Raw genomic sequence first — 44475 nt, 5'->3', positions numbered from 1 at the left:
AGCTTTTTTGACCATAACAAAACACTCCTGTTTCTAGTTTACTAGATTTCAACAGAAGTGTTTTTTCTTGTGTCTCATTTGTGGGGGCTAGTGCCGTTAATATTCCATACTAAGAGTTTCTTTCATTTAGAAAAAAGGTTAGTCTTCCCTTTTCTTGTGAAAGAGTGTTGCCATTCCCAAAATACTGATTCCAGCAATTGTATAGACACTATAATCCACTTCTCCAGTCTCAGGAAGTTTTGCTTGGTAACTTGTTGAAGTCTGTTGCGTAGAGCGACGACTTACCACGTTTTGGGTATAACTTTTAGTCAAGACATGTGCCTCTTGTTTTGTAAGGTACTTACTTGCTACTGCTTCACTATTCCCATTTTTCGTGTCGATAACATCTGTGATGTTTCCATCTTTATCTGTAACGATTGCTACATTACCGCCATTGTTCACGATATCTTTTGCTTTATTTGCAATGTCTGCAGCTTTTGCTGTGTCATCAGCTTTTGCTGTGTCATCAGCTTTTGCTGTGTCATCAGCTTTTTGTTGAGCTGCAAGTTTAGCAGCGAGAGCTACATAGTAAGCGTTAGCATCGCTTGCTACTTTCTTAAGGTTAGCCAGAACTGATTCTTCAGCAGAGAGTTTCGCTTTAAGAGCTACAAGGTTGTCGTTTGCACTTGCGAGTTCATCATTCAATTTAGCAAGAGTTGCTTCTTTATTAGCTAGAGCATTAGCCAAGTTATCAGCAAGTGTTTTTGCTTCAGCGTAATCTGCTTGAAGTGATGCAAGTGTTGCAACGGCTGTTGCGTTTGCAGCCTTAGCCGACTCAAGCTTATTTGTAAGCTCAGTCAATGTTGCTTGCTCTTGGGCAAGTTTCATGTTTGCGGCTGTTGACGCGAGAGTAGCTGTTGTCAATTCAGATTGAGCAGCGGCAAGTGCTTGTGCTTTAGTTTCATCATCAGCGAGCGCTGCTGCATAAGCAGCTTTAGCTGCTTCAAGTTTAGCTGTATCTTCTGTGAGTTTAGCTTGAGCTGCGTCGACAGCGTCTTGAAGGCTAGCAATGTCGATAGATCCTGATTTAAGATTATTGAGTGTAGCTGTTGTGTCATTAAGAGCTTTAACGGCTGTTGCATATACACTTTGAGCTGTGTTCATGTCTTTAGATACACCGGCGTTTGATACGTAATCTTCAAATGAAACAGCGCTGAGATCGACACCTACATAATAGTTTCCTGTGAGGTCTTTTGAATACAACCAGCTGATAGCGCTTGCTTGCGATGCTAGATTGCTTACGAATTGTGAGTACAATGCTTTCTTGAGATCATCAAGAGTGTATGTGCTTGTTCGTGTATGCGTAAGGTCAGAACCACCTGTTGCTTGTGACACAGTATTTACTGACGCTGTTGCGGTGAAGTCATGGTAGATACCGAGTGCATTTTCTGCGTCTTCTTCATGATTAATAGCTGAAGATGCATTTGTTCCAAGCGTTGCGCTACCACCTGTAGCTGCAGTTGTCCAAGTTTTCTTGTTCCAGTCAACGACGAGGCTGTTGAGATTACGTGTGTAAATGTCATCAGATAATCCATTAGTTTGGAATTGATCTTGGATAGCTTCCGCTAGTTTTTGCGCTGTGACAGATGCTGTTACTTTAACGGATGAACCAAGTTGTGTTTCCACTTGTTGGATGAGATCAGCGTAGAAGTTTGCAAGTTCAGATTTAACATCATCGCTAAGGTTGTTGACAATTTCTTCAATTGTTTGGTTTTGACCTAAAACGATTGCTTTATCGGCAGGGCTTGAAACGTATTTGTTTGCTGATGAAATAGCGTTTTGATAACGTGTTACAGATGAGCCATTATTTAGCGCTGTGATGACGGTTGTCGGCAACGTAATTGTTTGGTTGACTTTAGTTACATCGGATGAATCAGCAAGGGCTTGAGCAGCTGCTAGTTTTGCTTGCGCTTCACTCAAAGCTGTTTTTGATGATTCCAAAGTGGATTCAGATTCATTGACAGTTTCAGACGCTTCATCTACAGCGTTTTTAGCTTCAGATACTGTTTGTTCTTGAGAAGCAATAGCTGTTTCTTTATCTTGGGATGCTGTTTGACCAGCTTCAAGAGATGCTTGTGCTGAATCAAGAGATGCTTTGTCTTGTTCAACTTGATCTGTAAGTGTATTAACTTCTGCTTCAGACGCTGTTGAACCACTTGTAAGTGTATCAACTTTTGTTTGAGCGGCTGCTTGTGCTGCAGCTGCATTGTCTGCTTCCGTTTGAGCGTTTTTCACAACAGCTGTTTGTGAATCGACAGCTGCTTGACTAGCCGTTACTTGCTCAGCACTTGCAGTCACAGCGTTTGCTGCAGCTGCAACACTTTCTGAAAGGGTTGACGCTGTTGATGTTGCTTCAGACACTTGGTCAGCTGTTACCGTTTCAGCTGCAGCAATTTGACTTTCAACGCTTGATACTGTTTGTTCAGCTTGTGAAACAGCCTCTTGAGCGTTGGTTACGATTGTTTCTTGGTTGGCAACAGCTTGGTTAGCAACTTGCGTAGCCGTTTCTGCCGCATCAACTTGTTCTTGTGAAACAGTTGCAGATGTGTCTGTCGTTGCTGTTTGCGTAGTGGTTACAACGTCTGGTGTATCAGCCGTTGTCACTTCATCAGCATTGACAACTTGGGTTGTCATACCAATTCCTACAAGTGCCAATGTTGATACGACTGCACCTGTACGAAGTTTCTTGATTGTTCCGTTACCCTGTGTTTGATTTGATTTCATTCTTTCAATCTCCTTTTAGATTAAAATATAGCGACAATTAATAGATTGCTTCCATCATGATATACCGCATCTCAAACCATTATATATATTGTCAATACAATTTAATCGAAAAATTATTAAATCACTTGAATTAAATTGCTATTCTAAATTGCACCAATTATCATAAAAATTACAATATTTATACAACAAAATAGATTACTCATGAAACTTAAGGATCTGATCCTACAAAGAACATCTCAGTTTTTTACCACAAACTATGGTATAATGAGAGGAATAACTTTAAGGAGGATCTTATGTCATTCGACGGTTTTTTTCTACACCATTTGACAGAAGAATTGCGTGAACAGGTGCTTTACGGACGTATTCAAAAGGTCAATCAGCCCTTTGAACGTGAATTGGTCCTGACCATCCGCAATAATCGCCAAAATTATAAACTACTCCTGTCTGCCCACCCTGTTTTTGGACGTGTCCAAACAACCAAGGCAGATTTTCAAAATCCACAGAATCCAAATACCTACACCATGATTATGCGTAAGTATCTTCAAGGGGCTGTCATTGAAGAAATCCAGCAGATTGAAAATGATCGCATCCTTGAATTTACGGTTTCAAACAAGAATGAAATCGGTGACGATATCAAGGTGACACTTGTGGTTGAAATCATGGGGAAACACTCTAACATTATCCTGATCGACAAGAACGAATCTAAGATTATCGAGTCTATCAAGCACGTGGGCTTCTCTCAGAACTCTTACAGAACGATTTTGCCAGGGTCAACTTACATCGCTCCGCCTAAAACGGATGCTAAAAATCCCTTTACCATCGGTGATGAAAAGCTCTTTGAAATCTTACAAACCGAGGATTTGGATGCCAGAAATCTGCAAAGACTCTTCCAAGGTCTAGGTCGTGACACCGCTCAAGAATTGTCAGCCCTGCTAGAAAGCGACAAGCTCAAGCAGTTCCGCAGCTTCTTCCAGAGACCACTATCACCTAGCCTGACTGAAAAAAGCTTCGCTGCTGTGCCATTTAGCGATAGCGTCCAAACCTTCGAGAGTCTCTCAGAGCTCATGGATTATTTTTATCAAGAAAAAGCAGAGCGTGACCGTATCGCTCAGCAGGCTTCTGACCTGATCCACCGTGTCCAGAATGAACTTGAGAAGAACCGTAAAAAGCTTGGTAAGCAGGAGGCTGAGCTAGCAGCGACAGACAATGCCGAGGAGTTCCGTCAAAAAGGCGAGCTCCTAACGACCTATCTGAGCCTAGTGCCTAACAACAAACCTTCAGTTGAATTGGACAACTACTACACTGGCGAGAAGATTACCATCGCTCTCAATGTCGCCCTAACTCCCAACCAAAATGCCCAGCGTTATTTCAAAAAATACCAAAAACTCAAAGAGGCTGTTAAACATTTGACGGGCTTGATTGAGGAAACCAAGCAGACCATTGATTACTTTGAAAGTGTTGACTATAACCTCTCTCAAGCCAATATGGACGAGATTGAAGATATCCGTGAAGAGCTGGTGCAGGCTGGCTTTATGAAACGTCGCTCAACTGACAAACGACACAAACGCAAGAAACCTGAGCAATACCTTGCCTCAGATGGTCAAACCATCATCATGGTCGGTAGAAATAATCTGCAAAATGAAGAATTGACCTTTAAGATGGCTAAAAAAGGGGAACTTTGGTTCCACGCCAAGGATATTCCTGGAAGTCACGTTATCATCAAGGACAATCTTGATCCTAGCGATGAAGTCAAAACAGATGCTGCTGAACTAGCAGCCTACTACTCAAAATCACGCCTCTCTAATCTGGTTCAAGTCGATATGATTGAAGCTAAAAAGCTCAATAAACCTAGCGGAGCCAAACCTGGTTTCGTGACCTATACCGGTCAGAAGACCCTGCGTGTCACACCTACGCAGGAAAAAATTGACAGCATGCGTCTCAGTAAATAAGTGCTAGATATTTTCTAAAGTATACAAAAAGCAAGTTAGTTACAAAACTAGCTTGCTTTTACTATAAATCGAACAAGAGCTAAGAGTTAAACTTCTAGCTCTTTTACTCTATCTACTATTCACTCTTAGTAATATCTTCACGCATTTCGTCTACATTGAATTTAGCAAAGAGATACTGACGGTCTTGGACTGGGAAACGTTGATCCAGCTGATCAACTGGTCCTACTTCAACCAGACCTTCTTCAATGATAAAGTCCATCACGTGACCACCAAAGGTATGGTCATCTGAGATAAAGTGAAGGTGGTAACCTGCAACACTTACTCCGTGGAACATTTCAGGTGTCCAGATACCAACGATGGTACCAGACACATTTTCCATTGTATATTCAGGTTGGCGAGTGGCTACATCGGCGAATTTTGTATCAGGTGCTGATCTTGGAATCATGCGAACATGCATGTTCTTGAAACTTCCTTTAATCTTAATAGAGCGGAAAAGGTTAACACCGTCATAGTAAGATTCGATACGCTCTTCCAACTCCTTATCAGACATTTCAAAACGTTGACGGAAGATAACCTCTGCCTGATGGGGAACAACTGCTGCGTAGGGCACCTTAACATCATTAGACACCTCTACTACTTCTGGCTTGCCATCTGACCCTTTAGCTTGATAAGCCTTGCCATCTAAGATAATCAACTCGCCATCGATAGAGTCAAGGGTACCAATTCCCAAATCTCCATGTTCCAACAATTCACCAATCGTCAAGGAACCACCATACAAACCAGCCATCAAGGCTCCCAAGGTATTGTACTGAAATAACTTAATTGCTTCTGCCATGAAACAGTTTCTCCTAAAATGTTAATCGTTTTGTTGTAGGAGTTTTTCTCCTAATTAATAAAATTCATCTGGCAAGATTGTCTCACCTAGAGTCACATTGTCCTTGTAATCGATTGGAACATCAATCAAGACAGGACCATTTTTAGCTTCTGAGAGGGCTGACTTCAAGAGGTCTGCAAAACTTTCCTTGCTATCAGCACGGAGTCCTTTAGCACCGAAGCTCTCAGCATATTTTACAAAATCAACTGGTCCAAAGTCAACACCTGATGAACGACCGTACTTCATCTCCTCTTGGAACTCAACCATATTGTACTTACCATCATTCCAAATGATGTGAACAATTGGTAATTTCAAACGCACAGCTGTTTCCAATTCTTGTGCTGAGAAGAGGAATCCTCCGTCTCCTGAAATAGAGATAATAGTCTCATTTGGACGAAGCAGCGCTGCTGAGATTGCCCAAGGAAGGGCTACACCCAAGGTTTGCATACCATTTGAGAAGAGTAGGTGGCGAGCTTCGTATGATTTAAAGTAACGAGCCATCCAGATGTAGTGGCTACCAACGTCAACTGTTACGGTCATATCATCTGTCACATTTTCTTGAAGAACTTCAATCAAATCAAGTGGGTGAACCAAGCCTTTTGGAGAGTTTCGATCAAATTTCACATCTTCGACAACAGTGTTACGAAGACCTTTAAGATAGTCTTTTGATCCATTTGGCAGAACATAGCCATTGATTGCTGGAAGCAAGAGATCGAGTGTCTCTTCCATGTTACCAATCAACTCACGCTCTGGTTGAAAATAAGTATCAATTTCAGCTGGTTCAACGTCAATAACCACAATACGTGCAGAAACTTCAGCATTCCAGTTGCGTGCCTCATACTCGATTGGGTCATAACCAATGGCGATGACAAGGTCAGCACGTTTTAGCAACATATCACCTGGTTGGTTACGGAAAAGTCCAACACGACCAAAGAAGGTATCTTCTTCCAAGTCACGTGAAACGATACCAGCACCTTGGAAAGTTTCAACAACTGGCAATTTAACCGCTTCAAGCAGGCGACGAATTGAGGCAGTTACACCTTCTGTTGACGCACCATTTCCCAAAAGAAGAACTGGCAAAACTGCATTGCGAATTGCCTGCGCTAAGTAGTTGATATCATCAACAGACGCTGAACCGAGTTTTGGATCTGTTAATGGTTTGATTGCTTTAACAGAAACCTTGCTGTCGGTCACATCCTGAGGAATCGAAATAAAGCTAGCTCCTGGCTTACCTGACTTAGCATAGCGATAAGCGTTAGCGATTGTTTCTGAAATTGTATTGGCATCGTGAATCTCAGCTGAATACTTGGTAATCGGCTGCATCATTGCCACATTGTTCATTGATTGGTGAGCACGCTTTAGAAGATCAGCACGTTTAACCTGACCTCCGATTGCAAGAACTGGGTCACCTTCATCAGTAGCTGTCACAAGACCAGTTGCCAAGTTAGAGACACCAGGTCCACTTGTTACCAAGACAACACCTGGCTCACCAGTGATACGACCGACACCCTGAGCCATAAAGGCAGCATTTTGCTCATGGCGAGCTACAATTAGCTTAGGTCCTTTATCCTCTAAAGTATCGAATACACGGTCGATTTTCGCACCAGGAATTCCAAACACATAGTCCACATTGTGGTTGATCAAACTGTCGACAACAAGGTCGGCACCATAATTTTCTGTCTTATCAGTCATTATTTTAGCCTCTCTAAATGATGATACAAGAGCCAGCCTAAGTACAGTATAAAAATGACAAACTTAGACAAGATTGCCAGCCATAACTCTTACACTGTCTTTTTTCTGAACTCTGTTCAAATAAACAAATGACAAACCGTAAAAAAGTTTCCAAACTCCCTTGCTGTCTCTGGTAAGTTAGGTTGCTTTTCACAAATTCTAAGTCAATTATATCACAGTTTTTCAGAAAGTTTGTGAAAATATATTTGTGAATTTTTTCATTTTAAATATCAAAAAATTAAGCAAGCCTTTTTGGCTTACTTAACTTCTTTTTATATCCTAGGCGCAGCTATTTTCCAAAAAATCAATCCTTGTTTCGCTTTTTAAAACGTAGGCGTAGATAATCATAGGTGGTTATGACAAGAAAGGTCACAAGAACCAGAAATGTATTGCGCTGGGTTTCACCCGACTGGTCAAAAACCATGAGGAGGACAAAAATAATGATAACCGAAATCAGATTGCTAGCTAGCTTATCCTTAAAATTATCCTTCATTCAAAAACTCCGTCATATTCACATCATCAGGGACCAAGATGAGGTACTTCTCAGCAATTTCTCTAGCCTTGTCATAGTAGGCAAACTCCCTCAGAAGGTAGGCGTATTCCTGCAGGAACTCAGGATTGTCAATCAAATCCTTCTCTAGAGCTTGATAAGCCTCGAATGCCTCATCCTCTTCTTCAAGCTCACGATAGGCCTTAGCGATATTCCACTTGGTTACCAACGTTTCGATATCATCGTGGGCAAGCGCCAAGACATCCTCGTAACGCTCTTCTTCTAGGTAAATGGTTGACAAACGCAGCAGAATTTCTTCATCATCTTCTGCAACCTTAGCCGCATCGAGAAGATAACTGACTGCTGACGCACTATCATGCAATTCGTAGGCATACTGAGACGCAGCCAGTAACAAATTCACGTCGAATTCGTTCTTAGCCAAGCCCTGCTGAACCAATCGAAGGGCATCTTCGATTTTATGTTCCTCATGTAGAGAAAGGGCATAGAGGTATTCGTAACCTGCGAAATCAGGATTCATCGTATCCAATTGCTTGAAGTAGAGATTGGCTTTTTGATACTCTTCTTGATCGTAGAGAATGCCAGCCAACTCAAAGACTGCTTCATCTTCATACTCGATCTCAACTGATTTTTCAAGAAATTCAATGGCTGCTTCAAACTTACCAAGACTAGCATAGGCACGACCAATTCTCTGATAAGTAGACACACCAGTTGCTTCCAAAATCTCACGATTGTCCAAATTAGCATACTGAGAAATGGCTGCCTGATAGTTTTCAACTTCCATCTCCATCTCAGCTAATCCAAAGATAATCAAAGGATCATCTGAAAGCTCACGCGCCAGCAAAAGCTTGTCACGTGCCACATCCGACAGTCCTTCCATCTGATAGAGGTCTGCCATAACTAGCAGGGCTGAAAGGTAATCTTGACTATCCTCATTGATAGCATCCAAGTAGAGAAAGGCGCCTTCGATATCACCATCTTCTGCCGCAATCTGTGCCAGACTGATATTAACTTCAGGGTAGTCATAACGGACTTGCTCGTAGACACGCTTTGCCTGTGGCAAGAAACCGATAGACTCCAAGTACTCAGCTAACTCAATCAGAACCTCGCTATCATCTTCCAGCAAGGCTTTTTCAAAATACTTATCAGCATGAGCCAAATCTTGGTTGGCAATGGATGCCACCATCTTTTCACTATTCAACATGACCTTCTAGGTCCTCACTTTCTTCATCTGGGTAAAGACCGCTGACAGCCTTGTACCAAGTAAACACTTCTTTAACTAAAACCTTGACTGAGGCATAGGCTGGAATTCCCAAAAAGACACCCCAAACGCCGAACATCGTCCCAGCAACCAAGAGAATGAACATAATGGTGATTGGGTGGATATTGAGCTTGCTACCAAGAACAAGAGGAGTCACAAAACGTCCTTCGATAGTCTGCTCAATAACAAAAATAATCAAAACCTTAACCAGCATGAGGGGTCCTGCAACCAGAGCCATAATGACCACAGGAATCATGGCCAAGAAACTTCCCAAATAAGGAATCATATTCAAAAAACCAGCTATAATCCCCAGTGCAATACCATATTTCAAATTAACGATTGAGAACATAACAGAGAACATAATCCCAACCACAATGGCAACCGTAACCTGCCCCTGAACATAACCTTCCAACTGCTGATTGATATCTCCTAGCACACGAGCGGTTGGCTGACGTAATTTTGTTGGAACTGCCTTTAACAAGCCTTCTTTCATCTTACCGTTATCTCTGAGGAAGTAAAAGAGGATAAAGGGTGAAATGATAATGGCCACAGTCACTCTGGTAATAGCTCCCGCAAACTGACCAACCCAGCTAAAGGCATTCTTAGAAAAGCTCTCTGCATAGGTAACAGCCTTTGAAGAAACATCACTCAAAATACTTTCCAGTTGACTCTGATAGGCATTGAGCCAAGGATTATCCAACCAAGTCTCAGACTGCTTATCCAGACTAGCAACATAGCTGGGCAGATTTTCAATAAAGGAGATAATCTGGCGCTGCAACATTGGAATAAAACCTGACAGCCCCCAAATAATCAACAAGACAATCAAGGCAAATACTAGAAAAATTGATGACGTCCTAGAAAGACCAGTTCTCTTCTCAACAAAAGAGACCAACGGTTTTGTCAGATAGTAGAGGATTGTTGAGATAACCAGAGGCAACATCAAGATAGTCGCAAAGCTGATCAGTGGCGTAAAAATTGATGAGATTTTTGAAAAGAGAAATATCACCAAAAACACAAGAAGTGTTATGAGAAGCACTACCACTGCTTGATTATTTAAAAACCACCTGTAAAACCAGGAATCCGTCCATTTTTTATCTTTTGATTCTTTCATTTACTCTTTCCTTCTTCAATTACATCTCGAATAGACAGTCATTGTGATGATTACTTATCATAGAAATCTACTGTCTTTTCAACCAAACGCTGCTCTTCGTCATAGACGAACTTAGCTGAGAAAAAGGGAACATCATCCAAAATCCATTTAAAAATCTCGTAATCACCTTCCCAGGTTGGCTTTGAAAGAACTTGATCATAGGGAACCCATTCCAAGGTGCCTTCTCTGGATTCCTCATCAGAAATCAATTGCCCCTCAAAATCAGTTACCTTAAAAACATAGGTGTACCAGTCATGACCAGGTGTAAAGTTTGGAAAGGTAATCATCCCCTTAAAATCCATCTTTTTCACTTTGAGATGGGTTTCTTCAAAGATTTCTCGACGGGCACATTCATCAGGGGTCTCACCAGCTTCTAACTTGCCACCTACTGAAATCCACTTACCTTCATGAACATCATTTTCTTTTTTATTTCTCAGCATCAGAAGCAATTCTTTGCCGTTGTCAATATAGCAAATTGTAGCTAGTTTTGTCATAGTCCACCCCATTCTTTTTTCTCTATTATAACAAAAAATGTGATATAATTTTAAAGAATAAGTCAAAAATAAAGAGAGGTAACAATGACACAGACACTTTATTTTGGAACCTATACCAAAGGCCAATCACAGGGCATTTATCAAGCAAATTTCGATGAAAAGACAGCTGAAATCAGTGATCTGAAACTTTTCGTTGAAGAAGGGTCACCAACCTATCTGGCTTTTTCTGATGAAGCCATTTTTTCTATTTCAAACCAAGAGGGCAAAGGTGGTATTGCAGCTTACGACCTTAATGGTCAACTTATTGACCGTCATTTAGAAGCAGGTCCTGCACCTTGTCACATTAGCTATGATCCTGGACGTCAGTTGATTTATACCGCTAACTACCATACTGCCCAAATCAAGGTTTATTACCTGGATGACAATCATAAGCTACAGCTCAGCGATTATCAAGAATTGACTGGATCTGGACCTCATCCTAACCAAAATCAGGCTCATCCCCACTTTGTTGGTCTGACGCCTGACCATTACCTTTTGGTCTGCGACTTGGGGAGCGATCGTCTCTTTAGCTATAAGCTTGTGGATGGGAAACTCCAGCAGATGACAAGCTTTCAGACCAAGTCAGGCTCTGGACCTAGACACCTGGTCTTTCATCCGAGCCATAAACTGGCTTATCTCGTTAACGAGCTTGATTCTACAGTAGATGTCCTTATTTATAATGGCTGCGGTTACTTTGAGCATGAGACCAAAATTTCGACACTTCCCGCTGACTTTAAAGGTAATAATGCTGCCGCTGCTATCAAAATGAGTCAGGACCAAAGATTTCTCTACGTTTCCAATCGTGGACACAATTCAATCGCCTGCTTCAAAATCGAAATTGACTCTGGAATCTCTCTTGTCGATATCACTCCAAGCCATGGGCAAATACCAAGAGATATCTGCCTCAGTCCCAAGCAAGACCATCTTCTTGCCTGCCACCAAGAGTCTAACCATCTCTCAGTCTTTAAGCGAGATAGTGAAACAGGTCTCCTGACCTTCATATCAAATCAGATTCAAGTTCCTGAAGCTGTCTTTATCGATTTCAAGCAGAATACTTTCTAATTTATCAGAATTATGTTTTAATAAATTATCACAATAAAAAGAGGTTACAACATGAATCCACAAGAACTACTTAATCAAGTTAAAGAACTTATCGAGAAAAAAGACTTCTCAGCAGCACAAAAATTCATCAACGACAACAAAGACCAACTCGGTGAATACTTCGAACAAGCTAAATCACTTGTAGAAGGTGCTGGCGGCGTTGATGGTGCCCTTAACAAAATCAAAGGCCTTTTCGGTAAATAATGATTAAAGAGGTTTGGAGAAAACTCCAACCTCTTTTTCTATATTCCAGACACATCTCTACCATACAAATATCGCTTGACATTATTTCTAATCCCACTATACAGTTTGCAACTTTACCTCTTATTTGTCTCTTCTATACAAAAATAACCCTTGATGTTCAACCAAACGTTGATATATCAAGGGTTTTCTTTTATTATTTAAGAACTTCTTGCGTTTTAGCGTAGTTAGCTTCAACTGCTTCTTTCTCTGCTTTCCACCAATCTTGGTTTTCAGTGTACCAGTTGATTGTTTCTTCCAAACCTTCTGAGAAGTTTGTGAATTGTGGTTCCCAACCAAGTTCTTCACGCAATTTTGTAGAATCAATAGCGTAACGAAGGTCGTGTCCAGCACGGTCAGTTACGTGATCGTAAGCGTCTTTTGGTTGACCCATCTTCTCAAGGATAAGTTCAAGAACTTCCTTGTTATTTTTCTCACCATCAGCACCGATAAGGTAAGTTTCACCGATACGACCCTTAGTCAAAATAGCCCAAACACCTGTTGAGTGGTCATTTGTGTGGATCCAGTCACGGACGTTTTTACCTTCACCGTAAAGTTTTGGTTTGATTCCTGCCAAGATATTTGTGATTTGGCGCGGAATGAATTTTTCGATGTGTTGGTATGGTCCGTAGTTATTTGAACAGTTTGAAAGCGTTGCTTTCACGCCAAATGAACGTACCCAAGCCTTAACAATAAGGTCAGAAGCTGCCTTAGTTGATGAGTAAGGTGATGATGGGTTGTATTTCGTTTCAGCAGTGAATTTTTCACCTGGTCCTTCACCATGTCCTGGAAGGTCTTCACGAAGTGGAAGGTCTCCATAAACTTCATCCGTTGACACGTGGTGGAAACGGATATCGTATTTACGAGCTGCTTCAAGCAACGTGTAAGTACCGATAAAGTTTGTGTGGATAAATGGACTTGGATCGTTCAGTGAGTTGTCGTTGTGGCTTTCAGCCGCATAGTGAACAATAGCATCCGCTTTAGCAGCCAATTTGTCTACCAATTCAGCGTCAGCAATATCACCAACAACCAATTCAACACGGTCACCAAGGATAGCTTCGATGTTTGCACGGTTACCTGCATAAGTCAATTTGTCAAGTACAGTTACATGAACATCTGGGTGGTTGTTGTAAACATAGTGTACAAAGTTTGAACCGATGAAACCAGCTCCACCAGTTACGATAATGTTTTTAAATTCAGTCATTTTTTCTCCGAAAAGTTTTTTCTTTTTTGTGTCACTTTATGTAGTGACACAAGATAATGCTAGCTCTGCTCGCCTCTTACAAATCTTCTTTTTTCAAAGGTTTAACGTCTTTGAGGAGTGGGTGATTTTTGTCTGCTTCTGAGACTTCTGCTTCTTCGAGGTTTTCCCACTTGATGCCTAGAGTTTGATCTGCATAGTTTACAAAGGCATATTTTGGTTTGAGTTCAAGTGCCCAGTAATCGTTAACGAGATAGCTATATGCTACTTTGTCTGAAAGCACTTGGAAACCATTGGCAACGCCACGTGGTACGAAGATACCTTTTGAAGCGTCGATAACTGTTTGGTAAACATTACCAAAGGTTTCTCCTTCACGGAGGTCAACCCAAGAACCGAGAACCTTACCTTCATCTGCTACTGAGATGTACTTATCCCATGGCTCAGCATGAAGCCCTCGAAGAACGTTCTTACGTGAGAAAGAAACATTGTTTTGCAATTTTCCTTCTGCAAAGAAGCTTTCTGGGAAACCAAGCGGTACCATTTTTTCCTTTTGGAAATTCTCTTTAAACCAGCCACGGTTGTCCCCACGAACAGGAATGTCAAATTCCAAAAGTCCAGGAATAGCTTCAACTGGGCGACAAGCTAATTCTTTATCAAAAAATTGTTCAGTCATTAAGCTTCTCCAATCAAACGGAGCAAGTATTGTCCGTATTCATTTTTCTTAAGTGGTTGTGCCAACTCAAGGACTTGTTCACGAGTGATATAACCCATGCGGTAAGCAATTTCTTCAAGGTTAGCCACTTGTACATTTTGCAAACGTTGAACCGTCTCGATGTACTGAGCAGCCTCAAGAAGACTTTCGTGCGTACCAGTATCGAGCCATGCAAAGCCACGTCCCATCAATTCAACTGAAAGGTCGCCACGTTCAAGGTAAGCCTTGTTAACATCAGTGATTTCAAGTTCACCACGAGGTGATGGTTTGATGTTTTTAGCAATCTCAACAACATCGTTGTCGTAGAAGTAAAGACCAGTTACTGCATAGTTTGATTTTGGAGATTCTGGCTTTTCTTCGATAGAGATAGCGTTCATGTTTTCATCAAATTCAACAACACCAAAACGTTCTGGGTCCTTAACTTGATATCCGAATACAGTTGCACCCTTGTCTTTACTTTCGGCACGTTGCAACATTGCTGAAAGACCAGCACCGTGATAGATATTGTCTCCAAGGATAAGGGCTACGCTGTCATCACCGATGAATTCTTCACCGATAATGAAGGCTTGTGCCAATCCATCTGGACTTGGTTGCTCTGCATATGACAATGAAATACCAAATTCAGATCCATCACCTAGAAGATCCTCGAAACGAGGAAGGTCTTGTGGAGTAGAGATGATCAAAATGTCTTTAATACCTGCCAACATCAGTGTTGATAGGGGATAGTAAATCATTGGTTTATCATAGATAGGCATCAATTGTTTTGATGCTGCACGTGTCAAAGGATACAAACGTGTTCCTGAACCACCTGCTAGAATAATACCTTTCATAGTAGGGTCTCCTCTATAATTTAATCATTAATAGTTTACCATTTTTTGAAAACCTTGTCACTATTTAAAAGCCCTAAATCTCTTGCAATAGTGGTGTTTTGCCCGTCATTAAGCTTTCTAAAAATTTTTCAACTTTTTCAGATAAGCAAAAAATTCACCCTTTGAATTAGGAATCAAAGAAGTGATTTTTCATTTTATTGAGCTCTAGAAGTAAGGCTTTGAGCACTCATCCAGTCAAAGATATTGCTGAAATTCATGCCGTGTGAACTTGCTTGCGCATCTCCACCATGTGTTGCATCTGTCGCAACCATACCGTAGAGACCTTCAGAATTCTTAGCGTTATCTGTATTTTGAACACCTGTTACTTGTCCGTTAAAGAAGTAAATCCATGACCAGTGACCATTGTATTCTACACCGAAGTCGCTTCCTGTTACTGTTTCGAAGTAAGACAACCACTTGTTGCTTGCTCCTGATTGAAGCAAGGCCTTGTAGAATGGCAAAATAGTTGTGTCAACTGGATAAGTTGTATCTGTTCTTGCATGAATCATCCACATTGGTTGATCCTTAAGTGCAGCAGCTGTTGTTGCATCTAGACTGTATGACTCTTGACCTTCAGTTGAAGTATTTTGGTAAGAATAGCCTGAAGCAATCGGAACTAGGGCTGCAAAGTAATTTGGATAAGTCACTCCCATATTCAATACCATACCTGCACCGTTTGAAGCACCTACAAGATAGATTCGGTCTGAATCAACTGATGGATGGTTGGCAAGATAACTATCAATTGCCGCTTTTACTGATGAAGCAGAACTTGCTGACCAAGCTTGAGGAGATTGTAAGACAAGCACATCTGCACCCGTTTGAGTACCAAAGGTAGAGAAATGACTTTGGACTTGATCCTGAGTCAAAGCGACAACCTCATTTGACAAGAGGGGCATGCTAATATCTGTACCGACCTCACCAACACCGTGCAACCAAACAATCAAAGGACGTGATTGACCGCTATCTGGTGCTTGATAAGCTGCATATTGAAGATTAGCAACACTACCTTTTTCTGAGAAGGTATCCAAGACTGGAACAATCTTGTTAGGTAGTGCATCTTGTGAGCTAGCCACCATTTGTGACTCACTGTCACCCTCAGCAACTACTGAAAGATCTGTAACATCAACTTGGTAACTTGACACCCAAACATTACGCCAAAGATTTAAATCAAAGGTAAATGGTTGAGCATTTTGAGTTGTTTCCGAAGGGTTGTAACTAACTGCCAATTCCAAGGTGACATACTGACTATCTTCTAGATAAACAACGTGACCAGTCGCATCAGAAACATAAGAATTTGTTACCTGTCGAGTCACTCCTGCGGTTGTGACACTGGTTTGTGAGTGGACGACGGCTGGTGTCACCTTCTGATCCAACTTCAGAACGATTTTGCTGATAGCAGGACCGAACTCGTAACTATCTATCTGGATGCTTGTTTGTTCAACACTAACTGGACTGGCTGCATAAACCGAGTGACCAAAAAGCGTTCCACAAGCTGTTAAAACGACAACTAAAAAAGCAAGGTATCTCTTTTTCACTTTTTCTTCTCCATTTATTAAATTTGTATTTAAAATACATTACACTTATTTTACCATTAAATGAGAAGATTTGCGAAAAATAAGACTATTTTTCAATATAATTTTCAATTGGATAATCGCTAGTCTCCAAGCTCGTTTCTTTTCCCAGTAAAAGTCCAACCAGATTATGACCAATTAAGGGACCTGTCGTCAGACCTGATGAGCCTAGTCCACTTGCTGCAAAGACTCCTGACAGGTCTGGAACTTGACCATAGAAGGGTGAAAAGTCACTGGTGTAAGCTCTTGTTCCCACACGGTGTTGTTTGCGATTAGCTTCGCTTATTTTAGGGAAAAAGGCTTGCGCTTCTACTTCTAATCCACTTAAAATCGCATCATCAAGAGTCAAGTCATAACCTTTGTCATTCTCATGACTAGCCCCTACAGAGATTTTACCAGCTGTAAAAGGAATAATATCCAACTCGCCCTCTGGCATAAGAACTGGATAGTCTGAAGTTTCTAAATCGTCAAAGAAATAATCTGTCAATTGACCTTTTTGCGGACGAACATCCACCTTATAGCCTAAAGGACTCAACATCTGAGGTAACCAGGCACCAGTCGCAAGAATGACCTTATCAAAGACCTGATTATCAATCAAGTAAGCACCGTCAACAAGCTCTAGCTTAACAACCTTTTCAATAACAGGGCATGCTGCCGCAGATAGGAGAGTCTGTGTCAGCTCTGCTCCTTCGACTCGGGCAGCACCGCTAGCAAAAATCGCTTGATCAAAACCCTGCAAGTCTGGAAAAGTCTTTTTAGCTTCTTCTAAGGCAACCAATTCCAAATCACCAATCAAGGGTGATTCTTGACGGCGTTCTTGAGCTAACTCAAGCAAGTCTTTTAAACTTTTCTCCTTCTTTTTAAGTAGGTAAATACCCGACTGCTGATAGAAAGAGGTATCAAAACCGTCTGCTTTCAAATCAGCTACCAAGGTCTGGTAAAAATCAGCTCCCAGTCTTGCCATACGATACCAAGCCTTATTTCTACGCTTAGAAAACCAAGGACTGATAATACCAGCTGCCGCTTTGGTCGCCTGACCATGACCACTATCAAAAACAGTTACATCAAGATCATTTTCTTTTGAGAGATAGTAGGCAGCTGTCGCACCGACAATGCCACCACCAATAATTGCTACTTTCATGATTTTTCCCTTCTTTATGATAAAAAGAAAGAAGTACAGGACTTTTCTCCCACACTCTTTCTCTTGCCTTATTTGTCAAACTGAATGTCTATAAACTTCTCTAACCAAGTGCCACGTCCATGACCATCATGATGACGAATCCAATCATCAAGCCCATGGTCGCAATATCTGTATTACCGTTTGTTTGTGATTCAGGAATCAACTCTTCCACCACAACGAAAATCATAGCACCTGCTGCAAAGGCTAGAGCATAAGGGATGATTGCTAGCATCCACATAACCAAGGCTGCTCCAAGTACTGCTCCAATCGGCTCAACAATCGCTGACATCGCTCCCCAGAAAAAGGCAGATTTACGAGACTTGCCTTCTGCTCGGATGGGAATGGAAAGGGCAGCACCTTCTGGAATATTTTGCAGACCAATCCCAATAGCTAAGCCTAGCGCTGCAACAAGTGCTGATGAACTCGAATGCCCTGAACTAGCTAGCGCTCCAAATGTCACACCAACTGCCAGACCTTCCGGAAAATTATGAATAGTAATTGCTAAAAAGAGCAACATGGTTTTAGAGAGACTCTTTGGATGCAAGCCTTCTGCTTCTGATTTATTCTTTCCCAGATGGAGATGAGGTACGATAGCATCTATTAAGCGCAGGCTAAATCCCCCAACTAGAAAACCAATGGCTACTGGCAACCAAGCCAAACTTCCATAATCAGCTTCTGCATATTCAATGGCGGGAGCTAGGAGCGACCAGAATGAAGCCGCAATCATAACACCAGCCGCAAAGCCCATCATGGTATCAAGAAGTCTACGGCTAATCCTCTTGAAAAAGAAGACAATCGCTGCGCCAAGTGCCGTACAGGCCCAGGTAAAGAGACCAGCCAAGAAGGCTAGGAGAACGGGATTTTGAGACGTTAACCACTCCATACCCTAACCTCCTTACAGGTGTGAAAAGGGGTTGGTTGAGGCCTGACTAGCTAGAAAATCAAGCTCCCAGCCCTCTTCAGCCTTCCAAGTCTCAAATTTTTCAAGGAGCTTACTGATAAAGAGCGCCTCGATATGATGCCCTGGATCAATGGCCAAAAGACCGTTGGTAATCATCTCCTGCCCTGTGTGGTAATAAATATCCCCAGTCACAAAAACCTGAGCGCCTTTAGCAAGAGCATCCTGATAGAAACCTTGACCTGAGCCACCACAGATAGCAACACGATTTACGGTAGGATTGTCACCATCATAACGAACCAATCGCACAGCATCCAAGCTAAAAACGTCTTTAACCTTGAGGGCAAAATCTTCCAAAGTCTGCTCCTTGATAGAGCCAACTCGTCCAATTCCGTAACCATCTTGAGTCTGAGTGAGATAGTCAGGTTCTTCAATGTCAAGCAGTTGACAGAACCAATCATTAAGACCATCAGGCACAACATCAATATTGGTATGGCTGACATAGACGGCAATATCATTTTTCACTAACTTGAGCAGGATATCATTTTGTGGACTGCTGACGAGATTTTTCAATGGTCTAAAAATCGGCGCGTGTTTAACAATAATCAAATCCACGCCTTTTTCGATTGCCTCAGCGACCGTATTTTCACGGATGTCCAGACTAATCATGACCTTTTTGACATCCTTATCCAAACTTCCGACCTGAAGTCCAGAGATATCACCTTCCATAGACAGCTCCTGCGGGCAATATTGCTCATAGCGTTGGATGACCTGACTAGCTTTCATTTGCCAAAACCTCCTTGATTTTTTCCATTTTTTGGATAAGAGCAGAGCGACTTTCTTCATTTGAGAGGGGAACTTGGGCTAGAGCGATGTCCAATTTATTCCACTCACGTTCCCATTTGAGACGGAAAATGTCTGACAAGTCCGTCATCAGAAAAGGTCCGAATCGCTCTTGGTCTGCTGTCAATTCTGCCTGCCCTGCTTCTGCTACAAGAATTTCATAGAATTTGCCATTTTCAGTCATGATTTCTTCAGCAATAATAGCGAAGCCATTGGCCACCAGCCAGCGACGAAGGTCGTCTTCACGATTGTTGGGCTGCAAAATCAGACGGTCAACCGAAGTCAGTTTTTCCTTGCCTGCCTCTAAAATATCCGCAATCAGGCGACCACCCATACCACAGATGCTGATAGCGGTCACTTGATCACTTGGTTCAAATGCAGCTAGGCCATTAGCCAAGCGTACTTCAATTTTTTCTTCAAAACCTGAAGCTGCCACATTTTTCTGGGCAGATTCAAAAGGACCCTTGACAACTTCTCCTGCAATGGCAGAGCTAATTTTTCCTTCTTCCAGTAGAGCGATTGGTAGGTAGGCATGGTCTGACCCTACATCCAAAAGCTTTGCCCCTTGTGGGACATAGGCAGCCACTTGGCGCAATCGTTGTGATAAAACTGTTTCCATTTCCTTACTTTCTATTCTTCTAAGACTTTGGCACTTTGCGTGCTATCATCTTTATCATTGTACTTTATTTATTATAGCATATAGCAAAAGAGGAGGCGACCACTGGCAACAAGGCAAGTATCTGGTCTCCTCCTCTCTATACATCTATTGACCAAGAACTTGTCCCTTAGTCACTCCAAAGATCCATGGCAGACAAGAAGTCATCTGAAACCTGCACATTCTGCGGATTTGATTCTTCTCTTTGGCGACGTCTTTCCTCAACCTGTCTGAGGGTCGTAATCCCTTCACGGCGCCAGTTACGCAAGATGGCATTGATATAGTTCCAATTGGTCTTACCATTGAAAACTGCCTCTCTCAATGCCGCCCGTATCAAGTCAGGATCCGCCTGTTCCTCACGAATGGTCTTTTGAAGATCTTCTAATTCAAAAGGACTAAGCATGCGACCTAGTTCTCTTTCAAAATCTTCAACCAGACTCTTGAAGTCATTGCTAGATGGCTGAGCTGCTTGCGGACTTGCTTGCGGTGTCAGGAGTTCTTCTAACTTTTCAAGAGCCAGACTGGCATCAAAAATGACCTCGATATCGCCGTCCAATTCAATGGTTTTCATGGCTAGAAGCCCTGCATTTGTCAAACGAGAGATGGAACGGTTGACCTCAGTCACCGTTTTGCCCAAGGCTTCCGCAATACTGCTAGGAGCCATTTCACTCAACTGACTGGTATTTTGCAGGTAGAAAAACTGCCAAATCAGAAAATCATCACTAGATGTGAAAATATCTTTAAAGTTGAAAAGCAGGCTACCTGGCAAAACCAGATGTCCTGACTTAATACTGTCCAAATAAGTCATAAAGTCAAACCTCTTTAGAGGTAGCCGTAGAATGAAAAATCGTTCTCCAACTCCTCAAGTCGATAAGGTGTCTCTTGATAAACAGCATAGTTAATCCAGTTGCTAAAGAAGGTTGCCGCAGCCAAGTTCCAACGCATTTGAGGTTCTTGACTGTCATCATCATCTGGGAAATAGTTGGCAGGAATCAGCGGGCATTTGCCTGCCTTTTGATCTCGATCATATTCCTTAGCCAGCGTATCTTTGTCATACTCAAGATGACCAAAACTATAGATCTCACGCAGATCTTTACTTGCTAGAATTGATAAGCCAACTTCTTTTCCAGTTGCCAAAATATCCAAATCAGTCTTCTCACGTAAAACATCCTCTGGTACGTCTGTGTAGCGAGAATGTGGTGAGACAAAGACATCATCAAATCCTCTCATCATGGGATTTAGAGGCTGATTGACAACTTGCTCGTAGATGCCAGATAATTTTTCAGACATCCTAACCTTGTCTACACCATACTTATAGTAAAGCCCTGCTTGCGCACCCCAACAAAGGTGAAGGGTCGAATAGACATGGGTTTTAGCCCAGTCAAAGACCTGCGTCAGCTCTGTCCAATAATCGACCTCTTCAAAAGGCATGGTTTCAACGGGTGCTCCAGTGATAATAAGCCCGTCATAGTATTTGCTCTCAATCTCATCAAAGGTCTTGTAGAAGGTCTTCATGTGCTCGGCATGTGTGTTTTTAGACTCATGACTAGCCATGTAGAGGAAGTCAACATTAATCTGCAGTGGCGTATTAGCTAGAAGGCGCAATAGCTGACTTTCGGTTACTTCTTTTGTTGGCATCAAGTTCAAAATCAGAACCTCCATTGGTCTGATATCTTGTTGCTGCGCTCTTGTATCGTCCATGATGAAGATATTTTCAGAACGTAAAATATCTAATGCGGGTAACTGTTTGTCAAGTTTAATAGGCATGAAAACATCTCCATTTCTTATAATATCCTATCTTAATATTATAAAACATGGAGATATAGTTTTCCATTATATATTTTCTTTAGCTAGATATAGTTTTTAACTATACCCTGGATTAACCTGGGAAGTTCATCAAAACTTTGCAATCATAGCCTTCAATAGCCTTACGTCCATCAAGTCCGTCAAGCTCGATAAGGAAGGCACAACCTGCAACGATACCACCAAGTTTTTCAATCATTTCGATAGTAGCTTTCACTGTACCACCAGTTGCCAAGAGGTCATCAACGATAAGAACGCGTTGTCCTGGTTTAATAGCGTCAGCGTGCATTGTCAAAGTATCCACACCATACTCTTTTTCGTAGTCAGCTGAGATAACTTCACGTGGCAATTTACCTGGTTTACGAACTGGTGCAAAACCGATACCGAGTTCAACTGCTACTGGACATCCGATGATGAAACCACGCGCTTCTGGTCCAACGATCATATCAATATCGTGGTCACAAGCATATTGAGCAATCTCACGAACTGCGTAGTTATAAGCTTTTCCGTCAGCCATCAATGGTGAGATATCACGGAAAGTGATGCCCTCTTTTGGGTAGTTTTCAATCGATGCGATATATTTTGTTAAATCCATAATTAAGATATCTCGGGTAAATCCCCAAGTTTCATTCCTTTCAAGTTGGGTTGCCCCAAAAAATGTTTTTACTATTTATTATAACATATTTCTAGCTAATCACAATCATTAAGATTGTCGTCAGTCTATTCTAATCCTTGTTTAAAGAGACGATTACTGCACAAGATTACTCTTGTGTCAGCCAGTTATAGATTTCCTGTGGTGTTCCCAAAGCCATTAGTTCTTGGTATTTGACTGTTGCCTTGAGTTCCTGATAGATGCTACTCTCTTCAAAAGCACGTTTTGGAGCATCTTTAACAACTGTCATCACACCGTCAGAAATGCTTACAAAGCCTAATTCTTCAAAAATCTGAATCATCTTAACCAGAAGAATCTGATCAATTTTCAGATAAGAGCTGAGCTCTTTGAGCTTGTAACGCACATCAAAATTTGGGAACTGATAGATGGTCTTATAGAGCTTGGCGAATTGATCTCGTGTCCCAAAGCCCGTTAGGTAATAACTTTGCTTGATGTCATTTTTAAAATAGATGGCTTGGAAAGTCTGATTAGCAAGGCTTTCTTTCAGGTCTTCTGCACTTTCTGGTAGTTCATCCAGAACCAAAACAGGACCTCGAGCACCCTCAGAATACAGGGCTACACCTGATGGGAGACTAGCATTTCTAGCACGAATGTCGAAAAGCTGAACGCCGTCAACACGAGCGTCCTCCATCATCAATTGGAGAGTCGTTGCACCATTCCAGACATTGACAGACAGAGTCACTGCAAGTTCTAAGCCCTGCGCCTGTTGAAATTCCTGAACCAAAGCACCTTGACCAAAGGCAACCACATCAAAACTTGCCTGCCCCTGCTGGATTTTCAACTTAAGATGGGCATTGCCCTGCCCCATGGTTCTAGCCTGTGTCACTTGGAAATGGCGGAGCCAGAAGACAGGTTTCTTATTGTCCATACCGAATGGAGCTAGTTTTTCAAGAGACTTAATAGTTTCAAGACTGAGATCTTCCAGTTGCAATTCCTCATCAAGCTGCAAAGGATTTTTGAGACTCGTATCAATCTCATTGTCAATGACAAATTGGCAGAGCAAGTCTGACAAGGTTTCAAGATTTTCTTCAGGAAGCGTCATACCAGCAGCGCCAGCATGTCCCCCAAAGGCTGTGAAGATATCTCGATGATCATCCAGAGCTTGGAAGATATTAATCGATTCCAGACTGCGGGCAGAGCCTTTAGCAGAGCCATTTTCAATATTTAAGACTACAACTGTCTGACTAATCTGTTCCATAATACGACCAGCAACAATCCCAAGAACACCTGGATGCCAGTTCTCCTTGGCAAGAACCTGAACAGGCTTATCCAAATCAACCATGCTCATAGCTTCATCGAAGATGGTCTGCACAATCTCCTTGCGCTCTTCATTTTTACCATTAATCATGATGACAATTGCCTGCGCTTCATCATCATCAAAACCAGTTAGAAGCTCAATTGCAGGATTGGGATCATCCAGACGCCCAAGTGCATTTAGCTGGGGAGCAATCTTGAAACCAACTGTTTCTTCATTGATAGTGTTTCGGTCAATGTCAGAAATCTGCATCAACTCCTGCAAACCAACTCGCTCGGTGTCTTTCAGCATTTGCAGACCGACCTTAACCATGATTCGGTTCTCGTCAGTCAGACTGACCATATCAGCGATTGTACCAATGGCTACCAAATCCAACATTTCAGTAGGAATAGTCTCAAGAAGTGCCGTAGCTAATTTGAAAGCAACGCCACAACCTGCTAAATGTTTAAAAGGATAGTCAGCTTCTGGATGTTCTGGGTGAACAATAGCATAAGCATTTGGAAGCTCTGCTGGCATGCTGTGGTGGTCTGTCACGATGACATCCACTCCTGCCTCTTGGGCATAGGAAATAGCTTCCTGTCCAGCTACGCCATTATCCACCGTGATAATCAAGGAAATATCCTGCTGCTCAATAAAGTACTTGTAGACGCTTAGGTTGGGGCCGTAACCATCGGTGAAGCGATTAGGGAGATAGACCTGAGCCTCAGCACCCATCATCTCCAAGGTTTCTTTGATAATGCTGGCGCTGGTCATCCCATCGGCATCATAGTCACCATAAACCAGAATCTGCTCATAGTTTTCGATAGCCTGACGAATACGTGCCACAGACTTTTCCATGTCATGGAGGAGATAAGGATCATGAAGGTGCGACAAATCAGCAGCTAAAAAATCATCGAGTGCCTCTTTGCTGTCGACACCTCTAGCCACCAAAATCTTAGCAGCATCCTCTGTCAAATTAGCCTCTTTGGCTAGTTTTAAAAAGGCATCATCAACAGCCTTGTCATTGAGATGCCAATCATATTTTGAAGTAATCATTAAATCTTATATTTCTCTATTTGTAGTTAAAGACCTTGCGGGCTAGATAGTCTCCTGTTTTTGGGAAGAGACTGTACAATTTGGCTGTCGCTGCTAGGGAAAAAGGCATATTGAGTTCACGCTTATTTTTTCCGAAAATCTTGTAGATGCGTTTAGCAACCACATCAGCTTGCAAGGTGTATTGTTGAACGGATTTGAGATAATCTCCTGACGGATCCGCCTTGTCAAAAAACTTGGTAGCAATCGGGCCTGGATTGACGGTTGTCACATAGACACCGGCATCAGCCAATTCCAAACGTAGGGCGTTCGAAAAGCCAATCATGGCAAATTTGCTTGCCGAATAGATGGTTGATTTAGCTGATGCAACCAAGCCAGCAATCGAAACGATATTGATTAGCTGCCCTTGTCCACGCTCTGCCATTTTCTGACCGACCAAGCGTGAAAAGTTAATCATGGCAATGGTATTGACATCAAACATCTGACGAATCGTTTCAGAATCATACTGATCATAGGCCTTAAACTCGCCAAAGCCAGCATTGTTGATAAAGATATCTATCTGACCGAATTGTTGATAAATGCTTTCAACAGCCTCTTGAACTGCAGCATCATCTGTAATATCAAGAGCCATCAAGTGTTGATTGGCTTTGCTGCCAAATGCCTCAAGTAAGCGCTCTTGACTACGTCCCATTAAAATAAGCTGGTCGCTCTCAGGAATCAGCTTAACCAATTCTTGAGCGATACCACCTGTTGCTCCTGTAATGACAATAAGGCGTTTTTCCATCCTACTGACTATACCTCAACTTCTTCTAGGTCACGGACCACATGAACATTTTCAAAAATAGTTGCAGCATCGCGCTCCATCTGCTTGCAATCACGTCCAAGGAAACGAGCTGACACGTGATTGAGGAGGAGACGCTTAGCAGATGCTTCTTTGGCTACTTCTGCTGCCTGCATATTGGTTGAGTGACCATGATTGCGGGCAATCTTTTCATCGCCCTTGCCATAGGTTGACTCATGAACCAAAATATCAGCTCCCAAGCCCAGACGAGCACTGGCTGCGGTCTTGCGAGTATCTCCTAAAATGGTAACAATCTTACCTTTTTTAGGTGCAGAAATGTAATCCTTGGCAATAATCTTAGTGCCATCTTCTAGGACAACATCTTGACCATTTTTCACCTTACCAAAAAGTGGTCCGAAAGGCACACCTGCTGCCTTAAGCGCTTCTGCGTCCAAGGTACCTTCAAGGTCCTTTTGCATGACTCTGTAACCAACACAAAAAATCGTGTGGTCGAGTTTTTCGGCATAGACAGTGAACTTGTCAGTCTCCAAAATCTTTCCAAGTGATTTATCATCAAATTCATGGAAATTGATATGGTAAGGTAGACGAGAACCCGTCACCTTCAAGCTAGACATGACAAACTGCTTGATACCAATTGGTCCATAGATATCAACATCCGTCTGTTCTTCATTTGCTTGGAAGGCACGTGTTGACAAAAAACCTGGTAAACCTAGAACATGATCCCCATGCAAGTGGGTAATAAAAATTTTCTTGATTTTGCGGGGTTTAATGGTAGTCTCTAAAATCTGACGTTGCGTCCCCTCGCCACAGTCAAACATCCAAACCTCATTGATCTCATCCAAGAGCTTCAAAACAAGGCTCGACACATTACGCTGCTTGGCCGGCTGACCAGCACCCGTCCCCAAAAATTGTAATTCCATACTTAATCTACTAAAGCCAATCTTAAACTGATTGCTAGTCTAAAATGTTTTACAGGGCAAACACCCAAAGGCTGTCCTTTCTGATACTAATTCTGTTCTTTAATATAGGCGATGTACTCTCTCTGCTGGAAAGTCACATAGCACTGCCCCTTATAAGCCTGCAAAAGTTCGGCTAATTCATCGGCATTGAAACTCTTAATCTTGATAAAGCCTGCCTTTAAGCGACTAATTTGACTCAACAGAGCAGATTCAGGCGTCAAATCCTCTAAGACAGTCTCATCAAACTCCTGCGCTGCCATTTTGATTTGTCCTTGCTCTCTATAAACCTTATACTGTGGGAAAATCTGCGCCAGCTCAAAAAGTAGGTCTAGGCTAGGCTGACTATCTTCCTCTGGGAAAACAAGAGCAGTTTGGTTGGCACTCTCAAAGCATAAACCGTAAGACTTGCCAGAAAGATTGAGACGAATAAAAGGTTTTGTCTCATCGAAAGAGGGCTGACTATTCCAGAGATTAAAGGCTTCTGAAATTTGTGCAAAATAATCTGTCGCCGCTGTCGGTCCCTGCTTTTGATAGAGTTCAGCAAAGTAGGCATTGATAACGCTTGGTGGAGGTGTGATAAAAGCCAACTGCTCTTCTTTAGACAGATTTTGCAGCTGATTGCTTAAAAAGACCTTATCCAAACTGGTATAACCACCGTAAGTCAATGCCAGTTCAATCATTTCAGTCATAAAGTTCTTCTAGCCTCCATTTATTTTTCTCAGCGATATAGCCTGTGATTTCTTCTTCATTATGCTCAAATTGGTAAGAATCCAAGAGAGCAACCTTGTGTAAATCGTAAAGTTTATAGAGATTTTGCGCTGAAACCTTGATTGAAAAAGATTGGAAAAGGTGACGAATTTCATCTATGATATAGCGTCTTAACAAATCTCTGGCCCCATCAGCACGGGCTGATAGACGGACATTGGGAAAAGCTGTCGCTGTCAGTTTTTCTGTCACATCCATTTTATTATAGATAGCTAGTCTCGGAATATCTAGCATATCCAAATCTTCAAGAATGTCTAGGACAACCTTCTCCTGCTCAGCATGATTAGCATCTGAAGCATCGATAACATGCAGCAAGAGATCAACATGACGGCTCTCCTCCAAGGTTGACTTGAAGGCTGCAACCAACTCAGTCGGCAAATCCTGAATAAAACCAACAGTATCTGTCAAAGTCACCTGAAATTGATCCTTGAGATAAATCTGCTTAGTTGTCGCATCTAGTGTTGCAAAGAGCTCATCAGCCTCATACTGACGATTATCAGTCAGTAGATTCATGATTGTTGATTTTCCGGCATTTGTATAACCAATCAGACCAATTTTAAAGGTCTCAGAATCTAGACGACGCTCTCTGACCGTATCACGGTTTTTCTCAACAATTTTGAGTTGGCGCTCAATATCCGAAATCTGATTGCGAATGGAACGTCGGTTAAGCTCCAACTGACTCTCACCAGGACCACGGCTCCCGATTCCACCAGCTTGTCGGCTAAGCATAACGCCCTGACCTGCCAAGCGTGGCAACATATACTTAAGCTGAGCTAGATGAACTTGGAGCTTTCCTTCGTGACTTCTGGCACGCATGGCAAAAATATCCAAAATCAGCTGCATACGGTCGATCACCTTAACATCAAAAGCCGCTTCCAAATTAGAATTTTGACGAGGTGTCAAGCGGTTATTAACGATAACCGTATCAATCTCATCAGCTTCAATCATATTCTTAATTTCTTCTAGTTTTCCAGAACCGATAAAGGATTTACTATCGTAGCGCTCTCTTTTCTGAGTATAGGATGCAACCACCTCAGCACCTGCTGTCTCAGCTAGACTGGCCAACTCTTCCATGGACATGTCAAAATTCTCAGTGTTCTGCAACTCAACACCAACCAAGATAACACGCTCTTGTTTTTTCTGAGTTTCTATCATAGGATGCCTCCATTTTCTTTTTTTCATAAAAAGGAGCCTAGTAAAAGAAACCACTAGACTATATTTTTTCTCTTTTCAATATTATATCAAAAAATACTTAAAATCTGAACTGAAAAACAAGAAAACTCCAAAGCTCAGAGGCTCTGGAGAATATCTTTATTTTTCTTTTTTCTTCTTAAGGAGATAGACACCGACAGCAGCCAAGATAACTAGACCAACTGCACCCAAGATTGATACAGTTTCACCAGTTGAAGGAAGATTTGAAGATTTGTCTTCTTTCTGAGCAGAGCTTGAACTTGCCTGACTTGAACTAGATGATGAAGAACTTTGTGAGCTTGAATTTGAACTTGAAGCTGTCTTATCAGATGCAGCCTGCCCATCAGTTGAGACTCTTGTAAATTCACTACCGAATGATGGATTATCGTAAGTCATTTCTTCAAAGCTACTTGAGCTCCAAAGTACTGGTTTCATAACATCACCATCCAAGTAGAAACCTTGTTGGTACTGAACATACATGCCACCAATACCACCTTCTAAGAATGAACCATCTGGAGCAACTAAGCGATAGAGATTGTCTCCAACTTTTTGAACCTTAGAAATCGACATTTCTTCAGAAATATCCATACCAGCATTCTGATCAACAAAGCTTTTTGACACTTTTCCATCAGCAGAAATCACATAAGTTTCCTGCACATTTTGGTTACCACCCCAGCTGACACTTGCCTGCCAAGTACCGACCAATTCTTTTGGAAAATCGATTGTATCGTAATCGACATTTGATAGGTCAATGCTTGTGAATGCGTAATCTTTTGACCAATTATCTGCAGAAAGATCTGCTCCGAATTGAAGATAGAGTTTGTCGTTTGCTAATACCAAACCACTTATTTGAGAATAGTCGACATCACCGATAAGAACTTCATTATTGAGTTCAGCATAAGATGATGTGATATCAAATGAGTAAACACCCTCTGCCAACTGTTCAATGTTAGCAACTTGAACTGATTCAAGAGACTCTTGATCCCCTGACTTGATTTGCACTGACAAGCCATTATTGGTCACAATCATACGAACATTGTAAGACTGTCCATCGCTTTCGTAATTGTTTTCCCAAGTTCCTTGAAGGTTTGCTGGTAGGTAATCAAGGGCAATAGCTGAGCTAGCTGATGATTCCTCACTTGCTTCTGTCACAGTCGCTTCAGATGTTTCAAGGACAGTAGTCACTTGGCTAGATTCTGTTTGACTATCTTCTGCATAGGCAAGTTGATTGTTTGAAATTCCTGCAGCAAAGAGTGCCAAAACTAAAACTGATCCTAAAATATAACTTTTCTTTTTCATTATGATACCCCTTTCAATTTCTAAATTTATTATAGCTGAGCTTGAAATAAAAATCAAGTACTTTTTGTAACATTTTTGAAATATTTTGTAATATTTGTTATAAAACTAAAAACCTCGATAAAACTATCAAGGTTTACTGAGTCTTATGATAAAAATGTCGTCACTTTTTCTGTAATTTGAGATAGCATCTCTGGATCACTGATTTGATAGAAATCAACGGTCATACGGTTTCTAAACCAAGTTAACTGGCGCTTGGCAAAGCGTCTTGTATTTTGTTTGAGTTTTTCAGTAGCCTCTTCCAAGCTCTGCTGCCCTTCAAAATAAGGAAAAAGCTCCTTATAGCCGATTCCGCGACTAGCTTGGGCTTGAGGATAGTTATCATAGAGCCATCTGGCTTCATCGAGCAAACCCTCAACCATCATGACATCAACACGCTGGTTGATACGGTCATAGATTAGCTGGCGGTCATCATTGAGTCCAATAATCATGGCTTCATAGGGTGCTTGGCTATTTTCCATATTCTGTCCAAAGCGTGCTAACTCCAGTGCTCGGATAGCTCGTCTTCGGTTGAGCTGTGAGATTTCTATAGATAGCTCTGCTATTTTTCCAAAAAGCGTCTCATCGTCCAAGTCCTCAAGTTCCTTACGATAGTTAAGAAGCTCCTCTTGATCCAGATCACCACCCAGATGATAACCTTCAAGTAAGCTTTGGAGGTAAAGTCCAGTTCCTCCAACCAAAATGGGTAGCTTACCTCGAGCGCTGATGTCTGCAATAGCCGCCTTGGCCTCAGTCACAAAATCAAAAGCCGAATAGGTCTCGTCTACCTCACGCACATCTATCAAGTGGTGAGCAGCCTGCGCCTGCTCATCGGCTGTCGCCTTGGCAGTCCCAATGTCCAGATGTTTATAGACCTGCTGGCTGTCGCCTGAAATAATTTCGCCGTCAAATCTCTGTGCCAACTTAATTCCTAAGGCAGTCTTTCCAACTGCTGTCGGTCCTACGATGACTAGAATTTTTTCTTTCACTATATCTTCCTTTTCTCATTGATATCGGTCTGAGGTCTGATTTTTAAGGAAAGCATGCTCTTTCACTTGTTATTTAGACCTTTTTGCGTTATGCTTATTATATCATAAGAAGTCTCGTAAGAGATGCTAATCAGGAGGATATCAATATGGCTAAAAAATTCGCATTCGCAAAAGGTCTCGTAACTGGCGTTATCGCTTCTGCAGCTGCTGTCGGTGGTGCTGCTTATGCTGTTAAGAAAAAAATCATCGAACCTGAAGAAAAGAAAATCGCCTTCATCGAAGAAAACCGTAAAAAAGCAGCACGTAAACGTGTTAGCCACTAAGAAGAAATGATCTGGGAGAAGCTCTCAGATTTTTTATTTTATTGTAGAAAAAAACTGCCGAGTTTGACTCAGCAGTTTTCATTTTTAGGCAAGGCTTGTTAAGCTTTCACCGATAGCTTGTAGGCGGCTTTCCCATTCAGCTTTTGAGAGACCATTTTCTTGGACATAACGATTACGTTCGTGAGCACGGCATTCTGCAGAACAGCCACCAACATACTTAGCTTCATTTTCCTCTGAAGCTAGGATACGGCGGTTACAGAAAGGATTGGCACAGTTGATGTAACGCTCACAGGGACTACCGTCGAACCAGTCTTTACCGATAACAACTGGATTAACATGGTTAATATCAACGGCAACACGTTCATCAAAGACGTACATTTTACCATCCCAAAGCTCTCCCTGAACTTCTGGGTCTTTTCCGTATGTAGCAATGCCGCCGTGAAGCTGACCGACATCTTTGTATCCTTCACGGACCATCCAACCAGAGAATTTCTCACAGCGGACACCACCTGTACAGTAAACAACCACACGTTTGTCCATGAATTTTTCCTTATTATCACGTACCCATTGTGGTAGTTCACGGAAGTTGCGAATATCTGGGCGAATAGCTCCGCGGAAGTGTCCTAGGTCATATTCGTAGTCATTTCGAGTGTCAAGAACAACTGTATCTTCGTCAAGCAGAGCATCCTTGAATTCTTGTGGTGATAGGTAAGCACCTGTTGTTTCAAGCGGACTTAGGTCGCTATCAAAATCGTTGTCCTCCAAACCTAGGTGAACAATTTCTTTCTTATAACGAACGAACATTTTCTTAAAGGCTTGCTCCTCTTCGAGGTCAATCTTGAACCAGAGGTCAGCAAAGCGTTCATCGTTGTGTACCCAGTCCATGTACTTTTGAGTTGTTTCATAGTCACCTGAAACTGTGCCGTTGATCCCTTCGTCAGCAATCAAGATACGTCCCTTGAGTCCAATTGACTTACAGAAATCAAGGTGAACTTGAGCATACTCTTTGGCGTTCTCGATGGGAACATATTTATAGTAAAGCAAAACGCGTATATCTTTAGACATCATGTCTCCTAAATTCTAAATAGTTTATGAAAGCATTATACCGTTTTCATAAGTCTTTTGGAAATCATTTGATTATTAAAATAAGTGAGCATGAGCTCTGCTATTTCCCAAAACTTATGCTAGACTATGGGAAAAGATTGGAGACCAGATATGACCTACGAACTAAGCCTTGAATATGGGAGTTTTCCTTTGAAACTCGTCGATGAATTTGCGGAAAGTCGCAGAGCTATTCCTGATTTTATTGCCCAAGATAGTGAGCTGATTGCTAAATTGGAAGAAGTCAATAGCCTCTTTCACGAGCTTTTTCATACCATTGAATGTCAATTTTTCTATATTGGTTATGAATTTCCAGAGAAAAAGGAAAAAGTAACCCAGCTTTATAATGAAATCGTCCAGGATATCAAGACAAACTACCCAGACCAGGATATCCTTATCGAATCACTTTACTTCTATTGAAAGAAAGAGAAAAGAGTTTGAATCAAGGATTCAAACTCTTTTTGCTTAACAAAATTCTTTGACTGCTGTTTGGCCTGCGATACGTCCAAAGGTGAAGATGTCTGTCAGTGAATTTCCTCCTAGGCGGTTACCTGCGTGGAGGCCTCCTGCCACTTCGCCTGCTGCATAAAGCCCTGGAATGACCTTGCCAGTTTCAGCGATAACATGGGTTTGGGGATCGATTTTGAGTCCTCCCATGGTGTGGTGAACAGCTGGCTTGCGTGGGGTAGCATAGAATGGTGCTTTTTCACATTTAAGGTCAAAGCTTCCCTTGTTAAATTCTGGGTCATGCCCTGCGTCTACATAAGAATTGTAGTTGCTGATGGTTTCAACTAGAACTTTTGGATCAATGTTGATCTGCACTGCTAATTCTTCTAAAGTATCTGCTCTAAAGAGGGTTCCAGCTTCAACTTGCTTGTCGATTTTTTCTTGGCTGGTATTATAAGCTGTCGCCTTAATATTATCATCAGCAATGAGATAGAAGAGTCCACCATTGTCAATGGCTGCTTGAGACAATTTGTCACGGCTGCCATATTCGTCAACGAAACGTTTACCTTCTTGATTGACCATAATAAAGTTGGCTGGTGGCACTTGAAGTCCTGAGAAGAGGGCACCTGTAACGGGATCTGAAACAGGCATCATCTGGCTGAATCCCATACCAACAAGATCTGCACCGACAGTTTGACCTAATAGAATACCGTCACCTGTAACCGCTGGAGTATTTGATGTTGCGATATTGTCATCAATTTCTGACCAGTAAGTATTGTACTGTTGAAGCATCTTGGTATTGGCACCGAAGCCACCTGATGCTAGGACAACAGCCTTGGCATTGATGGTGATTTTTTGACCATTGCGTCCTGTAGCGATAATGCCCTTGATTTGACCATCTTCCACAATTAATTTTTTAACTGGAGAATCTGTCAAAATCGCTCCGCCATTTTCACGAACGAATTTTTCTAGGACGGAAATAAAAGCAAATCCCATAGGTTGAACGGGTTTATGTCCACGACGCCAGAGAGCACCGACAGGCATGGTTACTTGGCTGTGATCAAACTCAACACCAATTTCTTCCAACCAACGAACAGAGCCGATGGCATTTTCAGTCAAGACCTTGATCAGGTCGTAATTACCGTGAATTTCATTACCCTGACGGTCAAAACGTTTCCCACCAAGATAGGTTTGAATGCGATAAAGAAGGGTTGAGTCAAAGAGGTAACTTGGATCTTTGAGGTAGTTTTCAACTTCTAGCTGCAGGACTTTGAAATCATCACGGAATTCTGGATCGATGGCTTCAAGGTCCATGGCAATCAGTTCTTGCAAGTTATGATCTTCACCAGGATTAGCAGCGAAGCCCTTTTGCCAAGCTGGGTCTGGCGCATTCATAGGACCACCTGCACGGACCGTATTTCCTCCGATTGCAGGGAATTTCTCAACGACGATAACTTCCTTACCCTCCTGAAGAACGGCTGCCGCAGCTGCAAGACCGGCACCGCCTCCACCGACAACAACGACGTCAGTTTCGTATAGGCGATTTTCTTTGTCCAAGGCTGATGGTGCCTTATCGCATTTTCTAAGAACATCTGGATTGGCACCAGCTAATTTAACCGCACGCGCAACGCCGTCTAGGACACCGTTTGACGTAACAGATGCTCCTGAGATAGCATCGACATTGAGGGTTTGACCTTCAATAATCTCAGCAGGAACACGGGTAAAGACGATGTCTGAAATCCCTGAGGTCTCACCTGAGCTGTCAATATCAATCTTTTCAATACGTTGCTCAGACAGAGTCACTTCCATAGGAAGTTTACCATTGTGACCTTCAGTGGTTACTTGATAGGTTCCTGGTTCAAATTTGATTTCTTCTGGAAGATTGAGCTGATTGGCAACTTCTACAAAACGTTGGAATTTAAAGAAACATGAGTCAAGGAAGTCGATTGTTCCTTCGTTAATCAAGTTTCCTTCTTCATCAAAGGCCTTGTGAGCTCGGCTGAGAAGGAACTCACTTCCTGGCATAACGGTTGCATTAACACCTGGTGCATCTAGGATTTGGCGCAGGTGCAATTGGGCACGAGAAGAACCCTGGATATCATAAGAAGCACCGACAATCATGGTTGGTTTGCCATCAAGAGGGTGGATGTTAAAGGACAACCATTCTAGCAGGCTGTTTAGGCTTGAAGAAATGGTGTGGTTATGCTCAGCTGTTCCAATGATAACACCATCTGCTTCAGAGATTTTCTGGTTGAAGGCTTGGATAATCGGTGTGTCTGTTTGATCATCTGTCTCATTGAACATAGGAACATCAGTAATTTCCATAACCTCAATCTCGGCCTTCTTAGCAAAGTGTTTCTTCATGAACTGGAGGAGGTTTCGGTTATAAGATTGTTTGGCATTGGTACCAACGATAGCGACTAATTTCATCTCTTTTCCCTCTTTTCTATGCTTCTAACCAAGTTTCCCAAATGAAGGCTTTTTTACGATCGGTATCCTTTTCTTTAACCAAGGCTTGGGTCAATGTGACAAATTCTTGAAATTCTGCAAAGTTATCTTCCAGCTCTGCCACTTTTTCAGGAACAACCAAGTCGCAGTCATCTGTCAATGATTGCTCTGAACGGCTAAGGAAAAATTCCGTACCAGGCATGACACGTGCCTTCAATTCAGGAGCGTCCAAAATCTGACGTAGGTGGGCTTGGGCACGAGAGGTTCCAAGTAGTCCAAGAGAGGCACCAACAATCATGGTTGGCTTGTTAATGAGGGCACGGCTAGTGTAAGCAATCCACTCCAAGGCTGAGGCTAAAGGTGCTGGAATAGTATGGTCATACTCAGGCGTCGCAATAATGACCCCATCTGCTGCTAAAATCTTATCTGAGAAAGCTTCAACTACCGCAGGAGCTTTTTTATCTTCTGGCTGATTGAAGGCAGGAAGGTCCTTGATTTCAAGAAGGTCAATCTCTGCTTGACTAGCAAAATGCTTAGCCATGAATTTCAGCAATTTACGATTTGTAGAACGGTCAGAATTTGTTCCGACAATAGCAACCAACTTCATATTGTTACCTCTTTCACAATTTAATTTCTGACACCATTATACTACTTTAGACCCACTTGTATAGGCTAAAAATAGCACTTTCAAACAATAGTATTGATTTTTAAAACAATTGTACAATTTTTCACAAAAATATCGATTTTTTGTTATTTTCTTCACAAATTCCGTTGACAGCCCTTTCATTCTTTGTTATTATCCTTGTGAAAAAACAAACATACTCAATGTCAGAAAGGACAGCTTATGGAAAAATCACTTAATCGTTGGCAGGTCATCATCGCCTCAACTGCTATTCTACTTTGTACTGGTGCAATCTATGCTTTCAGTGTCTTCGCTAGTCCGCTGAGTCAGCAGACTGGTTGGGAAATGTCTCAAACCATGCTAGCCTTTAGTATCAATAACGCTATTGGTCCTATTCCCATGATTTTTGGTGGTTACTTGGTTGACAGAGGTTATGTCAAATGGACCATCAGCTTGGGAGCTTTGCTATTTGCCCTAGGCTTCTTCCTAACTGGTTTCGCTACAAGTCCTGCTATGCTCTATCTTACTTATGGTTTAATGGCAGGGCTGGGGCAAGGTTTTGCCTACTCAGGTGCCCTAAGTAATACGCTCCGTCTCTTCCCAGACAAGCGAGGCTTAGCGTCAGGAATATTAACTGGAGGAATGGGCTTCGCTGCTGTTCTTGCCTCTCCTATCGCATCAAGTCTTATCCAGTCACACGATGCCAAATTTGCCTTTAAAGCTCTAGGACTTGCTTACATCGTCATTGTTCTCATTGCTAGCTTCTTTATCAAGGCAGCGCCTGCTGGCTATAAACCTCAAGGTTGGAATCCTCCTGCAGCTAAGGCTGGTAAGGAAAGTAAAACGTGGACTGAAATGCTTAAGACTCCAATTTTTTACATTATTATCTCAATGTTCTTTATCGGGGCATTTTCAGGTCTTATGATTGCGTCACAAGCGGCTACTATCGGTCAATCTATGTTCGGACTTGCAGCTGGCACAGCAGCTCTCTATGTTAGTCTCTACTCAATCAGTAACTCATCTGGTCGCTTCATCTGGGGGACAATTTCAGATAAGATTGGTCGCAGCAAGGCGCTTGCCTTTATTCTAGGATTTGTTACCGTCGCTCTCTTCTGTATGATTCTCATCCCTGGGCAAATTGGTTTTGCGATTGGTATCATTGGACTAGGTATCTGCTTCGGTGGTGTTATGAGTGTCTTTCCATCAATGGTTATGGAAAATTACGGACCTGCCAACCAAGGTGTCAACTACGGTATCGTCTTCACAGGTTATTCATTGGCAGCTTATTTTGCACCAAAGGTTGCCGTTCAAATGGCTACTGCCAATAAAGGAGACTACACCAGCGCCTTTTATGTCGCTATCGTCCTTGCCCTAATTGGACTAGCCCTCAACTTCCTCTACGCAAAAGCAAGCAAGAAATCATAAAACTAAAAGTCAGGCAAAATTGACCTGGCTTTTATGTTACAATAAGAAAAAGACTTTAAAGGAGGCATTATGACTTCTTCATCTTATCATCTCAAGGACAATCCATCTGGTTTTCCCTACAAGTTTTTCCAGACTCATATCAAGGATGGTTTCCCTGATGTCATCTATCATTGGCATCCTGAATTGGAGATTATTTTTGTGGAAAAGGGCAGTGCTCGCTTTCATATCAACTACGAGATTTTCAATAGCCAGCCTGGTGATCTGATATTCATCCAGCCTACCAGTATGCACTCTATCCATCCTATTGATCAGGAGGAGCATATCAGCCAAACCTTTAAAATTCATCTGGATAATCTGGGGCGGTCTACAATCGAACAGTTCAGCCAGCGCTACCTGCAACCACTCCACAATGGTCACTTTGAACTGCTCTCACGCATCCAGCCCCACATGGAGGGCTATCAGGAAATTAAGAATTTAGTTCAAGCCATTTTCAAGCTCTGCCATGACCAGCCCCTATACTATGATATCCTCCTAAAGGCCAAGCTCCACGAACTTCTCTACCTGCTCTACAGTAAGCGTTATGTAGTACGCCACTACACCGATGATGTCTATCGCAAGTATGAGAAGCTCAAGGACCTGATTGCCTATCTCAATCAGCACTACATGGAGCCTTTGACCATCGATTTTTTAGCGGATTATTTTGGTTATAGCAGAGCTCATTTCATGACTATTTTCAAGCAGCATACAGGCTCTTCTTGTTTGGATTTTCTTCTTCAGCTGAGACTCTCAAAAGCCTGCGAAGCCCTTGTCCAAACTGACCAATCCATCGCTCAAATCACCGAGTCAATCGGTTTTAAAAACCAGGCAAATTTTAACCGACAGTTCAAGCAACGCTATCAAATGACGCCCCTGCAGTATCGCAAGCAATTTACTGACAAAGACTAACCCCGACAGATTAAACTGCCGGGGCTTTGTTTTATAGAATTTCTTCCTGAGGAATGTCAAATTCCTCCAAAATAGCTGAAATCTTATCGAATGAAAGTCGGAAATGTTCTAATTTATGACCATCTGATCCGATAGAATACTTGTGACAGCCTTCTTCCTTGACTAGTCCAAGTGCATAACGGTAGAGATGTTCATGATGGTAGAGATACATGGATTTGCTGTTGAGTTCGAAGGCTAGGTCTGCTGCGATCATTTTTCGGAAAATCCTGCGCAGCTGATCTTCGTACTGGGCTAATTCATCAACCGTCACTTGAAACAAGCGAAAACCGTAGTCGAAATGCGCCAGCACATCAGCTTCCACTCGTCCAATGGCATACTCTAGCTTGTCAAGGTATTCTTGAATGATGGCATGCTTATCCATATCTGCAACCTCATCATCTAGATAATCGTTGACACCATTATGATGGACTGAGAGGAGTTTGAGGTCATAGTCTTTGTCAGCTAGGAAGCTGAGAATATCTGCCTCTCGAGGCTCATAGTAGCCAATCTCAATCCCTCGCTTGATACGGTTGTCATAGATGCGATTAAGCTCTGCGATTTCTCCAGAATAAGCCTCATAGTCAGGAACATCATCCTGCTTGGTGTAGGGATTGGACAGGTCGTAGTGCTCGGTGGTCACAATCTCGCCCTGATAGGTGTCCAGATAGTCCTTAAAATCGGCATCCGAATCGTAAGAGTGGTGTGTGTGTAAGTGGTTGTCGCGCATGGGGTTTCCTCCTTAATCGTCTAGTCCGTCAATGCCAGCGTCCATTCGCTCCTGCCCCCACCAAAGAGGCATAAGCTCGCCTAAAGTGATAGTCTCGCCCTTATCATAGTCCAGCATAAACTCCAAGTCCTTATTATCAGCCGACAGCTGCATGAGAAACTCTCGACAAGCCCCGCAAGGCATGCCAGAACCCTCGCCATAGGGAGCCTTGTCCCTAAAAGCAATCACACGCTTGATAGTCGTTTGACCAGACTGCTGATACATGTTAAAAGCTGCCGCACGCTCCGCGCACAGATGAAAGACACCACATGTCGCCTCAAAGCAGTAACCAGTGAAAATCTGACCATCCTCTGCTTCAATAGCAGCCACCACATGATTTGAATAAATGAAAGGCGAAACATAATGAGGATTATAATCCTTCTTTGCAGCCTCGTAAAGCTCTTGCCAACTTGCCATAATAATCTCCTTTTAGTCTAGTATAACAGAAAATGACTTATTCAAGACCATCAGAACAGATAAATAATTGGAATTTGACCTATGATATAAGGTATCATAAACCTGCTTCTTCTATTCCTCCTTAGCCTGATACCAATTCATCAAATCATCATAGGATTGGACAACATGGTCTTGACCATCTTTGCTATATTCTCCATAAAGCGTCACCCCTTGGAAAAGGTCCGTCTCATCCTCCGTAGAAAGTAAACGAGCTATCTCTTTATCTTGAACAGGACTAAGATTATTAAAGCTATTTCCCTCTTTCATAAACTTCAAGCTTTCAGGATACTCTTTAGCTAGACGTAATTCTGAATAATCAATATCAGCCGTGAAATACAATACTGAGATATAGTCAGTCTGGTCATCTTCATCTCCGTCCTTATAATAAGAGAAACCTCTTTCCTTGAGTTTATCATAGACATTGGTCACTTTTTGAGTATAAACTGGCGAAAATCCAACAGAAATAACTTCTAAATCGTGGGAATCAGTGCTAATAACTTTCCCTGAGTCAATATCTATTACTAGAAATCTAATCCAATTATCGCTATACCTATCTTCACTAAAATCAAAGATAGATACTTCAAAGACCCATTTTCCTGTTTCCTTATCTTTGTAAGGAGTGAAAGGGATATATGGTAAGTAATTTTTGTTGTAGTTTTGAATAATACTAAGAATATTCAAGCTTTTAACTAATTTTTTCTTTGTAGAGTCCGTCTTATACAAATCAACATAGAAATAATCATCATGATAAATTTCATTTGGGTCATCCAACTGTGATGGCTCCTTTTGATAACCTACACGAGCCCCCATAATATACTTGTTGGATAATGCATAATGATCTCCTTCAAATATAACAGCTGAATTACCAATATTGGTATATTTCAATGAATACCCGATATACCAACCACCATTATCTTTCAGTTCTTCATTATAAGGTTTAGGACCATAAGTTTTATAATAATAAAATCCACCCGCACCAAAGCAAATAAGAAGAAAAACTAAGATACTAATTATCCATTTTCTTTTAGTCATATACTCTCCAATACTATCTTAGCCAACCTCCCTATAACTGAAAAGCTGAGCTAATAGCATTCTCTTCCTTCATAAATTTCAAACTTATCTTAACTTCCTCAACTGTAAAAATCACGTGTCATCTTGATATTAGCAAACATAATATAGAGATGAATACTTGCAATCACAAGGATAGATAGTACTTCTGCTCTCTGAAAGAGGATTGAAGTGAAGAAAACAAGGATATAAAGACCTGGCAAAATAAGATTACTAAGGTTTAAGAGAACATTGAAGGACATCTTATAGTTGGCTTCTAGCTCTGCTTCATCCATTTGCATAACATTATTTTTCAATTCTTTGAGTGTTGGTTGTAGTGGCATGTTAATGCCCTTAACCTTATTATAGAATTTTATGAGGACAATCTGACTAAGTCCAACAATAATCAGCGCAGCTAATTCAATCAGTGGAATAGAAAGTTCCATACCGTCTGCCAAAATCATGACACGATAAGATAATATGAGCGCCAGCATTGTCAAAACAGCTGCAACACCTAGAGCAATAGTAGCGTAACTTGATTTTTTATTGGCAAGGCGATAGAAATCATCCGAAGACTGGTCATCCATAGCCTCTTCAGACTTTTGAAAGTCCTTTTTAGCCCTCATGTAATAAGAGATAGCCGTAAGAAAAGCCACTAGATAGAGAATCCTGACTAACGAAATGAAACTATCTAGAACTATTGCCGAAGAAACGAGGTCCAACATTCTCTCATGACCGACCTCGACCAAGAGATAACCACCCCCAAATCCGATCAAACCGCCTACCAAGGCACCTATACCTAGTTGTTTTAAAATACGAAACATTGTTTTCATCACTAATCCTCTTTCTTTTTAAATGAATCTCCAAATAAACAAATGTAAATAATCAAAAGATACCAAGTCATATCCGTATTAAGCGGAAGAATATGGAAGCTATATACTAGCCAGATCAGAGGTAAAACTATTGATAAAACATGAGCCACCTGTCTCCACTTATCGGCTAAAGATTTTCCTGAATCAACCCAAGAAGACAAACCCATTAAAAACCAAAGTAGCCACTCAAGAGGAACGCCTCCATTTTTATAAAAATAATTATAAGTTCCCACAAGTAGGATAAGCAGACTAACAACAAATAGGATAATTGCTAAAACGTAATATACTTTTTCATTAGCACTGAACACTTTTCTCATTCTTCTACCTCCACGATTGAAAAGACGTTTTCGAGTGGCTCTTGAAAAACTTGCGAAATTTTCAGAGCAATCAAGACTGACGGTGTGTACTCACCACGCTCAATCAGACTGATGGTCTGTCTGGAAACGCCAGCCAACTTTGCCATTTGGGTCTGATTGACTCCGTCTCTGGCTCGTAATTCCTTGAGCCGATTTTTTAAGATTATTCCCATAGGTACTCCTTAATATCTGATTTAATCTTTAAAAGTTTTAGAAATCCCAGAGTTTTAGTTACTTCCATATTCTTTAAAAATAACAAGAAATATCGGCATAGCAATAAATGGAGAAACATCCTCAAGATAAGCCCAAAATACAGACCAATCCCATTCTTGAAATGAAATGTAATGAGGTGTCATAATAAGCAAGCCTATAAGAATATTTGTCACTAAAATTGAAATCACAAATTTTATTGATTTTAAATCAAGAACTTCTTTACCCTTTTTCATAAATAAGACCCCCCTATTTTGTAATCGTTTTCTTTTCACATTTTCATTGTAGCATATCATATTATTTTTGACAATGATTATTGTCATTTTTTTCATTATCATAGTCATTTACAATTCCATATAGTTTTAAACTATAACTCCTAGCAAATTTTAACTATTTTTCAAATGGGGATTTGTCGGTTATGATAGGATTATCTTAAAAAACACGAGGTAGTTTATATGACAAAGTCTAAATTCCAATTGGTTGGTTCTCTTCTTCGCCCTGCTGATTTGCGCGACTATAAGACTCAAATCGAGCATCGTGATGATATTCAATACCCTTTCTATGATAGTTTCGAAGGCTATCAAGCTACTGAAACGGCTGATATCAAGCAAGTCATTGCTGAGCAGAAAGAAAATGGTATCGACATCTTGACTGATGGTGAATACTCTAAATCAATGTGGCACTTGGACTTTGTCTGGGGTCTTAAGGGTATCGAGCGCTATATTGCCGATCACGGTTACACTTTCCAAGATCATGACGGTGGTCAATTTGAGACGCGTAAAGACATCGGTATCCGAATCACTGAGCCACTTTCAGGTAAAAATCACCACTTCATCGATATCTACAAATTGGTAAGAGCTGAAGCTGGCGACACAGACACTAAATTGACTGTTTGGGGTCCTGCTCACGCCTACACTGAGTTGGCTATCTTCGATGGCTTAGCTGGTCAAGGTCAGGTCTACGAAACTAACGCCGACCTCAAGGCTGGTTTGATTCAGGCTTACAAGGAGTTCTTGGACGATTACAAGGCTGCTGGCGGTGAGATTATCCAGTTTGACGACTGTCTCTGGGAACTCTTTGATGAGAGCAATCCTGCGTCATTCTTCGCCGATGGCAATGCTGCGCTAGCTGACTTGGCTGACGAATTTATCGCTATCAACAATGAAGTCGTAGACTATGGTCATGAACTTGGACTTAAGGTTTGGACCCACAACTGCCGTGGTAACTATGAAAGCCGCTCTGCTGCTGAAGGTACCTATGAAGCTATCGCTGAAAAATTCTTGCGTGACCAACACTATGACCGTTTCTTCCTTGAATGGGACAGCGAAACTGCTGGTGACCTTAAAGCCCTTGAAAGTCTCAAAGACAAGGATGCCGAAGTTGTACTTGGACTCCTCTCATCAAAAACAACTGACCTTGATGACGAAGAACGTGTCTACAAACTTCTCCAAGAAGCTGCTCAAATCTTGCCAAAAGAACGTCTCCTTCTATCTCACCAATGTGGCTTTGCTTCATGTGACTCAGGAAATGAACTTGCTATCCCACAACAATGGGCAAAAATCAAACAAGGTCAAGATATCGCCGCTAAATTCTGGGCATAAAAATAAACTAAAAAAGCACTGGGAATTTCCAGTGCTTTTTTCTGTGTGATGGTTGCTTATTACCCTTAAGTCTTTCTAAAAAATCTTTCTGACCCTATCCTTTTCACAATCCTTGGTTATTACTTTTATGCATGTAAAGCTCTCCACTTCCTTACAGCACTTGATTTATTATCGAGGGACATTGATTATGGGAAATATTATGTGACAATGCTACTACTTCATTTGATTTAAGTCAGAAAGTTCACTTAGAAACTCGCAAGCTTTTCAATACCATCTTTATGGTGAGGCTATTTCTCTCTCCAAAAATAGGACCTCTTAGAGATAAAAACGACGCGTTTCAAATCTCTACTTAAAGAAGTATATCAGACTCTAGCATATATGTAAATAGTTTTGCTTAGATTTTTTATTTTTGTCAGATATTTTAATTTTCTGACAAGTCTGTAAAAACTGAATCTTTCAACAAAAACAGCTAGAAATTTTCTTTCTAGCTGTTTTGGCTCTATACTTTCTGTAGTGGGTAAATCCACCAAGGGGATTGTAGAGCTTTTTGAATGTAGAAAAAAAGTCCCACATGACTTATAATGAAAAGCGCTAAAACAACTCATTAGAAAGATTCATATGGAACAAGTAGATTATATCAAAGACTCGCTCGATATTAAAGACCCTAACATTACTTTTGAAAAAGATTTTGACAAGTTCCCAACTCACAAAGTCTTTTACGCCAAGCTAGACTACGATGTACCACAATGCCCAAATTGCCAAGGAGACATGGTTAAGTACGACTTCCAGAAACCCTGCAAAATTCCTTACCTCGAAATGGTTGGCTACAAGGTTCTCATTCGCCTCAAAAAGCGTCGTTTCAAGTGTAAATATTGCGGGAAAATGGCTGTCGCTAAGACTTCACTCGTCCGAGAAAACCACCAAATTCCTAATATTGTCAACCTCAAAATCACGGAGAAACTCATGAGCCGTGA

43 protein-coding genes and 2 pseudogenes are annotated in these 44475 nt (G+C 41.6%); 9 read left to right on the top strand and 36 right to left on the bottom strand.

From position 1 onward, the window contains the following. Positions 1-138: 138 nt before the first annotated feature. Positions 139-2763, bottom strand: coding sequence for an LPXTG cell wall anchor domain-containing protein (locus tag JOC28_RS04790; protein ID WP_205009507.1), 2625 nt, complete (start codon positions 2761-2763; stop codon positions 139-141). A 293-nt stretch (positions 2764-3056) separates the two neighbouring features. On the opposite strand from JOC28_RS04790, the gene JOC28_RS04785 reads away from it, so the two are divergent. Next, entirely contained in the window at positions 3057-4712 is a 1656-nt protein-coding gene (locus JOC28_RS04785) for an Rqc2 family fibronectin-binding protein (protein WP_205009506.1), read from the top strand. Positions 4713-4827: 115 nt separating this feature from the next. Here JOC28_RS04785 and budA read toward each other — a convergent pair whose 3' ends face one another. The 6 genes from budA to JOC28_RS04755 form a co-directional block, all read right to left on the bottom strand. Beyond that, positions 4828-5547: an acetolactate decarboxylase gene (budA, locus tag JOC28_RS04780; protein WP_205009505.1), complete on the bottom strand. Its 720-nt coding sequence runs from the start codon at positions 5545-5547 to the stop codon at positions 4828-4830. Positions 5548-5601: 54 nt separating this feature from the next. Next, positions 5602-7278 carry an acetolactate synthase AlsS gene (gene alsS, locus JOC28_RS04775; RefSeq protein WP_205009504.1) on the bottom strand — a complete coding sequence of 559 codons (1677 nt, stop codon included), beginning with the start codon at positions 7276-7278 and terminating at the stop codon, positions 5602-5604. Between the two features lie 343 nt (positions 7279-7621). After that, entirely contained in the window at positions 7622-7810 is a 189-nt protein-coding gene (locus JOC28_RS04770; RefSeq protein WP_205009503.1) for a sec-independent periplasmic protein translocation protein TatC, read from the bottom strand. Further along, positions 7800-9029 (bottom strand): tetratricopeptide repeat protein, encoded by a 1230-nt coding sequence (locus JOC28_RS04765; protein ID WP_205009502.1) that lies wholly within the window; start codon positions 9027-9029, stop codon positions 7800-7802. Before JOC28_RS04765 ends, JOC28_RS04770 begins: the two co-directional genes overlap by 11 nt. Then, positions 9019-10197: an AI-2E family transporter gene (locus JOC28_RS04760; RefSeq protein ID WP_205009501.1), complete on the bottom strand. Its 1179-nt coding sequence runs from the start codon at positions 10195-10197 to the stop codon at positions 9019-9021. The genes JOC28_RS04765 and JOC28_RS04760 overlap by 11 nt, the downstream gene beginning before the upstream one ends. Before the next feature lie 50 nt (positions 10198-10247). Continuing rightward, positions 10248-10730 carry an NUDIX hydrolase gene (locus JOC28_RS04755; RefSeq protein WP_205009500.1) on the bottom strand — a complete coding sequence of 161 codons (483 nt, stop codon included), beginning with the start codon at positions 10728-10730 and terminating at the stop codon, positions 10248-10250. 84 nt (positions 10731-10814) lie between these two features. Between JOC28_RS04755 and JOC28_RS04750 the strand changes: the two genes are divergently transcribed. Together JOC28_RS04750 and JOC28_RS04745 are read left to right on the top strand one after the other, a co-directional pair. Beyond that, positions 10815-11831 carry a lactonase family protein gene (locus JOC28_RS04750; RefSeq protein WP_205009499.1) on the top strand — a complete coding sequence of 339 codons (1017 nt, stop codon included), beginning with the start codon at positions 10815-10817 and terminating at the stop codon, positions 11829-11831. A gap of 51 nt (positions 11832-11882) precedes the next feature. Further along, positions 11883-12074 (top strand): hypothetical protein, encoded by a 192-nt coding sequence (locus tag JOC28_RS04745; RefSeq protein ID WP_205009498.1) that lies wholly within the window; start codon positions 11883-11885, stop codon positions 12072-12074. Between the two features lie 193 nt (positions 12075-12267). On the opposite strand, the gene rfbB is transcribed toward JOC28_RS04745, so the two are convergent. The 19 genes and pseudogenes from rfbB to miaA form a co-directional block, all read right to left on the bottom strand. Beyond that, on the bottom strand, positions 12268-13314 hold the full coding sequence (rfbB, locus tag JOC28_RS04740; RefSeq protein ID WP_205009497.1) for a dTDP-glucose 4,6-dehydratase: 1047 nt from the start codon (positions 13312-13314) through the stop codon (positions 12268-12270). Between the two features lie 76 nt (positions 13315-13390). After that, positions 13391-13984 (bottom strand): dTDP-4-dehydrorhamnose 3,5-epimerase family protein, encoded by a 594-nt coding sequence (locus tag JOC28_RS04735; RefSeq protein WP_205009496.1) that lies wholly within the window; start codon positions 13982-13984, stop codon positions 13391-13393. After that, positions 13984-14853, bottom strand: coding sequence for a glucose-1-phosphate thymidylyltransferase RfbA (rfbA, locus tag JOC28_RS04730; RefSeq protein WP_205009495.1), 870 nt, complete (start codon positions 14851-14853; stop codon positions 13984-13986). Before rfbA ends, JOC28_RS04735 begins: the two co-directional genes overlap by 1 nt. Positions 14854-15047: 194 nt before the next feature. Continuing rightward, positions 15048-15839: pseudogene (locus JOC28_RS10950) on the bottom strand (carboxylesterase family protein); the annotation flags it as partial. 180 nt (positions 15840-16019) lie between these two features. Continuing rightward, a pseudogene (locus JOC28_RS10945) lies at positions 16020-16427 on the bottom strand (hypothetical protein); the annotation flags it as partial. Positions 16428-16512: 85 nt separating this feature from the next. Further along, positions 16513-17604, bottom strand: a complete 1092-nt coding sequence (locus tag JOC28_RS04720) for an NAD(P)/FAD-dependent oxidoreductase (protein WP_205009493.1) — start codon at positions 17602-17604, stop codon at positions 16513-16515. A 100-nt stretch (positions 17605-17704) separates the two neighbouring features. Then, on the bottom strand, positions 17705-18526 hold the full coding sequence (locus tag JOC28_RS04715) for a ZIP family metal transporter (protein ID WP_205009492.1): 822 nt from the start codon (positions 18524-18526) through the stop codon (positions 17705-17707). 12 nt (positions 18527-18538) lie between these two features. Then, positions 18539-19327 carry a Nif3-like dinuclear metal center hexameric protein gene (locus JOC28_RS04710; protein ID WP_205009491.1) on the bottom strand — a complete coding sequence of 263 codons (789 nt, stop codon included), beginning with the start codon at positions 19325-19327 and terminating at the stop codon, positions 18539-18541. Further along, positions 19317-20003: a tRNA (adenine(22)-N(1))-methyltransferase gene (locus tag JOC28_RS04705; protein WP_205009490.1), complete on the bottom strand. Its 687-nt coding sequence runs from the start codon at positions 20001-20003 to the stop codon at positions 19317-19319. Before JOC28_RS04705 ends, JOC28_RS04710 begins: the two co-directional genes overlap by 11 nt. Positions 20004-20169: 166 nt before the next feature. Further along, positions 20170-20847: a DnaD domain-containing protein gene (locus JOC28_RS04700; RefSeq protein ID WP_205009489.1), complete on the bottom strand. Its 678-nt coding sequence runs from the start codon at positions 20845-20847 to the stop codon at positions 20170-20172. A 14-nt stretch (positions 20848-20861) separates the two neighbouring features. Next, positions 20862-21806 carry a homoserine O-acetyltransferase MetA gene (gene metA, locus JOC28_RS04695; protein WP_205009488.1) on the bottom strand — a complete coding sequence of 315 codons (945 nt, stop codon included), beginning with the start codon at positions 21804-21806 and terminating at the stop codon, positions 20862-20864. Positions 21807-21918: 112 nt separating this feature from the next. Further along, the gene (locus tag JOC28_RS04690) at positions 21919-22437 is read right to left on the bottom strand and encodes an adenine phosphoribosyltransferase (protein ID WP_205009487.1); all 519 of its coding nucleotides are present in this window, start codon (positions 22435-22437) and stop codon (positions 21919-21921) included. Between the two features lie 166 nt (positions 22438-22603). Beyond that, a complete protein-coding gene (gene recJ / locus JOC28_RS04685; protein ID WP_205009486.1) occupies positions 22604-24805 on the bottom strand; it encodes a single-stranded-DNA-specific exonuclease RecJ in 2202 nt (733 codons plus the stop codon). 16 nt (positions 24806-24821) lie between these two features. Then, the gene (locus tag JOC28_RS04680) at positions 24822-25586 is read right to left on the bottom strand and encodes an SDR family NAD(P)-dependent oxidoreductase (RefSeq protein ID WP_205009485.1); all 765 of its coding nucleotides are present in this window, start codon (positions 25584-25586) and stop codon (positions 24822-24824) included. A gap of 8 nt (positions 25587-25594) precedes the next feature. Then, a complete protein-coding gene (gene rnz, locus JOC28_RS04675) occupies positions 25595-26524 on the bottom strand; it encodes a ribonuclease Z (RefSeq protein ID WP_205009484.1) in 930 nt (309 codons plus the stop codon). 86 nt (positions 26525-26610) lie between these two features. After that, the gene (locus tag JOC28_RS04670) at positions 26611-27252 is read right to left on the bottom strand and encodes a cystathionine beta-lyase (protein ID WP_205009483.1); all 642 of its coding nucleotides are present in this window, start codon (positions 27250-27252) and stop codon (positions 26611-26613) included. After that, positions 27245-28483 (bottom strand): GTPase HflX, encoded by a 1239-nt coding sequence (gene hflX / locus JOC28_RS04665; RefSeq protein ID WP_205009482.1) that lies wholly within the window; start codon positions 28481-28483, stop codon positions 27245-27247. Before hflX ends, JOC28_RS04670 begins: the two co-directional genes overlap by 8 nt. A gap of 156 nt (positions 28484-28639) precedes the next feature. Beyond that, positions 28640-29818 (bottom strand): LPXTG cell wall anchor domain-containing protein, encoded by a 1179-nt coding sequence (locus JOC28_RS04660; RefSeq protein ID WP_205009481.1) that lies wholly within the window; start codon positions 29816-29818, stop codon positions 28640-28642. Positions 29819-29961: 143 nt separating this feature from the next. Then, positions 29962-30843: a tRNA (adenosine(37)-N6)-dimethylallyltransferase MiaA gene (miaA, locus tag JOC28_RS04655; RefSeq protein ID WP_205009480.1), complete on the bottom strand. Its 882-nt coding sequence runs from the start codon at positions 30841-30843 to the stop codon at positions 29962-29964. 146 nt (positions 30844-30989) lie between these two features. Between miaA and JOC28_RS04650 the strand changes: the two genes are divergently transcribed. Then, positions 30990-31166, top strand: coding sequence for a DUF3042 family protein (locus JOC28_RS04650; RefSeq protein WP_205009479.1), 177 nt, complete (start codon positions 30990-30992; stop codon positions 31164-31166). An 84-nt stretch (positions 31167-31250) separates the two neighbouring features. Here the strand turns inward: JOC28_RS04650 and trhO are convergent, their stop codons facing one another. Next, on the bottom strand, positions 31251-32231 hold the full coding sequence (gene trhO, locus JOC28_RS04645; RefSeq protein WP_205009478.1) for an oxygen-dependent tRNA uridine(34) hydroxylase TrhO: 981 nt from the start codon (positions 32229-32231) through the stop codon (positions 31251-31253). Between the two features lie 150 nt (positions 32232-32381). Here trhO and JOC28_RS04640 point away from each other — a divergent pair, with 150 nt between their 5' ends. Beyond that, positions 32382-32687 carry a hypothetical protein gene (locus JOC28_RS04640; RefSeq protein WP_205009477.1) on the top strand — a complete coding sequence of 102 codons (306 nt, stop codon included), beginning with the start codon at positions 32382-32384 and terminating at the stop codon, positions 32685-32687. 45 nt (positions 32688-32732) lie between these two features. On the opposite strand, the gene JOC28_RS04635 is transcribed toward JOC28_RS04640, so the two are convergent. Both JOC28_RS04635 and JOC28_RS04630 read right to left on the bottom strand, forming a co-directional pair. Beyond that, complete coding sequence (locus tag JOC28_RS04635) at positions 32733-35144, bottom strand: flavocytochrome c (RefSeq protein ID WP_205009476.1); 2412 nt, start codon at positions 35142-35144, stop codon at positions 32733-32735. Between the two features lie 16 nt (positions 35145-35160). After that, positions 35161-35769, bottom strand: a complete 609-nt coding sequence (locus JOC28_RS04630) for an NADPH-dependent FMN reductase (protein ID WP_205009475.1) — start codon at positions 35767-35769, stop codon at positions 35161-35163. A 237-nt stretch (positions 35770-36006) separates the two neighbouring features. Here JOC28_RS04630 and JOC28_RS04625 point away from each other — a divergent pair, with 237 nt between their 5' ends. Both JOC28_RS04625 and JOC28_RS04620 read left to right on the top strand, forming a co-directional pair. After that, the gene (locus JOC28_RS04625) at positions 36007-37209 is read left to right on the top strand and encodes an L-lactate MFS transporter (protein ID WP_205009474.1); all 1203 of its coding nucleotides are present in this window, start codon (positions 36007-36009) and stop codon (positions 37207-37209) included. 69 nt (positions 37210-37278) lie between these two features. Continuing rightward, positions 37279-38154: an AraC family transcriptional regulator gene (locus JOC28_RS04620; RefSeq protein ID WP_205009473.1), complete on the top strand. Its 876-nt coding sequence runs from the start codon at positions 37279-37281 to the stop codon at positions 38152-38154. 31 nt (positions 38155-38185) lie between these two features. Here JOC28_RS04620 and JOC28_RS04615 read toward each other — a convergent pair whose 3' ends face one another. The 7 genes from JOC28_RS04615 to JOC28_RS04585 all read right to left on the bottom strand — a co-directional run bounded on the left by JOC28_RS04615 (position 38186) and on the right by JOC28_RS04585 (position 42136). Then, positions 38186-38920, bottom strand: a complete 735-nt coding sequence (locus JOC28_RS04615) for a PHP domain-containing protein (protein ID WP_205009472.1) — start codon at positions 38918-38920, stop codon at positions 38186-38188. Between the two features lie 12 nt (positions 38921-38932). Next, complete coding sequence (locus tag JOC28_RS04610; protein WP_205009471.1) at positions 38933-39376, bottom strand: cytidine deaminase family protein; 444 nt, start codon at positions 39374-39376, stop codon at positions 38933-38935. Between the two features lie 111 nt (positions 39377-39487). Further along, the gene (locus JOC28_RS04605; protein WP_205009470.1) at positions 39488-40447 is read right to left on the bottom strand and encodes a hypothetical protein; all 960 of its coding nucleotides are present in this window, start codon (positions 40445-40447) and stop codon (positions 39488-39490) included. A 98-nt stretch (positions 40448-40545) separates the two neighbouring features. Further along, positions 40546-41295, bottom strand: a complete 750-nt coding sequence (locus tag JOC28_RS04600) for a DUF3169 family protein (RefSeq protein ID WP_205009469.1) — start codon at positions 41293-41295, stop codon at positions 40546-40548. A gap of 2 nt (positions 41296-41297) precedes the next feature. Beyond that, positions 41298-41651 carry a hypothetical protein gene (locus JOC28_RS04595; protein WP_205009468.1) on the bottom strand — a complete coding sequence of 118 codons (354 nt, stop codon included), beginning with the start codon at positions 41649-41651 and terminating at the stop codon, positions 41298-41300. Next, complete coding sequence (locus JOC28_RS04590; protein WP_205009467.1) at positions 41648-41863, bottom strand: helix-turn-helix transcriptional regulator; 216 nt, start codon at positions 41861-41863, stop codon at positions 41648-41650. The genes JOC28_RS04595 and JOC28_RS04590 overlap by 4 nt, the downstream gene beginning before the upstream one ends. Positions 41864-41917: 54 nt before the next feature. After that, complete coding sequence (locus tag JOC28_RS04585; protein ID WP_205009466.1) at positions 41918-42136, bottom strand: hypothetical protein; 219 nt, start codon at positions 42134-42136, stop codon at positions 41918-41920. 219 nt (positions 42137-42355) lie between these two features. Between JOC28_RS04585 and JOC28_RS04580 the strand changes: the two genes are divergently transcribed. Continuing rightward, positions 42356-43501, top strand: coding sequence for a cobalamin-independent methionine synthase II family protein (locus tag JOC28_RS04580; RefSeq protein WP_205009465.1), 1146 nt, complete (start codon positions 42356-42358; stop codon positions 43499-43501). 618 nt (positions 43502-44119) lie between these two features. After that, positions 44120-44475 (top strand): transposase family protein (locus JOC28_RS04575; RefSeq protein WP_205009464.1); only part of this gene is annotated, 356 nt, incomplete at its 3' end.

Source organism: Streptococcus loxodontisalivarius (assembly GCF_016908645.1).
Taxonomy (GTDB): Bacteria; Bacillota; Bacilli; order Lactobacillales; family Streptococcaceae; genus Streptococcus; species Streptococcus loxodontisalivarius.
The sequence above is the reverse complement of the archived record's forward strand: the minus strand, read 5'-3'. Positions and strand labels throughout refer to the sequence as shown.

Excerpts from the sequence above, each read along its gene's own strand:
- JOC28_RS04790 (WP_205009507.1), bottom strand. The coding sequence starts at position 2,763 with ATGAAATCAAATCAAACACAGGGTAACGGAACAATCAAGAAACTTCGT.
- JOC28_RS04785 (WP_205009506.1), top strand. The coding sequence starts at position 3,057 with ATGTCATTCGACGGTTTTTTTCTACACCATTTGACAGAAGAATTGCGT.
- budA (WP_205009505.1), bottom strand. The coding sequence starts at position 5,547 with ATGGCAGAAGCAATTAAGTTATTTCAGTACAATACCTTGGGAGCCTTG.
- alsS (WP_205009504.1), bottom strand. The coding sequence starts at position 7,278 with ATGACTGATAAGACAGAAAATTATGGTGCCGACCTTGTTGTCGACAGT.
- JOC28_RS04770 (WP_205009503.1), bottom strand. The coding sequence starts at position 7,810 with ATGAAGGATAATTTTAAGGATAAGCTAGCTAGCAATCTGATTTCGGTT.
- JOC28_RS04765 (WP_205009502.1), bottom strand. The coding sequence starts at position 9,029 with ATGTTGAATAGTGAAAAGATGGTGGCATCCATTGCCAACCAAGATTTG.
- JOC28_RS04760 (WP_205009501.1), bottom strand. The coding sequence starts at position 10,197 with ATGAAAGAATCAAAAGATAAAAAATGGACGGATTCCTGGTTTTACAGG.
- JOC28_RS04755 (WP_205009500.1), bottom strand. The coding sequence starts at position 10,730 with ATGACAAAACTAGCTACAATTTGCTATATTGACAACGGCAAAGAATTG.
- JOC28_RS04750 (WP_205009499.1), top strand. The coding sequence starts at position 10,815 with ATGACACAGACACTTTATTTTGGAACCTATACCAAAGGCCAATCACAG.
- JOC28_RS04745 (WP_205009498.1), top strand. The coding sequence starts at position 11,883 with ATGAATCCACAAGAACTACTTAATCAAGTTAAAGAACTTATCGAGAAA.
- rfbB (WP_205009497.1), bottom strand. The coding sequence starts at position 13,314 with ATGACTGAATTTAAAAACATTATCGTAACTGGTGGAGCTGGTTTCATC.
- JOC28_RS04735 (WP_205009496.1), bottom strand. The coding sequence starts at position 13,984 with ATGACTGAACAATTTTTTGATAAAGAATTAGCTTGTCGCCCAGTTGAA.
- rfbA (WP_205009495.1), bottom strand. The coding sequence starts at position 14,853 with ATGAAAGGTATTATTCTAGCAGGTGGTTCAGGAACACGTTTGTATCCT.
- JOC28_RS04720 (WP_205009493.1), bottom strand. The coding sequence starts at position 17,604 with ATGAAAGTAGCAATTATTGGTGGTGGCATTGTCGGTGCGACAGCTGCC.
- JOC28_RS04715 (WP_205009492.1), bottom strand. The coding sequence starts at position 18,526 with ATGGAGTGGTTAACGTCTCAAAATCCCGTTCTCCTAGCCTTCTTGGCT.
- JOC28_RS04710 (WP_205009491.1), bottom strand. The coding sequence starts at position 19,327 with ATGAAAGCTAGTCAGGTCATCCAACGCTATGAGCAATATTGCCCGCAG.
- JOC28_RS04705 (WP_205009490.1), bottom strand. The coding sequence starts at position 20,003 with ATGGAAACAGTTTTATCACAACGATTGCGCCAAGTGGCTGCCTATGTC.
- JOC28_RS04700 (WP_205009489.1), bottom strand. The coding sequence starts at position 20,847 with ATGACTTATTTGGACAGTATTAAGTCAGGACATCTGGTTTTGCCAGGT.
- metA (WP_205009488.1), bottom strand. The coding sequence starts at position 21,806 with ATGCCTATTAAACTTGACAAACAGTTACCCGCATTAGATATTTTACGT.
- JOC28_RS04690 (WP_205009487.1), bottom strand. The coding sequence starts at position 22,437 with ATGGATTTAACAAAATATATCGCATCGATTGAAAACTACCCAAAAGAG.
- recJ (WP_205009486.1), bottom strand. The coding sequence starts at position 24,805 with ATGATTACTTCAAAATATGATTGGCATCTCAATGACAAGGCTGTTGAT.
- JOC28_RS04680 (WP_205009485.1), bottom strand. The coding sequence starts at position 25,586 with ATGGAAAAACGCCTTATTGTCATTACAGGAGCAACAGGTGGTATCGCT.
- rnz (WP_205009484.1), bottom strand. The coding sequence starts at position 26,524 with ATGGAATTACAATTTTTGGGGACGGGTGCTGGTCAGCCGGCCAAGCAG.
- JOC28_RS04670 (WP_205009483.1), bottom strand. The coding sequence starts at position 27,252 with ATGACTGAAATGATTGAACTGGCATTGACTTACGGTGGTTATACCAGT.
- hflX (WP_205009482.1), bottom strand. The coding sequence starts at position 28,483 with ATGATAGAAACTCAGAAAAAACAAGAGCGTGTTATCTTGGTTGGTGTT.
- JOC28_RS04660 (WP_205009481.1), bottom strand. The coding sequence starts at position 29,818 with ATGAAAAAGAAAAGTTATATTTTAGGATCAGTTTTAGTTTTGGCACTC.
- JOC28_RS04650 (WP_205009479.1), top strand. The coding sequence starts at position 30,990 with ATGGCTAAAAAATTCGCATTCGCAAAAGGTCTCGTAACTGGCGTTATC.
- trhO (WP_205009478.1), bottom strand. The coding sequence starts at position 32,231 with ATGTCTAAAGATATACGCGTTTTGCTTTACTATAAATATGTTCCCATC.
- JOC28_RS04640 (WP_205009477.1), top strand. The coding sequence starts at position 32,382 with ATGACCTACGAACTAAGCCTTGAATATGGGAGTTTTCCTTTGAAACTC.
- JOC28_RS04635 (WP_205009476.1), bottom strand. The coding sequence starts at position 35,144 with ATGAAATTAGTCGCTATCGTTGGTACCAATGCCAAACAATCTTATAAC.
- JOC28_RS04630 (WP_205009475.1), bottom strand. The coding sequence starts at position 35,769 with ATGAAGTTGGTTGCTATTGTCGGAACAAATTCTGACCGTTCTACAAAT.
- JOC28_RS04625 (WP_205009474.1), top strand. The coding sequence starts at position 36,007 with ATGGAAAAATCACTTAATCGTTGGCAGGTCATCATCGCCTCAACTGCT.
- JOC28_RS04620 (WP_205009473.1), top strand. The coding sequence starts at position 37,279 with ATGACTTCTTCATCTTATCATCTCAAGGACAATCCATCTGGTTTTCCC.
- JOC28_RS04615 (WP_205009472.1), bottom strand. The coding sequence starts at position 38,920 with ATGCGCGACAACCACTTACACACACACCACTCTTACGATTCGGATGCC.
- JOC28_RS04610 (WP_205009471.1), bottom strand. The coding sequence starts at position 39,376 with ATGGCAAGTTGGCAAGAGCTTTACGAGGCTGCAAAGAAGGATTATAAT.
- JOC28_RS04605 (WP_205009470.1), bottom strand. The coding sequence starts at position 40,447 with ATGACTAAAAGAAAATGGATAATTAGTATCTTAGTTTTTCTTCTTATT.
- JOC28_RS04600 (WP_205009469.1), bottom strand. The coding sequence starts at position 41,295 with ATGAAAACAATGTTTCGTATTTTAAAACAACTAGGTATAGGTGCCTTG.
- JOC28_RS04595 (WP_205009468.1), bottom strand. The coding sequence starts at position 41,651 with ATGAGAAAAGTGTTCAGTGCTAATGAAAAAGTATATTACGTTTTAGCA.
- JOC28_RS04590 (WP_205009467.1), bottom strand. The coding sequence starts at position 41,863 with ATGGGAATAATCTTAAAAAATCGGCTCAAGGAATTACGAGCCAGAGAC.
- JOC28_RS04585 (WP_205009466.1), bottom strand. The coding sequence starts at position 42,136 with ATGAAAAAGGGTAAAGAAGTTCTTGATTTAAAATCAATAAAATTTGTG.
- JOC28_RS04580 (WP_205009465.1), top strand. The coding sequence starts at position 42,356 with ATGACAAAGTCTAAATTCCAATTGGTTGGTTCTCTTCTTCGCCCTGCT.